Raw genomic sequence first — 57671 nt, 5'->3', positions numbered from 1 at the left:
TGCCACGAGCAATACCCTTGTTAAGGGCAGCGTAAGCACCTAGTAGAAGTTGCTGTCCGGTTTGTCCCTTAGCGTAGAAGGTACGAGAAACCTGAGCACCACCAAAAGAGCGGTTGTCAAGTAGTCCGCCGTAATCGCGAGCAAATGGAACACCTTGAGCAACGCATTGGTCGATGATAGCGCCGCTTACTTCAGCCAAACGGTAAACGTTGGCCTCGCGAGCACGGTAGTCACCACCCTTAATCGTATCGTAGAACAAACGGTAAACCGAGTCGTTATCGTTTTGGTAGTTCTTAGCAGCGTTGATACCCCCTTGAGCCGCGATAGAGTGCGCACGACGTGGGCTATCAGAGATGCAGAATACCTTTACATTATATCCAAGGTCGGCAAGAGAGGCAGCTGCAGAAGCACCACCTAAACCGGTACCAACAACAATAATGTCTAACTTTCTTTTGTTTGCGGGACTAACCACTTTAATGGCAGCCTTATGATTTTTCCACTTGTCCGCCAATGGGCCAGCTGGAATCTTAGAATCAAACTGTTTCATATCGTAATCTTTTTTTCTTTTCAATTTAGAACGATTGCTCGATCGAATTAAGCATCAAGACCTAAAAGGAAGAATAGTGGGATGATAGCAAAACCTACAGCAACGATAGTTGCGTATGCATAGGCAACTGCCTTCCAACGTTTAATCCAGATTTGGTTGTTAAGTCCAACAGTTTGGAATGCGCTCCAAAAACCGTGGGTTAGGTGGAACCATAGGGCAATTATCCATACAACGTAAACAACAGAGTAAATTGGGTTGCGGAATAGCTCAACAACTAGACCGTAGGCATTTTCCATCATAACTCCATCAACGTCAACCTCGGCCAAAAGTGGCGATCCGGTAAACTTGATCTTTACGAAGAAGTTGGCAAGGTGGATAGCCAAGAACCCAAGCACGATAACACCAAGTACGAACATGTTACGAGAAGCAAAGGTTGCATTACCTGATTGGTTGTTTACGGCATATCTTACTGGGCGAGCTTGCATGTTGCGTAGGGTGATGGTGAAAGCCCATACGATGTGAAGCAGGAATCCAATAGCCAATACAGGTTCAAACACCTTGATTAGAGGGTTTGTAGCCATAAAGTGAGCGCCTAAGTTGAACAGTCTTCCCGTGTTGTCGAACATTAGAAGAGAGTTTACTCCGAGGTGCACCAATAGAAACACGATTAGGAATAAACCGGAAAGACTCATTACCAGTTTTTTCCCAATAGAAGAACTAAAAATGTTACTCATGTCGGAATTATTTGTTTTAAAAAATCGTTCAGTTTTGCACATTTATAGCAAGTTACGTTGGTTGTATCCCGCCAAATAGAGCTACGCAAAAGTACCCCGTTGTTTATCAATTAACAAAAGAAATAGCCTCAAAAAACAGTTCCCCATGGCAAAAAACCTTAATTTAAATCGATTCTAGAATAGCACAGTTAACTGTAAGTTGTGGTCCATACTTTCGAATGGCGTATATTTGCACAAAAAATTAGCTTATGGAAAAGTTCGTGATGTTTGGTGATACTCCTTTGTTTTACATTGATGAGGGACGAGGGATTCCGGTTATGCTGCTACATGGCTATCTCGAGTCGTCGCTTGTGTGGGACGATTTTGCTTCAAACCTTAAGCGGACTAATAGGGTTATTCGCTTAGACCTTCCGGGTCATGGGCTGTCGGGAGAACATGGAGATGTTCACACCATGGAGTTTATGGCCGATGCGGTTCGGCATGTTCTTGCGCTGGCAAATGTAAATAAGTGTATTTTGGTGGGCCATTCGATGGGGGGATATGTTACCCTTGCTTTTGCAAAGAAGTATCCCGAATTGCTTAATGGTTTTGTGCTCTTTCATTCAACGCCTAATCCAGATTCTGAAGAAAAGCGGGCGCTGCGGGATAAGGAGATAGAGCTGTTGAAGGAAGATAAGCTCGAACTCATAGCACGTACAACGGCTCCTAACGGTTTTGCGCGCGACAATCGTAAGCGTTTTGCCGATTTTATAGATGAATGTGTAGAGATGTACAGCGTAAACGAAAAGGCTGGTGTTATAGCAAGCCTTAATGGGATGAAGATACGCGAGGATATGAATGAGTTTGTTGCGTCAACAACTATTCCCCATATGTTTGTTTTTGGCATGAAGGACTTTTACATAAGTTGGGAGGTTGCCGAAGGTTTAATGGCAAAGTTTCCAAAGGCCGAGACGCTAGTTTTAGAGAATTCAGGCCATATGGGATTTGTTGAAGAGCCTAAAAAATCGCTAGAAGCCATAGTGGCTTTTGCTGAGAAGTGCGCATAAACTTGCATTAATGGCAAAAAAAAGGGCGCAAATGTCTTTTTTTGATGCGATTTTTTGATAACACATTTTAATACTTAGAAGATTTTGTTAAATTTGCAGCAGGGATTAGTGTTTAGTGATCCTTGGTTCTAATCGATTATAAGGTGTTTTTGCTTCTTAGCTTTGTTTGACTTGGGATATGGGATATGGAGAAGCAAGAGAATTTGGCTGTAAAAAACAAAAGTTTCGAAAAGATGAGGAAGGCATTACTTTTATTAGTAGCCGCAGTTTTGGGGGCTTGCGGGGAATATGAGAATAAGGATGCAGATAGCAATACGCTGAATGTAACCACGAATAAGGAGGTCGTTATATCCGACGGTGTCTTTTTGAAGGTGCATGAAGTGGTTGATATGCGTAAACCTATAGGTTCTGGTTATGTAAGGCAAGGCGAAGCAAAGCTTAGGCTCCAGCTTTACACCGGGAAGCGTTCTGTTGATACTGCTATTAGTACAAGTTTTCCTAATGAGATTGTTTTGGATGGAATTCGCTTGAAGCTTAATTCTGTTTATCCCTATCCAGAGTTTAATAAAACTCGTCGTCAGTCCGATTACGTAATTCAGCTTTCTTACGGTAAGGCAAAGTAAGAAGGTTTATAACAGAATATGAAGAAAGGAAGCAGGTTGGCTTCCTTTCTTCATATTATAAAGTTCCGATTAACACTAACTCTTGCCATTAAGAGGTGAATTGTACAGCTCTTTTAGAATGTCTGTATTATCGCCCCATCTCTCGGTTATAGAGTTAAGCACCGCAAAAAGTTCTTCCACGTCATTGAGGGTGACAAGCTTCATGCGGGTTTCCTTAAAGTTGGGTAATCCCTTAAAGTAGCTGCTCAAGTGGCGGCGCATTTCCAGAATACCAGTTCTGTCCCCTTTTATTTCTACCGATTTTTTTAGGTGGCGCTTGGCAATCTCCACACGCTCTGGTACGGAAGGAGGCAGCATTAGCTCGCCTGTTTGCAGGTAGTGCTTTATCTCCTTAAAAATCCAAGGGCGTCCGTAGGTGGCCCGTCCAACCATTATGGCATCTACGCCATAGCGATCGAACATCTCCTTCGCTTTTTCGGGAGAAGCAACGTCTCCATTGCCAATAATCGGGATGTGAATTCGGGGGTTGTTCTTTACTTCACCTATAAGCGTCCAGTCGGCTTCGCCGGTGTACATTTGGGCGCGAGTTCTTCCGTGAATGGTTAGTGCCTGTATTCCCACATCCTGAAGGCGCTCTGCTAGTTCGACAATATTCTTCATCGAGTCGTCGTAGCCAAGGCGGGTTTTAACCGTAACAGGGAGCTTTACCGCCTCGACAATCTGGCGGGTCATCTCTACCATAAGGTCGGGGGTGCGCATCATGCCCGAGCCTGCACCTCGCCCGGCAATTTTGCGAACGGGGCAGCCAAAGTTGATATCGACAAGCTCGGGGCCTGCTTCTTCGGCAATCTTGGCAGCTTCCACCATGCTTTCGATGATGTGGCCGTATATCTGAATGCCAATAGGACGCTCGTAGTCGTATATGTTGAGCTTCTCTACCGACTTATGGCCATCGCGTATCAGCCCATCCGAAGAGATAAACTCGGTGTACATCATATCGGCACCGAACTCCTTGCAGATAAAGCGAAACGAAGGATCGGTTACATCCTCCATTGGGGCCAAGAAAAGAGGTTGCTCTCCCAACTCTATTGTTCCAATTTTCATGTTTTGCAATTTGGGCTACAAAAATAGAAAGAATTATCAGAGTTCGAGTTAGCTACATTTTTGTAGATTTGTGCCTGTAAACATTGTTAACAGAACACAAATCTGCGAAGGGACTTTGCTTGATAAAAGCATGATCCAGTGTGTTCGCCTTTCGAAAATTTAAAGTTTGAATGAAAACTTCCGGTAGTATTCTTGTAAAGCTGATTTTGAGCATATCCATAATAGCCCTGTCGATACTTGCAACGCTGCTGATTAGCGAGGCCATTTCCCCGGATTCGATAGCTACTCTACAGCGTTTGCTGAAGATTCAAGCACCAGCAAACCCTTCGTTGCAGGAGTTACTGTTTAGGATGAAGCTTTCTCAAGGGGGGCAAACTATAGGTGTTTTTCTTGTTCCAGCATTAGCTATGGTTGGAGTGCTGTATGGGCGTAAGGGAATCTCGTTGATGCTTGCGTCTAAAGTACACTGGCGCGATCTATTTGATGCGGTTTTTCTTGTTTTATTCTCGACAACGATAATGGTGCTTGCCTCGCGGTATAGCCAACTGTTGCCTTGGCCTCAAAAGTATATGGAAGCCAATGCGCAAAGCGAAAAGCTGACGAACCTGTTGCTTTTTGGAACCTCTTACTTCGATTTGACCCTTAATCTCATTATTGTTTGCGTTATTCCTGCGTTTTGCGAGGAATTCTTCTTCCGAGGTTTTCTACAGCGCATCTTTATGAAGTGGATCAAAGATCCTCATCTCTGCATATTCTTAGCTGCGGTTCTATTTTCGGCTTTTCATTTTGATGCGGTGATGTTTTTGCCCCGATTCTTGCTTGGTGCTATGCTTGGATACCTATTTTACTGGACAGGAAGTCTTTGGGTGCCTATGCTGGCTCACTTTATAAATAATGCGCAGTACGTAGTTTCTGCTTTTATATTAAACCGAATGGATAAATCGCCAGCAACAGCGGCTGGAAGTGGTGGTGATTTTGAAATCAGCAACTTCAACGTTATTTTTTCTCTTGTGCTGATTGTGCTGCTGCTTTTTTCGATCTACATGAGGCATATGAATGTTCGGGAATTCCCCAAACTACCATAAGCGGTGATGTGCAAGTGCTGTAACTTTCAACTAATGTGTGCAGTTGCTTGTATAGATTAAGCGTACAGGCTGTTTAGGCTATAAATTACTATAACTTTAGCTGTAAATAATAATATCTTATAAGTATTTAATTCATATTTTTGGTGCAGTTAATAGCACGAACACTCTAAAATATAAATCGCTATGTACGGCAAAATTCAACAGCACCTTCAAAATGAACTTGCAGCTATCGAAGAGGCAGGATTGTACAAAAAGGAGCGCATTATAACCAGCCCACAAAAGGCTGATATTACGGTTAACGGCGGCCAAGAAGTTCTAAACTTTTGCGCCAACAACTACCTAGGTCTTTCCGATAACCAACGCGTGATTAAGGCAGCCAAGAAGGCTATGGAAAAGCGCGGATACGGTATGTCTTCAGTTCGATTTATCTGCGGAACTCAGGATATCCACAAGGAGTTGGAGCACGCTATCTCTGACTACTTTGGAACAGAAGATACCATTCTTTACGCAGCATGTTTTGATGCTAACGGTGGTGTGTTTGAGCCGCTTTTTGGCGAAGAGGATGCTATCATCTCGGATGCGCTTAACCATGCTTCTATTATCGACGGTGTCCGCCTATGTAAGGCAGTAAGGTATCGTTACGCTAATGCGGACATGGAGGATTTGGAAAATCAGCTTAAGCTAGCACAAGCACAACGCTTCCGTATCATTGTAACCGACGGCGTATTCTCTATGGATGGCAACGTTGCTCCAATGGATAAGATTTGTGAGCTGGCCGAAAAGTATGACGCACTAGTAATGGTAGACGAATGCCACTCGGCTGGTGTTGTTGGTAAAACTGGACGTGGTGTAACTGAGCAGTTCAACGTTCGTGGCAAGGTTGATATCCTCACAGGAACACTAGGTAAGGCATTTGGTGGTGCTATTGGTGGATTTACCACCGGTAGAAAAGAGATCATCGACTTACTTCGTCAGCGTTCTCGTCCATACTTGTTCTCTAACTCTATTCCACCTGCAGTTGTAGGTGCAAGCCTTGAGGTTTTCCAAATGTTAGGCGAGTCGGATGAGCTGCATGATAAGCTAGTTCGCAATGTTGAGTATTTCCGCACCAAGATGGTTGCTGCCGGATTCGATATCAAGCCAACTCAATCGGCTATCTGTGCCGTAATGCTATACGATGCTAAGCTGTCGCAAGATTTTGCCGCTAAGCTTCTCGAAGAGGGCATCTACGTTACCGGATTCTACTATCCAGTAGTGCCAAAGGGACAGGCTCGTATCCGCGTTCAGGTTTCGGCAGGCCACGAAATGGAGCATCTCGACAAGTGTATTGCGGCCTTTACCAAGGTTGGCAAGGAGATGGGCGTTTTGAAGTAAGCTCATCGAATACGATAAAAGGAGGGTCGCCCATGAGGGTGGCCCTTCTTGCTTTTTGGGTATTGCCGTGAGGACTAATAATAAGAGATCGGCAAACTTCAATTTTCATTTCTTTTGAGGGATCAAAAGAAACGAAACAAAGAAAAATCCTGCACGAATTAACTCGCTCGGTCGCGGTGGAATGTTACGATTTCAAATGTTGCTTCTTGTCCTTTCATCGGCATTGCACTGATTCGCGTTGTGGAAGTTCCGCTCGCTCAAACAGAATTCGTGCCTGTCTGGTATGGCTTCGCCATGTTATTTACGGAAAAACCTTACGGCTCTTTTCATCAATCCATGCCGGCTATTCGGTGTCCATCAATTTAACGCCCTGCTTTTGTTCTTCTATAAATAGTCCTGAAATAGTCCTGACGGCAAAGGCTTTTATGGGGGCGGCCGAAGTGCCCCGCAAAGGAGGCCTCGAAAACGGCCTTTATTTAGCTTTAGCTAGTAAATATGATGTTAAAAGCTTGAGGCGGGAAGCTAAAAGCTACAACCGGGAAGCAAGAAGTGTCGAACCGGAAGCGAAAAGTGACAGGTGGGAAGCGAAAAGCTTGAGGCAGGATGCTAAAAGCTACAACCGGGAAGCAAGAAGTGTCGAACCGGAAGCTAAAAGTATCAGGCCGGAAACCAAAAGCGTCAGGCAGGAAGGCAAAAGCTGCAGACGGGAGGCAAGAAGTATCGGGCAGGAACCGAAAAGCGGCAGCAGGGAGGCCTAAAGCTTGAGAACGGCTACTGGAATAAAGAAGGCGGAAGCAACCTTACGGGGTGCTTCCGCCTTTTATGCTATGGGGGGTGTGGCAATGCTCGGAAGCCGAGCTGCCGGAGCGAGCTGGCTATGCCTTGGTAAAGTCGATCTTACCTACCAGCTTGTACTCGGGGCTGGTGGCGCCAAATAGCGACTTGATGTAGGTTTTGGCATCGAGGGCTACATCTACTAGTCCGGTTAGGGGGGTGTAGAGCGCACGGTTGCGGGCCATGCGGGCGTTGTCGATGGCAACCTTGGCGTTGTTGCAGGCGGTATTCTTGGCGCGCAGCTCCACCGCTAGGGCTTGGAGTACGGGTAGCTTGATGTCCTCCTCGTTGGGCGCGTACTCGGGGGTTGCTGCCAGGTACTGAACGTAGCGCTCGTAGCTGTCGAGTACGCTGTCGTAGCTCTGCTGCGAGGTGGATACGGTGGCCACCTTAGTGTCCGTTGCAGCAGCGGCTTTGGCCGAGGTGGTACGGTTGCCCCTTATCTTGCGAACGATGGCCGTGGCGGCCTCGTCGGTTTGCTCGGACGAGCTGGAGGCGCGAAGCGCGTTGAGCGAGCGGGTTACCCGCGGGCCTAGCGGACCAAAGGCGCTATCGCGCTCGATGGTGGCACGGCTATAGGTGGGCATGGCGTTGTTAACGGCTAGAATGGCGGCGCGTCCGTCGGCTTCCATTTTCTTAAGCGCTTCGAGTAATAGAGCGGGGTTGGTGGGCTTGTACCGTTCGCCGTAGCTGGCGATGTTGGCGATTAGTAGTCCTAGGTTATCCACGTTCTTGGCGTGCCCGGTTTCGTAGGTGCTGGTCATAATAATTTTAGCTTTTAATGTTTGTAGTTTAGTTTCGAATCGACCTAAAGCTAGAAATCTCGGTTAACATAACCAAGGGTTTTTACAGCTTATTTTAGCTGCACCCAAAAATATTTTGAGGCTATATGGCTGTGGTAGCGTGTAAAGCCATTTTGTATGAATTATATTTTAGCTGATGGAGGGTAATGGGTAAGGGAAAAGGGTATGTTTGGGAGGCTTTGTTCTTCTAGTTGCGGACTGGAGACCGCTATTTAGTAAAAACGAAGTCACAGACTTCGCCTAGCTTTGTGATTCTACTATTCAGTAGTACCCAAGGGTCAGGCACGTATTCGTGTTCAGGTTTCGGCCGGCCACGAAATCGAGCATCTTGATAAGTGTGTGGCTGCCTTTACTAAGGTGGTAAAGAGATGGGCGTGATAAAGTAAACCATTTACAAGCATAGTTCGAATAAAGAGGGGGCTTCCGGATGGTTGCCCCCTCTTTTTGTCCAAAGTCCGTTTTCAACAATTCAATAGCTATCTTTGTAGGATAAATGTATGACTTTGTGGCTTGGTGTTTAGGCCGCATATAATCGGAATTAACTATGCAGATACGTAAGCAGCTTACATGGATTTTACTTATTCTTATAGCATCCTCCGCGAGTGCACAGAATATTGCAGGGAAGATACTTGATAAGCAGGGTAATCCTGTTCCTTTTGCAACCATTTTTATTCGTGAAGCCAACAGGGGCTTAGCCGCAAACGATAAGGGGAAGTTTCAGGTTAATGTCGAACCAGGAACTTATACCGTTAAGTTTCAGTCAATCGGATATAGGCCTGTTTCGCAAGTGGTAAAGGTTGGTGATGGAACTACTAACGTAAATATTGTACTGGAAGAGGCAGTTTACGACCTCTCGCAGCTTACCGTATCGAGTAAGGATAACCCCAGCGTATGGATTATGCGTAAGGCCATAGCCCTTGGCCAACAGTATAAGCGTTCGGTGAGCTCCTATTCGTCCGACGTTTACCTTAAGCTGAGCTTTAATGCTAGTAAGTTTTCGCGAATACTTAGGTATATGACGCCTAAAAGTATAGCTATCCCGAAAGAGGGGAAAACCTACTTTGGCGAGATGCTTAGCAAGATAACCTTTAATGCTCCCGAAACCTACAGCCAGCGGGTTATCTCGTTTAGATCGACGTTGCCGGGTGCCGACTCTAAGGATAACTTCCCTGGCCTCGAATTTCTTAGCACGAGCATCTACGACAACTCTTTTAGCGATATCCCATCGCCTCTTGGCCTAAACGCTTTTTCGTACTATCAGTTTAAGCTTATTGGATCGACCTTGGAGAACAACGTGCCAATCTATAAAATACAGGTACTTCCTAAACGTCCTTCAGGAAAGTTCTTCTCGGGCTATCTCTACATTGCCGACAATACCTATGCAGTGAAGGATGCGGATCTTAACTTCGAAATGAGCTTTGGTAAGGCCAACTTTAAGATAGCATTCGATTTAATTGACGAGAGCGCGGTACTACCTTCGAGCTACCAGCTGTTTGCCAACGGATCGATGCTGGGTAGCTCGGGCTGGGTAAAGAGTAGCGGTTCGCTAAAGTACACTAATGTAAGGATTATTGGTAGAGGTGGCTCCCATAATCGCCCTCAAGTTGCAAGCGTTACTCCCCAAAAGCAGCCTTCTCCTACCGTAGTAAAGAAAAAGACGGAAAAGGAAAAGAAGCGTGCCGAAAAGATCGAGAAGCTGATGAGCAAGACTGCCCTGTCGAACTCTGAAATGACCAAGCTTGCAAAGCTGGTGAAGGAAGAGGAGGAATCTAAGCGTCCCGACACATTACTAATGAAAAGCATGGAGATGCAGGGATTGGACAAGGTTGAATTCTCGGATGATTACAATAAAAAGGATAGCTCTTTCTGGACAGGTCTTCGACCTATGCCGCTGGAAGAGGACGAAAAGGAGGCTTTTACAAAAAGCGATAGCATTAAAACCATTAAGGATAGAATTGCCGCATTCCAAAGCCTTTCGCGTGGAAGCGAAACCGTTTCGTGGGGAAGCTTAATTGGTGGTGGATACCTTTACAACAAGGGTGGACTAGAGGTAAAAACAAAGGGGTTCATCAATCCTAACTATACCTACTTTAACCCTATTGATGGATTTACCATTGGTACCCGTTTTGCAATCTTTAAAACATACGAGAGCAGTAGAGAAATAGCTCTCTACCTATTTCCAAAGTACTCGTTCAACCGCACAAAGGTAATGGGCGATTTTTCGTTTAGCTACCTGCTTTGGCCTCAGAAGATGGCTTGGGTGCGATTTGGTGGAACTTATGGAAGCCGAGATCTTAATGCTGAACAACCGGTACAACCTCTGGTAAACAGCGTTACTTCGTTGTTCTTTAAGGATAGCTACACGCGAGCAATGGATAACAGGGGTGGGTTTGCCAACCTTAGCTTCGAGGTGGCAAATGGGCTACAGGCTAAGTTCGAGTTGAGCTACTACGATCGCCGTTTGCTGAACAACATCACCAACTTTTCCTTCTTAAAGAAGAACGAGAGTTACGATCCAAATATACCGGGTAACGAGTATTTGAGCAGCCATCCTCTAACCAATCATAAGCAGGCTGCCTTTGAGGCTTCGCTTACTTATACGCCCGAGCAGTACTACCGTATGGATGGAAATCGTAAGAAGTATGTTAAGTCGGACTACCCAACCTTCGAGGTGCTTTACCGAAAGGGCATACTAAACGAAAGCGCCAGCCCCTATCAGCTGCTAAAGTTTAAGACTTGGAAGAGGTGGGACTTAGGCCTTCTCTCGGAGTTCTGGTATGAGGTTGCAGGAGGCTCTTTCTTTGACTCTAAGGCTATGCAGCTACCCGACTTTCATATGCCAAATGTAGATCATATGCCGGTATCGCTACAGCCTACCAAGCAGTCGTTCCACCTGATTCCATACTACCAGTATGCTACTCCAGGATGGTTTGTGGAGGCGCACTCGCTTTACGAGGCCGATAACATTATCATAAAGCAGCTACCTTTCTTTAAGGGAACCGTATTTACCGAGAATCTTTATTTAAGCTACTACAACACCAAAGCGCTGCGCAACTACGTAGAGGTTGGTTACGGTATCGACAAGATATGGGTGCTTATGGAGGTTAAGGCGATTGTCGGATTCGAGGATGGCAAGTACCGCTCGTGGGGAATCAGCATTTCTATAAATAGGGACTAGCGACAACGTTGTTATTCGGGACATAAACGAGAAGTGATCTCGCATTATTAAGCTCATAAATGTAGGCAGCCGCAGATAAACTAGCGGTTGCCTATTTTTTTATGGACCTATGCTTAATCGAGGAAATGCTATCTTTGCCCGCCAATTGAACATAGAACAAAAATAAAAACTAGAAAGGACAATTATGAGCGACGAGCACAAGTGCCCAAAATGCGGATCGGAGAATACGTATCAAGACATGAACCTATGGGTTTGCCCAGATTGCTTCCATGAGTGGGACCCATCGGAGCAGGCAGAGGCTGCAGAAGCAGAGGCACAGGCAAGCCGTGTTGTGGATTCGAATGGGAATGTTCTTAGCGATGGCGATTCGGTTACCGTAATCAAAGATCTAAAGGTAAAAGGCTCTACATCGGGAATTAAAGCCGGCACCAAGGTTAGGAATATCCGTTTGGTTGATAGCAGCGATGGGCACAACATTTCGTGTAAGATTGATGGTATTGGTGCCATGTATCTGAAATCGGAGTTTGTGAAAAAAGCATAGTATTTTGGAGTGGGACAATAGCCCTTGGCTACTTCAAATAAAAAAGCGTAGGCAATCCGCCTACGCTTTTTTATTGTCTTTATCTTTAGTTGTTCGGTAAATGTACTGTCTTTTTTTACTTCCTATTTCCCGATAACCTGGTAATGATAGAATCCTCCTCTGCTGCTTTAAACTTAATGATTTGTTTTGTTTGGCTGTTGGGGATTGTCATCGACAGGACATATTGCTGAACCTTCCATTCGTTGTTCTGCTTTACAACGACTCCCGAACCTCTGCATATCTTCATCTGCGTGCTTAGCAGCTCGTCGAACCAGGCAATGTCTCCACCTTTGCCAAAGTAGATATGTCGTTGGATAGATCTAAAATTCCAGGTTCTCTTTTTGTCGAAGAAAGGCTTTGCCCAAACCATAAAGTTCGCTTTATTCCAATGCTCTGTTGCATCGGTACCTATGAATATGGCATCGGCGGTATAGAAGTCGAAGTAGCGGGCATAGTCTGCCCTTGCTGCCGCCACGTTAAACGAGTCGAGCATTGCGCCGATTAGTACTCGGTTCGCTGCATTGACACTAGTGTCGGCTTGAGATTTGCTGCTTATGCTATGGTTTTGTGCGCAACAGCCCCAAAGTAGTAGGACAGATACAGCAACCATAAAGCTGTTTGTTACGATCCTCATATTGCGGTTATTTATGAATTTAAAACGTAGGCTTAATGAGCTAATCCTTCCGTCGGGCAAATACTTCCTGTGTTAGCTGCCACTCCTTTCCTTCGTTCTCCGAAATGAGTGCCTCCCACTTAAACGACTCGGACGTTATATCCTTAATCACCCATTTGGACAGGCTTGGCTTTTTCCCGATTGCTATCTCCTGTTGGATAATTTGATTGTCTATGAATGTAACCCTAAAAAGGTTTACCTGTGGATTAGCGGCGCCAACCCAAACCACTTTTATGCAATCTTCCTCCTTATCGTAAAAACGAATGGTTGTGCCATACTGCCCTGTTGGATATTTTCCGGTGCTACGGAGCTCAATGCTTGGGCATATCCAGTTATCCTGAATGGCTCTGCCCTCGAGTACCCACGAGAAAATCCACTCTCCGGGGACGGTCCAAGTGGTGCCATTCCCGTTATGGCCAACCCAATCGAAATCCCAGCTGCCTATTAGAGGCTCGTACAATTTCAGATGTTCGTATACAGCGGGATGCGGACCTGCTGCTACTAATGAATTGACAAATGGAGAGTTCATATGGTTGTTTATTTTGTAAAAGATGTTTTCTCTGGATTAGCAATACTCCTTAGCCAAAGTGTCCGTTACTTGGCGGATATTTCAAACGGCATTCTTACAGAAACTCCTCTTTTGGTAAGTTCCAGCAGGTTGGGGTATAGCCTGTTTTTGAACGAATCCCAATTGCGGAGCGGCATCTGAGTCCAGCCTGCTTCTGCTAGCGCCAAACCGCGAGGAAAGGTCATATATGTAGCGCGGTTAATATCTTTGATAGCCTCGCCCCATAGCGTTCCCATTACCCCTATGATGTGTTGGGTTTCTGAAGTAGCTAGGTTGTAGGTTGGGTTAAACTCGTAGCTCTTTTTGAGCGTTGTTGTTGGCATACCCCAGTTGTTGTACTCGGGCAGATCGTTCTTGTACTGCGGATAGTCGAAGTAGCAATATTCGCCGGGGGCAAGTATTAGCGAGTTCTTCTTCTTTCCAGTTAGCTCGATGCACTTTGGTGTAAGACCATAACGCCATGTAACCAGCGTTACATCTTGGGAGTAGTCGAACAGGTATTCGTTGGCGGGCATGTGGATGTTATCCAACTCGCACCACAAAATGGCGTGCATTCCGTATTTCTTTGCTGATGCCAGTACCTTCCCGAAGAAGATATTCATCAACTGTTCGGGTTTTGTGTAGCCATGCTCTTGCATTAGCCTCAGGTCTTCGGTGCTTTTTCCCCAGTTCTTCTCTATTGCCGATTCGTCGCCACCCAAATGTATCTTCTTGGAAGGAAATATGGTTGACATCTCGCGAATTACATCGTCCAGTACCTCGTAAACCTTTGGGTTGGCTGCCGAAAGCATTACGTTGTTAGTCTTGTTCAAGTCGAATATGGAGTCTTTGAGGAAACCACATCTAAGTTCGGGATATGCTGCAAGCAGCGCTGCCGTATGCCCAGGAACATCCATCTCGGGAATAATCTCCACGTTGCGCTGCTTAGCATACAGCACCAAATCTTTTAGCTGTTCCTGCGTGTAGTAACCGTTGTCGGGTGAATTAACGCCGCCTTTTGGATTTCGGAATGCTCCAACCTGGGTTAGCTTTGGGTGGTTTTTTACCTCTACACGCCATCCCTGATCGTCGGTTAGATGGAACTGCAGCACGTTATACTTGTAGCGTGCCATTTGGTCTATGTAAAACTTCACATCGTTTACGGGTAGAAAGTTACGTGCGGGGTCGAGCATTAACGCGCGGAAGGCATATGCCGGCTTATCGTCGATAAATACGGCTTGTATTTTACCTTGCTTTGTACTTACCACATCCCCCAGAAGTATTTGGTCGAGCGTCATTACTCCATACAGTACACCTGCAGGTGTTTTGCCTTCTATGGTTACGCCTTTAGAGCTTACCGTAAGCCTGTACTGCTCGTCTCCTTCAATTTTGGGATTAAGCAGTAGGCGGATTTTCCCGTTTTCTCCTGTATTTAGGTTGATGCCAAATCGCTGCTTGAAGACCTGTTGCAGCTGTTCGGTGGCAAACTGCAGTTCGGCAGTGCTTGATGAAATCTTTACGTTGCTCGATAGATGATAGCTACCCTGCCGCTGCTCTATATGGTTTGGAAGCGGCAGAAGAGCCGATAGGTTATCTTGTGCATTCAGAATTTGTACAGGAAGAAGAAGGAGAAAAAGAATCAGCCTGTTCATTGTTGTGATTTTTGGTGTTGGTATTGAAATTAGAGGTGTTAGCAACATTAGATTCGATGCTTCTAAAAAGCGTCGGGTCTTAGCTTAACGCTTGGTGGCGCTAGGCAGATACTTGCTTATTTCAAGTGAATGCTGGTAGTTAGGCGAAAGGAAATGCCCTGCTCGATAGCCTCAGCTTGTGCCGATCTTGTTGTGTAAGGTGCTTGTCTCATATGGTTAGGTAGATAATTCGGGGGAAGGTACAAATAATTTGAAAATTGTGATTCCCTTTATGGTTGGGATGCACGGTTTGGCTTATCTGGAATATATTATGGAGCAGTCTATCCGGGTGCTGCTAGTAGGGTAGACGTTTTAGCCGTCAAACTAAGGATCATTTCAAACGAATCCCCTCCTTGGGAGGGGATAGCTAGCTTCAATTATGCGCTAAGAAGCCTTAGAAAGAAGAGCGTGCAGCGCTTAGTCGACGTTTAGCTTTAAAAAATCGCCATCAATAATCAGCAGCTTAACGCCTTGCTCTGTAGTGGAGCGGTGCGAGCTAAGTTCGTCTGTAACAACATAGGTCATGCCCTTTGTCAGAGTAAACTTTTCGCCATCCTTAAGTTCGCTTACAAATTCTCCTTCCAGGCAGTGTACGATATGCCCTTTTGTGCACCAGTGGTCGGCAACATAGCCCTTCGAGTACTCAACGATTCGTATTCGGAGCCCTTCGTATTGCATGGTTTGCCAATAGGCAACACCCGTTTCGCCTTTATGCTCTGTTTTAGGGACGTTTGTCCAATCAATAGTTTGAAAAGGAATGTTTTTTTACTCATGGTTAAAGTTTTATTCAGTTGTAGTGTAATGTATCGACGTCGGATAATTCGACACTTTGCCATACGAAGCTGTAATCTTCGCCTTTCTATCATTCGCATTGCTGTTGTTACAGTACGAATGCCGCTCATATGACGCGACTAAGGCGAAAAACCCTATCGCAGCAGCTACATTTTGCTTCGGCTGCAGCTATTGGGGGCTACTTCCTGGCTATTTGAATTGCGGCTTTGCCATTTATCGGTAGCTGGTACTTCTTGTTTAGGTATAGCGCTAGGTCGCCCAGCAGCTGGTAGAAGTGTTGCGTAATTTCGGCCTCCTTGCTTTGTATGACGAGGGCTGCCTCTGTCGGCTTGCTAGGTAGCGATGTGTAGTTGGCCATTATCGACAGCGCTTTTTCTATTCCATTAAGCGAGGAGTAGGAGTAGAGGCGGTTGCTCCGTACCATAAACGGGAGAAACTCCTTTACCTGCGAGGGTAGTACTCTATAGTTCTTGAGCAGCAGCCCGTAAAAGCTTCGGGTAAACTTTTTTAGCGGTATGTCGTGCCAGTCGTTCCAGTTTTTGGTAAGGATATGGTCGAAGGCCATGTCCACAACAACTCCGGCGTAGCGGCCGTAGCTCTCCTTAAACAGCTCTCGTGTTGCCAGAAAGGATGGGTGGATATCCATGGTCGAGTCTATGTCGCGATGGATAAGAATGCCCTTTTGGATCTCTTCGGGGTAGCGTTCGTACTCTTTCCCCTTTACGTAGTCGCCAATAAAGTTGCCAATGGCTATATTCTTATTCTCGCCCGATAGATAGATGTGTCCTACAAAGTTCATTCGCTATGCGTCCTTGGTTGCTGCAATATATGGAGCTTTCGGGGAAATGCTACGCTTACTTGGCTACTTTTCCCATTGGGGCATTACTTTCCCTATCTCTCAACGGATGAATCGCGGAGTATAACGAATGCCCATATTTTGCACTGAGTAATCTGTAACAATTCGCTATGCAGTAGGGCTTGCCGCATAATCCTTTAATCCGATATTCAGACAATGTGTGCAAACATCATTACAAGATGCCGTTTGCTTTTAGAAGTTGTACGTAACGCCTATCCTTAATCCGCCCTCAATCAGCCTCCACCTGTAGTCGTCATTATTGGCCGAAAAGGGTACCAATGTGTGTGCCTTGTAGTACCCGTTAACAAAGGCTCCAAATCCGTTGCTTAGGCTATACTTTGCCCCAATGCCCAGCAGCGTTCCTACTCCTGTTTGGCTTTCTATTGGGCTCGAATTCGCAGCTTCGAGGTCTAGTATCAATCCTCCGTTAATAAAGAAGTACTTCAGGAAGCTTACCCTTGCTGTTATCGGAATGTTTATCAGCGATACGGATTTGTCGTACGGTGCGGTGTAGGGAAAGTTGGGCATTTTCATTGGCTCGACGGTAATGGTGTGCTTGGAGTACTCTATCCCCGATTCGATTGCTATCCACGAAAGGATGGGGTGAACATAGCTTACGCCTAGCGTGAAGAAGCGCTTGCCGCTATAGCTTTCTCCTCCTAGTAGAGAGGCTCCTTCGGAGTTGGTGACATCGTTACTGCCGATCGCCGAAAAGGTAAAGCCAATGCTTCGCTTCAGCTCTTGTTTCTCCTGTGCTACTAGCGTGTACGAAAGCATCAGGAGTAGTACTAACGAAAATGTCTTAAGCTTCATTGATTGTAGTTTTATGGTGGTTTGTTTTGTTGGTTCGGTTAACTAATGCTGCTATGCGCTAAGAGTAGAGGCTCTAACTACGCTTTTATTGATTGTTGCCTATGGTGCTATTAATAATAGGCTGTAAGCCCTGCTAAACCAAGCGTATCGGGGGCTTCTGCCCATAGCTGATTTTATGGGTATTTCAACCGCCTATATTTTTCATTTAGCAAGAATTGTAAAGTAAAAAGCAAGAATCGGTAAATCAAAATTTTTATTGGGTAATAGATTTGCAGCGTAATAATTATCGAATAAAATGGATTCTCAGATTTCTGTCAGGAACATTCCAGCAACGATGGCTGGATTGATGCTTTGCCTGTTCTTGTCGGCCCTTGACAACTCGATTGTTGGGACTGCTATGCCCAAAATTATTGCCGATTTGCAGGGATTGCGCCACTTCTCCTTACCGTTTACCTCGTACTTACTCTTTTCTACCGTAGTAATTCCGATTGCGGGGAAGCTCTCGGATGTGTTTGGCCGAAAAGTTGTTGCTCTTTGGGGGATCGGGTTGTTTATGCTAACATCGGCGCTTTGCGGATTGTCGGTTAACATGCCAATGCTAATACTTTTTCGTGGATTGCAGGGAGCGTGTGGTGGCGTTTTGGCATCGAGCGCATTTATTATTTGTGCCGAGCTGTTTCCTCCTCAGGTGCGAGGCAAGTATATTGGCATGCTAGTATCTATGCATGGCTTGGCCAGCTTACTTGGGCCTGTAGCTGGCGGTCTAATAACCGACTACTTCTCGTGGCACTGGATTTTTTACCTTAACATTCCTGTTGGGCTGCTATCTTTCCTATTGCTGAAAAAACAGCTACCGCTTATCAAGCATCCAGGCAGCAGCAACGAGATCGATTTTAATGGTATTACGCTGTTTTTGCTTGCCCTGTTTCCATTCCTGTTTTGCTTTACCGAAGGAGGTAAACTGTTGCCCTGGACATCGCCCGTCACCATCTCACTAATTGTATTTTCGTTGCTGATGTTGGTAGGGTTTATAAAGGTAGAGCGCTACTCGAAGTCGCCATTGCTGCCCGTTGAGATGTTGAAGAATAAGGTTTTTAGAAGAGCTTCGTTTTCGGCTGCTATGGGATATGTTGCCTTATTCGGCCTAATTCTATATGTTCCTTTCCTGCTGCAGATAGTACAGCATAAGGGTGCTGCGTATTCGGGAATGGTGATGCTGCCAATGTCGTTGGCCATTGTGGTTGGTGGAATGAGCGGTGGATTTATTGCCTCTAAGTGGATGCGTTTTAGGTTGCAAGCAATGGTAAACTTCAGCATTTCTATAGTGGGGCTTATTCCTTTGCTGGTATATGGCGAAAGTATTTCGATGGGAATGCTGATTTCGGGGATTCTGCTTGTGGGGCTTGGTATTGGACTTAACTTCCCTACAATGAATATGGCGCCTCAGGCATTTTTCCCTGCCGCTCAGATGGGTATCCTAATATCGAGCCTCGAATTCTTTCAGATTATGGGTGGAGTGGTATCAACCTCGGTGTTAGGTAACCTGCTTCATGTGTCAACGCAATGGCTTATTGCCTTATGTATTGTAGCATTGGCGTTCGGCTTTATTGCAATGGCAGGACTTAACGAAAAGGAGATTCGCGATAAGTTTGAGGCCCGATTCAAGGAACCTGCCATGGCTAAAGAATACGAAGTCGCATAATATCATCTAAAAGAGTAGGGGGCATTCAAAAATTGGAATTACGTATTCCTATATGCGTATCGCGAAGATTATGAAATTACCTTATAGGAGGCTCTGGAACTAATTTCAGAATTTTCATACTACCTTTTTGAAGCGCTCTTTTATTTGCATTAGCCAAACCTTTCAGGTTTTTAAAACCTGAAAGGTTTATGCTGTTTGCATGCTGCAAATCTAGTAGCTCCCAATCGGAACAACTGGAATGGCAATGTCGTACGTAAGGTCGTTTTGAGAGCAGTCAGACATTAGCGAAAGTGGGTAGAACTCTATTAGCGGTTTTTCGTCGGGCAGATATCCGCTCTGCATAAGCCATTCTCCATAGAAGAAGGCGTAAGCCTCCCAAACATCCTCGCGCGTACCCTTAAAGTGGTACACGGCGTAAACCGCTTCCTTTAGATCAGCTGTTTTTACATCGCCACGAGGTAGAACAACCTCTTGTGGAACCGTAATGCAGGCTCTGTAGCGGCATTTTTCGCGCGGGGTAATACCCGGATTGTTATAGGGGATTCCCAATAGGGTAGCATCGTTACTAATTAAACCTCTCGGCTGCAGTAATTGGAACAACCTGTTCCATGCCTTAGGAATTCCTGTTGCATAGCTTTCGATGGTCTGCGAGTAGGCAACATGAAATGCAGGCAGCCTCTTTATTTCGACCAGCGAGAAGTCGCGTAGCCTACTTTGCGATTTTGTTACGAGCTGTTGCCCGTTAAGCGTATGGTGCTCTTCCTTGTGCTTTTGCAGGTATAGCGTTGGTGCTATGCCATAGTGCTTCTTGAAAGTTCTAGAGAACGACGATGCCGAGGAAAAACCACATGCCGAGGCAATATTTGCGATGGCAATGTTCTGTTGAAGGCAAATAAGTTTGGCTGCTTTCTCCATTCGCGAACGCTCTATGTAATCGCGAGGCGTTTCTCCCAAAACGGCGGAGAATATGCGATGAAAATGAAAGGGCGAGAAGCAGGCAACCGTGGCCAACTTTTCTAGTGGAATTTCTTCCGATAGATGTTCCGAAATGTAGTCGATAGCCTGATGTATACGTTCCTTATAAATATCTATAAATCCTGTGTTGCTCATGTAAACTACTGATGGTATGCAAATGTATAAATTTGTAGGCGTTTATCGTATAGATGCCATTGTTTTGCAGAGGTAGGTGTAGGCTCTGCCTTCTTTTGATCTGTTTTTTCTTTTTCTGTATTAGAGACCGTAAAAAGCCTTGTTAAGTTAAACGTCGTGAGGGTTGAACTCTAATCTCAATTTGTTTGGTTCTATGACGTTTTGGGAGGGTAGGTCTTATTTTGTCTCGCTATTCAACCGCTTTGCGGTTATCGCCGTACTGCTCGTGTTTTTCCCGCATTGCATGCGGGGCTATTTATATTCAATCCTTTCAGGATTACTACCCAGTAGACATTATGTTGCATTAATCAACGGTAAAAATTGAACCAAATCTGCGTTACTGCAGGTAGAAGCCCGTAAGGGCTTCAATGTGAATAGCCCCGAGTGAAACTCGGGAAAACAGGACGAGGGGAATAAACAACCACATAGTGGTTGAATGGTTTCTCCAGCAAGCTGCAACTCCATTTCTATTACCCACAACAACCCGCATAGAGCCATTTGTTTGTCCTTTTACGGCTGCTAATTGCTAATTCTTTCTTTAAGATTCTTTTCTAGCTCTAATGTTGACTGGGTAACTGAGCTTGAGTTAAACCCAGCGGGGAAATGAATCCTTACATTTTGAATATGCTTTGTGGCAATGCAAAAAGCCTCTTGCTTTTTGCTTTCCTCCGGTTCGCTGATCCCTTTTTTGTAGTAGTAGCTTGCTAGAAGCTGCGATATCCATGCTGTCCGTTGTTCGCAATAGCCATGCGGCGTATCGTAGCATAATTGGGCATTCTTTACTTTTTGCAGGTGCGATTTAGTTGTACTTTCTATGTCGAGGTAACGCTGAAAGTATTCTACAAATCGATCGTTGTCGTTCAGTAAGCGGTATATCTCGCCCCTAAAATAAATTGCATGACCATTTAGGGAGTCTACCGCTAGCATAAAATCTACTATAGGATATACGTTTTTAAAATCATCGGGTATAAAATCTTTGAGCTTACCATCTGTAACCGTATGGATTTCTAATCGAAGAATCTTTGAAGACTCAATCAGAATCTTCTCCTTTTCCTTCGAGGGGGCTAGTTTCGTAGAGCTAAGGAAATTTCTATCCTTAATAAGTGATAGCGTTAGCTGTTCGGTTTTGGGGCTACCATTTTTGCCGTCGATGCTTGTAAATGCAAGCAGGGCGCCTACGCCTGCAATACCAACCAGCTTTACTGCTTTTGATAGATGCTTTTGTGTTTTGCTACACATATTTCTTAGTTTCGGGAATTTCATATTGTTGTTGGGGTTTAATGGTGGTTTTTATTCCCTGTCACGGTTTCGCTGTTCATCTGTAGAAACGCGATTCATCGCGTCTCAACGGGGATCATCCTGCCTATTTATAATGATAATGCCATGCACATGGTTGGGCATTACCCCGAATTCGTCTAATACCACAAACGGGAAATGGGTAGGGATCTCCAACCAGCTCCGTTTGGCAATTATTCCTACCTCCGACAGCTGCATTGCAGGTTGTTCGTTATCTAAACCAGCAACAATCTCTCCAAAATAGCGCTCTCTATTCGCAGTACAAATGGTGATAAAGTAGGAGGCATTCCATCCGTAGTCCCAGCTTTGCAAACGGGCCGAAGGTATGCGATATTTATCTCGAAATCGGTCTGGCATTGGCTGCCGATGTTGATGTTTTACTACTAGTAGTTGACTGTATAATCGAATGCTTCTTCTACGGTTCTACTTCTTTTTGCTAATGTCGTGTAGCGAGGACACCGTCCTCATAAGCAACGCTCTATGACGTTATTGATGTCTGACAATTAGTATAAATCAGAACCATACATTATCCTGATACAAGCGCACCATGTTCCATTGATGGACATTGTCATACTCTTTCTTGCGATCATAGAATCTGGGCTTATCTCTGTTTTCTCCCGTCAGCTGAATGTAATTCCAATGAATTATCATTAGCTTAATCTTTCCTGAGGCCGAAAAACCAATAAGCTCGGGGTTAACCCTAACCAGTGCCTCGCATCCTTCCTGATGACCCTCTGGGCATAATCCTGAATAGTTACCTGTCAGATCAAACATTTTAGGGGCAATATCTCCGTCTCCGGCATAAAATGCTGGCTTCTTGCGTTCTGCCAATGACATTTTATCAAGCTCTCCCTGTAATTTGCTTTCCATATCCAGAATATCAGCATTAGATTCTCCCTGCAGCTCTTTCAGTGCATTACTTCTAAACTCTTCTGCTGTTTGTTTATTTACCTTCAGAATCTCTTTATAGGCTTGTTCTATCTCCTTCAACCGCTCTCCGTTTGTTGGGATACCTGAGGAAATACCCGCATTTTCTTTTTCTTGTTTCTGCCCCTTTATCATTTCATTAAGGAACACCCCTTGTGAAACGGGATGGAATATTTTGGCATTATCTGGGTTTATCAGCGTTACCTCCTCTCCTGTAGTCTGGTATATGCCAAACCCGAAGAAGTCTGCTGTTTTACGTGGAATAACATAGATATTTCCAGCTATTGGACTGCCAAGTGTATTTACATCCATGCCGTTAAGAAAAACAGTGACCCAAGTAGCCACTTCGTAGTTGGCAAACTTTCCCTTTGGAGTATGAACATACGGTGCAAAATGAAGCTCTATTTTTGCATATATCTTAGGATGTGGATCATCTAACGGACTTTTAAAAGAATGGTCGGGTAGAATATCAATAAAAGTGTTGATTAGCGCCTCATATCCTTGTGGTGGATTGTCGCTGAGCCACTTTAACAGCTTTGAGGCCACTTTTTTTGCTGCATTTTTACATGCTATTAACTCGGATTCTGAATAATTTTTCAAACCATACGAATTAACTATTGCAAAACGTTGTTTTATCTCTCCTTTGGCGTACGGCATCATTCCGTTAATGACATCATTAGAGTATGCTTGCTGGGCAGCTAATTGCTGACACCACATACAACAAGCAAAAATCCCTACTACGATTAAGTATTTTCTCATAGCATTATAAGATAAGCTAGCTAGTGCCATTTTATAATCGGTACCTTTTTTCGGTTGAGGCTCTTGCCTTAACCAAAAAACTGTTACTTAGCCGGCATTGTTTACTACTGATGCTTTTAGAGCCGATGCTATTTCTTCGGCTCTACTTTGTATATCCTCCTTTTTGCCCGACATAAGTTCGATGCTCCTATTCGGTAGCTTTATGTAGAGCTTGTAGGTGTCGTTGGTTTCCGTTCTGCTTATGGAAATAAAGTTCATGGTTCGTGACTCTCTCGACCTTATAATTTGAAGGTTGATTAGCGAGCTTACATCTTCCCACTCGCCCTTGGTTACTGTAAATAGGCCAATATACCTTCTTACTCTTCTACTGTCGGGATCTATAACTACTCCCGACTCTATAAAGAGCAGCACAATGGATACAACGAGAAACGGTATCCCACTCCAATCTAAAACCATTATTCGCCATATGCTAACTGCGAGTAGAATCACTCCTAGTGCTATGAAATTTAATGGAAGCTTGCCTGTTTTGTAGCGTAGCATCATCTTCAAATCGTATTATGGTTTAACTAAATGTCGCAAATTATAGTAGCGGTTGATGTCAATATGCTTAGCCCAATGCTGTCATGCTAAGGTTAAATTTAGAAGGTTAAGCACACAATAGCAGCACGTTATTCTTCCGCTCAGGCGGGAGGTAGGGGAGGGTTTAGATGTCATTACCCACTCCCTGCCTCGTTAGGCGAAGTCTGTTGCCTTTGTCAATTCTATCATTGCAGGCTATAGCCTACAGAATAGATTCGACTGAGGCTGGATCCTCATAGCCGTCAAGCTGAACTATTTTTTCAAAGCCTAAATGCAGAATCATGGCTGATTATCCCCTCCCAAGGAGGGGGCAGGGGGTGGGTTTGTTTGTTTAAATTAATATTTTTGCTCCGCTTCGCGTTCGTAACCCACCCCTACCCCTCCCAAGGAGGGGATAATCAGCCGCTATTGAGCGTTTGTCCTTTTAAACTCAACCTTAGCTTGACGGCTATGAGCTGGATCCTAAGCCAAACGGGGAATAAACAGCTTCAATCGTGCTCTAATGCCTTATGCCTATCTTCATTTCTTCCAAACAGACACCAAGCATCCTTAACTTGACGGCTATTGGCCGAAGCATCAGCCTAACAGCGTGCTTTTAGCTAATTGCAGCATTAGTTAGCGACCAATGGCTATGGACAATTTTCCATTGGCTATTTTCTTCGAGCCTGTACACCTCTGTGCAGTTCTCCTTCCAGATCATGTCGCCCGAGTACGAGTGTAGGTTGTAGGTGAGAACGGCCATTGTATCGGTTGATTGCACTACGGGATTTATCATCTCGAACTTATCCATCTTTACCGTTCCCCGCATGCCCTCATACAGCTCCTTTATCCGATCCCAGCCGTCTATACGCCTTTCCTGGATGGGGTCGAAATAGGTAAAGTCCTTCGAGTAGAGTTCGAGGTAGGGGGTAGGGTTTCCATTGTGCCATGCGTCGAGAGCTGCAGTCTCTAGCGCAATAATTGTTTCTGAGATAGTGCGCTTATCCATGATGTGCTATATAAAGTTGATTGCTTTTCGGCTCTTATGCTCTTCACCTAGCTTTCGTAACATCCCAAAGGCAACACGCAACGCTCCATCTATTCTACAATACTCCATTACGACCGCTAGCCTTGTAATCCCTTTTGTTAGGCGAAGGCTGTTGCCTTCGTCAATTCTATCATTGCTGGCTCTGAGCACATAGCCGTCAGGCTATGCCTTAATTCAACAGATAAACACCCGATAGCAGCACGTTATTCTCCCGCTTAGGCGGTAGGGCAGGGGGTGATAACGTCCCAACCCATCCTGACCCCTCCCAAGAGGGGATAAACGGCTTCAGCTATACGCTGGTCCTTGATCTCTATCCTTTTTTTTCAAAATATACAATCCGATGCATCCGCTTAGCTTGACGGCGATGGGCTATAGCCTACTTGGATAGGCTCGTCTGAGGTTCTTGCCACAGACGAACATATTCTATGGCTAGTAGGCGCACGCTTACTGTGCTACCAGCTTTAAATCGCAGTTGTACTCTTCGGTTTCGAAGCTGCCCTCCTTTTTTCTGATAAAGCTATTGGCGTATGCAACAATATACCTGCTATCTAATGGTACGAGCACCGTCCCATCGATGGATACAACTCCATACTTATCGCCATTTTTAACCGCTACCTTATCGGCGCAGAATAGGGAGATTTGGTCGTAGGTAAAGGGGAAAATAGTTTTGTTGCTTTTATCCACTATCCCTTCTTTGTTGTTTTGCTTTACCTTAAATAGGCCCGATTTGTAGGCTATAACATCATCGTACATAATGGGAAATACGAGCTGCATGCCATTCCTGACGTCTGCCAAGTTTTGCTTTTCGTTTTTGTATACCAATATGTAATCATCCGAGCTATAGTAGTACTTGTCGAAGCTGTAGCTCGATGTTTCGCTAGTAGCAAAGCAGAGGAAATGCTTGGAGCTGTTAATGCCAACAACCGCGTAGTCGGTGTTGAGGATTTCTATGCTCTGGTACTTAATCGGAAGGATAATATTTTTCTTGAGGTCGATAATTCCCCATAGGTTATTCTTCTTAACCAGAAGAATGTTGTCGGGTGTATGCTTGCTTTTACCCATTCTTTTGGGAATAATCTCCTCGTATTCGGGCTGTATTATGTACTCTCCATTCTCGTCGAGCACTCCTTCCTGCGAGCCGTTATTTGCAATATAGTAGTTTTTTGAGTCCGACAGGTATTCGCCAGCCGACTGAAAATTTTTATTCGTACTAATGTTGTAGCTAACTATTTTGGTCTTTATGAGGTAGCTGGTTTGGTCGCCTTTTTTTAGGACTATCGTTCCTCTCTCCTGCTTAATGCTATTGTAGGCTACCGGTACTACCACTTTTCCTTGATCGTTGATAATGCCGTACAGCGCATCTTTTTTTACCAAGAACTCTGCACCAACCTTGTAGGTGAAGTCTATTCCATCAAACGTTGGCGTTACTATTTGCTTGCCAGAGTAGCTGTATACGCCTATTTTCCCTTCTTTCTTTACGTATATAAAGCTGTTGTAGGCCCGTTCGATCTCATCGTATTCCGCAGGTATAATCTCGATGCCTGTGCGCGATACCAATCCCTGCCGATGGTTCTTTCTTACAAGGTAGAAGTCGCCAAATGGGCATTTCGTGATGCTCTGAAATCCTGTAAGCTTTGCTTTTCCTTTGCTATCAACCAGCGCGAAAACCTTGCCTTTCTGGCGTATAGTTAGAACTTCACCCTCTTCTACTGCAATTAGCTGGGCCGATAGGGTGGAGGATAGTAAAAGGAAGAAGAGGATTAATGGTATTGCCTTCATTAAAAGTGTTTTTTGGCGTGGTTCTACTATGCGGTAAATATAGGAGTGTTTTCGTTCTTTCGCGCCTCGATCTTCCGAGGATTCCTTTATTTGGTGAAGGCTCTTCCCTTCTTCAATTCTATTATTGTACGCTTATTAGCCTTTAGTAGATGCCACAGCCTAACCTATTATTCTTTTTATGGCGGTTTAAAACCGCTAATTATATCCGACATAGTTACAGACTATGCCGAGCTTTGTGCTTATAATCTATGCTTAGCAAAGGATGAACTACTAATTTAGAGGATGCGCTGAACAACCAGCATTTGTACATTCACTACAAGAATACCCTTCACCACAACCATTATCAATACTCGAATCGTATTGATAATCATTGTTATAATAGTCTTCGTTGTCTTCGTCATAATTATCATGATAATTATGGTTTTCCTCATAATCGTCAAAATCTTCCATATTCACACGTATTTTTGTTAATAAACTTACGAGACATTATCTAAAATATTTCGTTAAAAAAAATTTGATCCTCGTTCGTGCCTAAGAGTGCAAAGGTAGTGTCTTGACTATCCATAAATATGTTTTAATAAGCAATAATATTTACAGAGTATTGCTTGCATTTTTATTTTGTATTCAATTATATTTTATTGATATGATCTATAAAATCCCCAAAAATCTTTCCTTTTGACCAAATGTTGTTGCTGATTTTATATTTGTAAATTAAATCATTTTCGTAATACAAATCAATATCATCATTGGTATTTGCAATTCCCATTTTATTAGTTTCAAATTCTGAAACTTCGTCAAATTTCATTTTAAGTTTTTCACCAATGTTGGTAACAAATTTAGAATTCTTTCTAATATAGTCAGTATTTAATACAGAACCATTTTTTTGAACAACACATAAAGCATAATTGTCTGCTTCAGTAACTGCAGTTTCAGCTTGGTATGAGGTCATTGAAACATATGATGATCTCGATGTAGATTTTACTTCAATAGCATATCTAATGTTTTTCTTTTTAAGTGTAATGATTAAATCTTTTCCAAAAATTTCTTTTTTAACTTCAAATCCATGCTTTTGTAATGTCTCAGCTAAAATATTTTCTACTTTTTCACCTACTTCGTTTCGGTCTTTTTCTTCTTCTATCTCTTTTTTTCGTTTAGCAATAAGGTTAAGTATTTCGGGGTCATTTTCAATAGTTAGAGTGATTTCTGATAATTTTGATAAAGAAATATTACTTTTCATAATTCGATATAAACTATCTTTATCATCTATTGTGTCTAAAAATAACTTCGCTCTATTTTTATATAATTCTTGAAAGTGTTTTTTGCCAATATCTTCGTTATTGTCAAACCATTCTGATAAAAGTCTTACTGCTTTAATTGTGTTTTCATCGTAAACTTTCTTTTCCTTTAATCCTAGTGTAATATCACTTGAAATATTTTGTATGTCAATTTTTGCTGATGTTAATGCAGAAATATCAATACCTTCATAAACTAAATATTCTCGCCAATCTTCTAACCCGATTAAAGCAAAAATATCAAGTAAAATATCGTCATTAAGTTCGTCTAAATATAAATTAGGGATAAGTTGTTTGTTTGTTATCCATTGTTTACGTAAACTATCATATCTCTTATTTATAACTTCATTTACTTTTTGAAATGCACCTAATCGATTAGGTACAATTTCTAATTCATTAAATAATTCAGTACATTTATTTCCAATTAGAAAATCATAAATACTTTGAAGCCATTTAATTGTATTCTCAATATTTAGTCTTAAACAATTTTGAAGGTCTGTAATGTTATTTATTTCGCTCAAATCAGTTGCAATGTTCTCGAAATCAATTATAGAACAATCATTCCATATGAGGTCTGCCCATTTATGGATATGTTTCTTTGCTGGAAGTATTTTAGCCTTTAAGTCAGACGAGAATTGCCAAATTTTTTCTCTATCTTCCTTCTTCAAGTCTGGATCCGGGAAACTTACATCGCTAAAAAGAACTTTGTCATCTTCTGTTTCTATAACTTTTGAATTGGTAATTACTTCTCTTAAAACTTTCTGAACATTGTTTTGATACCACTTCTCGTCAAAATATTTATGATTTGTGTTTGGAGTTTTGTTCAGACAAATATTGTAGTAGTCATAAAAGTTAAGGTCAGTAATTCTTTCAACAAGTTGGCCGTAAAGTTTAACTGCTTTTTCAATTATTTCTCTATTCTCATCAACTTCTTGTTTGTCGTCACCTTTAAGCCAAACTCCATCTCTTTCAATTAGAGGATTGAAGTAAAAACTATTTACAATTACAGGAAAATGAAAATCTTCAGTGCCAATTAGAGGAAAATCGCAAAATAACTTTGGGTAGTCATTTAAACTTTTTATCGCATAACCATCCTTGGTTTCTTCAACAATTGAAGCAATTGCAACATTGTTATCTTCGGCAAAAAGAATTTTAATTTTAATCTTCTTTTTGTTTTCAGTTTTAATAATAGTCAACAAAACATCATCTTCAATTATCTCGCTATTTTCAAATTTTGTAGTCTTGTTGTTAATACTGTCAATAATATTTACTGAATCAATGACTGGAATAAAAGCCAATACAAATGGAATTAGTTCAGTTAATTCATTAACGCCTATTCTTGCAATATCTTTTTGCTCCTTTGTTACAAGATTATAAGTAAAAGAGGTGTTAAAATCATCTTCATCATATTCGTCAATCTTATTATCCTCAGTTGATTCATGAAATGCAGTCCAAGCGTTTTCAATTTTTGGAACAAGTTGTCCTGTAGTATTGCCATTTCTGTCCATCTGGAAAGAAAAGCGATAGTATTCTTCGTCAACGGTCTTAACAATACCTTCAACTTCTACAATTTTTGAAAGCAGGTGAGTAGTAAGAAAACCTGTACCAAATTTTCCTGTTCTACTGCTCTCTTGCCCTTCTTCAACTTCTTTAGATGAAATCTGATTAATTAGCCCCCTAATATCTTTTTGCGTAAAGTGAGATCCATTATGCCTAAAAACAACACTATCTCTACTTAATTCTATTTCTACGGAAACTTTTCTGTCATTATCTGCAATGCTGTCTTTTGCGTTTTGCAGTAACTCCCATGCCCAACGTCCGTGGTTATTCTCCACGGTCATTTCTAAGTCGTGAAGTCGTTTTATTATTTTGTCGGCTATTGAACGTGGGCCGTCTTCTTTTCTTTCTATTTCAATTGATTGTATCATAGGGGGTCTGTATCTATTTTATCATTGTTGGTAAACTCATTTATATGTCTGACTTTATCAAACATATTCTTCCAGTTTTGGGTGGGTATATCTAATTATTGTTAGACCTTTCCTATCTATTCCCGCAAACCCAGCACCCCCGAAACAGGGCGCACAAGAAGTGTTTTTCTACCTCTATACTTATCCTAGGTTTACGATTTAAAAATAGATGCTCGAAATGTAGCTAAAATATCTTATGGTTGTACTCTAAAGGTTAAATATTTACCTATCTAACGAGTTTTCTATGCCTTTGCAAAAGCAACCCCCAACACCAAGAACGCTCGGTATTGGGGGTTAGTTAAGAAATAAAATCTTGCTTATGGCATCTTTATCTTTTAAGCCTGTCCTTCCTCCTGTGTAGGAAGTTCCGTATTCTTAAAAGCGGTGTTGCTATCCTTTTTGGGCGCTGGCGTATCGTACATGGTGTACTGCTGCTGCTTGGCGTAGCTACCACGGAAGGCAACCTTACCGGCCTCGCATACATTACGGGTAAAGGTGTAAACAGCATTGTACTTAGCAATACGAACCTCGGTGTCGGCTGGCCGACTTGCCTTTGCCATCGCTTGAACCGCAATTGCATTAGTTAACCGTGTCTTTATATCTACCAGCTTCGTCTTATAACCATTAGGAAGCCGTGCATTCAGCTTCGCCTCGTATTCGGGCTTACTGTAGTTGGTGATAATTTGGTTTAAAAGGCTTACCATCTTCTCGGAGTTGGTTCTGGCCTTTTCTACTCCCTTACGTCCAAACGCAATAGATGCCGTAGACCTATCGGATAGCGCTCTTTCGCAGTGGAAAAAGAAAAATTGCACCTCTTCCCTGCATTCCTGCATGATATCCATAAGATCTTGCGTAGCAATAGTAATGTTACCTCTGCTCTCTAGGCTAGAGTAGTCGTTTAAGCATTCTTCAACCTCAGCGATATTGGCATCAATATCGACTACGGTTAGGGAGGGTTCTACGGACTGTAGCTCGGCAATATCCTGCTTGGCAAGCTCGAGCTTGGTTTTTGCTTCGGTTAGCATTTCAGTGTCCGGCATAGTGTAGCATCTTAAAAGTTCTTTACTCATGGGCTGTTGGTTTTGATTTATATTCTGTTCTCAATTACCCCAAATAGTTGGGGGGTTCAGTAGGCTCACAGATGCGCTATGCTTATACATAACGACTTATCTGTAAATCTGCATTCAAGTTATGAAGAATCTTACCAACATGTCAATAGCTTACATTGAAAAAATTTAGCGTACATAAAGCTAAAAAAGTTAATCGCGTCTACAAATAGCTGTAGGGGCTGTTTTTTATGGTGTAGCATACCTGTTTTTGCGATTAATCTATTCCAGTAAAGCACTTTATGGTGGCTTTATACCGCGGATTTTGCATTTAAAAGTTAGACGGACTCCATTTCGAAGGTTGTCCCCTGCTGGCGGGGGTAAGGGGTTGGAGTTTAGGTAGCGTATAGTCACTATATGTGCCGTATACTTACCATTTAAGGCGCATTTCCCACCCCCTGCCACTGCCAGCGGGGGACATGTTTTATGCAGCGACATGCTGATTCATTAACATCTGCCTCGTTTGTGGGAGTTGAATTTTTTAAATGTGAAATTCCTAGACTTTTTACCGCTTCCGCTCCCCCTGTAAAGCTACTGTTAGAGCTCTAATGCCTAAGAAATGCCCTTCGAATATGGTCAACGCCATTTCGAGAGAAGCTTACGAAGCTTCGATAATGGTTTCGGCTATTTCGACAATGCTTTACGGAGCTTCGAGAAAGGTTTTCGGAGCTTCGAAAGTAGCTTACGGGCTTTAGAGAGAAGTTTACGCCATTCTGAAGAAGGTTTACGAGCTTCTGAAAATGGTTTACGAGCTCGTAAACCATTTTCAGAATGGCGTAAACTATATTCAGAATGGCGCAGACCATCGTCAGAATGGCGTAAGCTATATTTTGAAAGGTGTTGACCATCTTCGAAAGGGCGTAAAGATCTCTCGAAGCTCCGTAAACGTTCCTCGAAAGGGTGTAAAGCATCGTAGAAGCTCCGTAGACTTCTGTCGAAACCCTATTTATGCGCTTCGAAGCTAATGGAGCTAACGAAAAGTACGCCCCTACTCCCTGCCGATCGCTGAGCGTAGCCTAAGTGGGAGGACAACATGCAGCTATTGGTAGTTTACTCGTTAGAATTCTGCTTTAGCCCTTCGGCTAAAGGGCATAATCCTTGTAGCATAGCGCTGCTCGTGCTGCATGGCGGCGCGACGGCGTAAAAATGGATGGTTATGGAAAAAGAGGAAGCCCTGAAAGGGCGTAATAGTATGCCCTAGCCTATAAGAGCTTGGAGAGAATGGACAAGAGACGATTAGAATACCGTATGACGAGGAATTGGTATCTCCTATATTTTGAAATAAGCTAGACGGGAATAGATGCGGAAGCAAATTACTGCTTCGGATGGAATATGTTGTTTTATGCCTTAGCGCATATGCTCAGCAGCAAGGCTTTCATCTTATTGCCATCGGGATAAGCCAACAAGGTGCTTCTTTGGTACAAAGTAGCAGCATATGTAGGTACTCCTATCCGAATAGCACGGTACTATCGCGGCTAGAAGATCTCGATAAGGTTGTCCTTAATGGCGCACACCACCAGGCTAATCGTATTGTTAACCCCCGTTTTCTCGAAGATCTTTGCCTTATGGGTTTCTACCGTTCGGTGATTTATACTCAGCTCCTGCGCAATCTCCTTCGATGTTTTTCCTTGGCATAGAAGCCGGATAATCTCCTTCTCGCGTATGGTAAAGATGTCTGCTATCGATCTATTTTTCTCGGGCTGCCGCATACTGGTTATCAAAAGGTCGAAGATGTCCTGCGAAAAGTGGACACCTCCCTCGTACACGGTTTCTATGGCATCAATAAGCTCGGATTGACAGCTGCTCTTCGATACAAAACCTTTTACCCCCGAGTGTATTACTCTTTCTAAAGTAGCACTTTTCCCTTCGGATGTCAAAACAATTATGTGCAGATCGGGCTGTAGCTCTAGCGCCTTGGTAATAGCTTCTTCGCCATTTATAACAGGCATGTTTATGTCGACTAGAGCTATGTCGGGCCGATTATTTGTCAAGAAATCAAGCATCTCACGCCCGTTTAGGCATGTTCCAATCACCTCGTAGTCGTTTCTTGTGGTTAGGAGCAGCTTTAAGGCCTCGGCAAAAATAGGATGATCATCGACAAGCAGTATGCTAACCTTGGTTCTGCTCATATACACTCCCCTCTTGATTTTAAGCCTCAAATATAGATTAATGGATGAATAAGTTAATGCCAAGTACGCCGATTTTTATGAAAATAATTTCTATACTTGCAGCTTTCGAATCGTACTAATTCCGGAGTGAGCAATGATTAATGAGAATGTAATGCTGCAAATCGCCGACATGGTAGATACGGGCATTCTCGTTGTTTACCAAAATCGGATTACCTTCCAAAACCCGACGGCTAAATCTATCCTAAACCAGTACTATAGCACGATGGGTGTTGATGGGCCATTTTTCTCAAAAAATATATCCATCTCGAAAGAAAAAATACGTAGCTGGCAGCGTACAATGGCTGCCGGAGAGGTTTGGCACGATAGGATAGAGGTTCGAATAGCCGGTAGAGGTGCTGCATTGGAGGTTAAGGTAAGATCTACCGATGGTAAGTATGGTAAGCATGGCTCCTACATATTTACCCTACATGGTATTACAGAGGTAAAAGCAAGCAATTCATCCAAAGAAGATATTCCCCTTTCGCATATCATAGACAATGCTCCATTTATGTTTTTAGAATGGAATGAAGAGGGGAAAATCGGTTACGTTAATAAGTCTCTGAGGCAGTTTGTTGGGCTAGATTCCGAAAAGCTGGTTGGTCGTACGTTTCGAGAGCTTATGCCCGAACATGTAACAAATCGGATAGATCAACAATCCAGAAAGCTTAAAAGCGAGGGAGGATACTCCATTTCCGAAAGCCATTTTAAGGTTAAGAGTAAGGATCGGTTGGCCTTTTGGATGCACGCACAGGCAGCTCCCAAAAACGGAAAGGATCATTTCTTCTCCGTAGGGATTGATATCACCGATAAGAGTATTGATGATAACGAGCATGTCGTACTCCGAAAGCAATGCAACGCGCTGGCCGGAAATCTGAGGCATTCGCTCTTCATCATAAACAAAAATCTTGAGGTTACATTTGCCAACGATCTTGCCATTCAGTGGTTCGAAGGAAAGGGCTTTAAAAAAGGAAACCCCTGCAACGGTGTTCTGTTTAACCTGTCCGCACATCCCAGAGCCTCGGAGTTTAGGGCATTCTTCAAGCAGAATATTCGAAGTCTAAAGCCAAAAATTTTCTTCGAGAACGATGAGATGTTCGAACGTTTTTCCTTGCCGTTGGTACAAAACAACGAAATAAGTAGCATTGTCGTTGAGCATCGGAAGGTAAACGGATTTAAGCGGGAGCTTATGCTGCTCGATATTGAGGGTGAAATGCCTCAGTCTATCATCGAAACGGCAAAGGTGTCTATTGTAAGGATAAACGAGGATATGGAGTTTACCTATGTTAATGCACAGTTTGCCTCGCTCCTCCAGTACGATCCCTCAGAGCTAATCGGAACCTATATTCCTGAGATTATTACTCCCGAGCACAGAGCCGATTCTCTTGCCCGATTCTCGGAGTTTAAGCAAGGAACGGAATCCTACTACGAAGAAGATGTAGAGATATATAGAAAAGATGGGACGACCATTTGGGTGGAGGTGCTAGTGTCTGGGGTAAGGCGTTCGGATGGAACATTCTCTTCGTTTACGGCTACTATAAATGATATAACCAAAAGGAAGAGGAGGGAGGCCGAGCTGAAGAGCCAGCTCATTCAGAGCAAAAAGGTGAAGAATAACATGGATAAGTTCTACTCCATTATTGGTCACGACCTAAGGAATCCATTTTTAACGACTAAGCTTATATCAGAAAACCTTATCGGGCATGTAGAAAAGCAGAACGACACTAAAACGGCCATGTTCCTTAAAGACATAACCTGTTTGGCCGAAGAGGGTCTAAACCTGCTCGACAACCTGGTTTCGTGGACTAAAAGCGTAATCGAAGGCTTCGACTACCAGCCTTCCTACTTTAACCTAAGGCGCCTTTGCTCCGATGTCGAGAAGCAGCTTGTTATAGCATCTCAAATCAAGGGAATTACCCTTGCCAATGAGGTAAGCGGGGATATTGAGATATTTGCCGATCGAAACATGCTCAAAACGGTAATCCGAAATCTGGTATCAAACTCCATAAAGTACAGCCATAACGGTGGGGTTGTTGGCATAAGTGCGGAAGTAAAGGCCGATACGACTGTTATTGCCGTTTCCGACAATGGTGTGGGTATTGAAGCGAGCATCATTCCGCATCTGTTGGAAATTAACCCCAAAAAGCCACGAACCAGCCCCGATGGTAAATCGACTACCGGAATTGGGCTGCTAATCTGCAACCATTTTGTCGAAAGGCATGATGGACGTATCTCTGTAGAGAGCGTATTAGGCCAAGGCACCACAGTTAGAATCGAACTAAAGAATTAAAAAAAGAAAAAAGCATCTCTCACGAGGTGCTTTTCTTATTTGACTGTTGGTTTTAAAAAGGGAATTTTAAAAAAGTTGGGAATTATTGAAATTCTAACTGGCTTAATTAGGCTGCAAATGTAGCTGGGGGCATCTACAGTCGATTAAGTAATTTTCGGTACGTAATATTACGTTGCTATTTTGATCTATTTTATTATACAACCGTAAGATCCTTATACATTGCAATCTAATCAAACGAATATCCTGTCATTTTAAAGTATTTATTCGTGATTTACTTATATACTTTAGCTGATTTTGCGTCTGTAAACATTACCCCACCCTTTGCTGGATAATTTTTAGCTAATACACAGAGGCTTCAAACCGTTTTAATTGGGATAAATGAACGGTTTGGATGCTTTCCCAGCTGCCAAAATCGAAATACCTACTCGGATAATCCCGCTTTTCTTATAGCCAAAACAGGTTAACCGCAATAAGTACAAATATTATGCTCTTAATCTTGCCGATATAACGGCCAACGGGCGATTGCTCCACAAATCGGTTGAGCAAGCCTGCAAAGAAGGCAACGATAGAGAAGATTACTATTGCTTGAATAAAGAAGATTCCGCCTAGGGTAAAAACCTGCAGTGCCGTGTTACCTCCTGCAACCACAAACTGGGGCAGAAAGGCAAGGTAGAAGAGCAGCACCTTTGGGTTAAGCACGTTCATCACAAACCCAATCTTTAGCAGCTTGGAGTAGCGCTGCTTTCCTCCTGTCTTTGCCAGCGCCAAACCCGCCTCGCCCCACGACATGTAGGCTAGGTAGAGCAGGTAAAGTGCGCCAAAGGCCTTAATGCCTGTTAGTGCAATTGGTATTTTGGCTAATAGGGCGGCAACGCCAAAGGCCACCAGCGAGGTATGAATGATTAACCCCGAGCATAATCCTACAGCTACCGCTACTCCGCTACGCCAGCCGCTGGTAATGCTTTGTGCCACCACAAAAAGGATATCGGGGCCGGGCAGAAGCGTTAGCAGCACCGATGCGGCAAGAAAGGAGACTATTTGGTAGATATCCATTAGGGTTGGGGTTTTTATTTTCCCTCAAATGTAAAAAATTAATTAAGGGATCCTTTTTGGGGTTAGGCGAAAAGGCATTCAGAGGACAAGGTTGTTATTTCATGGGGAGGAATGGTAGTAGTAGGCTTGGGTTGTGCGATTTTTGTATATTAGCCTTGTAGTTTTATACTTACAACAACGAAAACCACTACCTATGAAGAGAATCTTAACCATTATCGCTGCTGCTGTTCTGCTACAATCCTGCGAAAAGGATTCGACAACGCAATATTCGGGAACCTACAACTCTAAGGTGCTGGAGGTTTCTCCGGTTAAGCTCTATACCTCTAAGGGCGAGGTGACCGATGCTGCCATTGTGAGCAGCTTCGTTAAGCGATATCAGCGCACCGCTTCACTTTTTTCTTCCGATGGCAACCAAAAAGCAGAGGGTCGGCTCAAGATCGACTTCTTGGCCGGCAACAGTGCGCAGGTTACCGAAGCGCAGGGCTACGAAGCACGAAGCGTTATAGTAAAGGGTAGCGATATTTACCTGCAGGCGTATACACCAAGCGTACGGATGAACACCGAGGAGGAATCGTTCTTTGATAAGCTGGTAGTATATGCTCCGCTTAGCGCAGTAACAACGATGGTGCCTTTTACTACGGGGTTTACTAGCAAAACCGAGTTTAAGCATTGCCTATATGCGAACAAGAGCGGCGATGCAATTCGTTTTCCAATGCTCTCGTATCTTTACGTTAGCGTAGGTGCCAATAAGCTTGTGATAAAGATGAGGGAGATGCAGCAGTTCAATAATCTGCTGGTTAGCGATGCCTCTAAAAAGTTGAATGATGGCGATACGCTGGCCGTTCAACAGTCGTACTTGGTGCTGAATAGGCAGTAGATGAAAGGTGTAATACCAAAATAGAAAAAAGCATCGTAGAATATTTCTGCGATGCTTTTCTTTATGGGGTTGGCTATGCTAAAAGTCGGTTTCTTCTTCCTTCTTATTGAGTTCCTTGGTCGAAAGCAGCCCGCAAGCTGCGTAGATATCCTGTCCGCGCGAAGCACGAACCGTAGTTACCACGCCTTTTGCGTTTAGCGCCTCCTTAAAGCCCTGTACGGTTTGCTCGTCCGATCCTAGTAGTGGAGTGCCGGGGATAGGATGGAAGCGGATAAGGTTGATACGGCATTTTATTCCGTTTAGTAGCCTTACCAGCTCCTTAACATGGGCTGGCGTATCGTTCAGATCCTTAAACATGATGTACTCGAAGCTTACGCGGCGCTGCTTGGTGAAGTCCCACTGTTTTAGCTCCTCTGCTACGTCGCGAATCTTATAAACGTTCTGGATGGGCATTAGCTTACGGCGCTCCTCGTCGAAAGGGGTGTGAAGGCTGATGGCCAAATGGCACTTGCTCTTTTCCAAAAACTCCCTCATGGCCGGAATAACCCCGATGGTGGATACCGTTATTCGGGTTGGACTCCAGCCGTAACCGTAGTCGGAGGTAAGTATGTCGAGGCTGGCAAGCACATTCTTAAGGTTATCCATAGGCTCGCCCATCCCCATGTAAACGAGGTTGGTTAGCTTCTCGAACTCGGGAATTGCTCTTACTTGGTTCAGTATTTCTCCGGCCGACAGGTGCGACTGAAAGCCTTGCTTTGCGGTCATGCAGAAGAGGCAGCCCATCTTGCATCCGCTTTGCGACGATACGCATAGCGTTGCCCTATCCCTATCGGGGATGTAGGCGCTTTCTATAAACTTTCCGCCAACAGTGGGGAATAGGTACTTCTTAGTGCCATCTATTGATGTTTGTACATCGGTATGGGCAATGTATCCAACCTGATATTCTGCCTTAAGCACCTCACGTGCCTTAATCGATAGGTTGGTAAACTGGTCGATGTTGGTTGCGTTCTTCTTGTAGAGCCAGTCGGCAATTTGCTTAGCAGTAAAGCCGGGTAGACCAAGAGAGGTTGCGACCTCCTTGAGTTCTGCGAGCGTTTTACCGTAAAGCCAGGGCTTGTTTATATCCGTAGTCATTAGAAAAAAATCTCCGAAAGAATATTGTCGAAGGGAATGCCTCTTTCGATGAGCAAATCCCTAACCTCGTTAACCATAAGCGGGTTGCCGCAAAGGTAGTATTTTTCGTTTAATGGTAGGGATGAGGTTTCGCGTAGGTAAGCGGTAAGCCTTCCGTTGTAGGTGTTACTGTAGGAGCCTTTCGATGCGCAGCGTATGTACGTTAGCCCCTTTATTGCCTCGAAAAAATGTGCAAAGTAGAACTCGTTGATGGTTCTTGCACCATGGATAAGCGTTTTATTATCCCCTAATCCCGATTGGGCCATCGAAATAAATGGTGCAATGCCGGTTCCGGTGGCAATCCATACTGCTGGTTCGTTACTACCCAAAAAACTGCCGTATGGTGGCGATATAAATACAAAGTCGCCAGCAGCCAGCTTGGCTAGTAGGGGCGTTAGCGTACCTTCGGGTTTTACGTCAAATAGTATGCTTATGCAATCGTTGTTGGTGCCAGAGGCAATGCTGTATAGGCGTGGAGGTATATTGGCATTTAGGGTAAGCGACAGCAGCTGTCCCGCCTCAAAATCGTAGGGGCGTTCGAAGGTTAGGTAGTGAACGTTGTCGGTAATCTCTTCGTTGGCTACTACCTTGCAAGCGGTAGTCCCCACAGGTGTAGATTCTATCATTTTATGTTGTTTGTGGGGCAGTAACGTTTTTGCCTTTAATTTGTTTGAAGCGTTGGGCTTGTTGGTGCAGTAAAAAGCCATCGCTGCACAACTTGAAGTTAGTGCATTGATGGCTACAATTGGTAAGGCATATCACCTGCTTGCCACTATTTTCGTTTTCTGAATATAATAGTACTGACAGGTAGGCCAACTAGTAATAGAACATCCCCTTTTAGTTCTTTGGGTAGTCGTAGCTTATCATCCAGTTAATGCCGAATTTATCAATTAGCATACCGTAGTAGGCATTCCAGAACGTTTTTTGAAGAGGCATATTAATGCGTCCTCCGTTGGAAAGAGCATTGAAAATTTGGGTGGCTTCTTCCTCGCTTTGGGCGCTTATCGATAGCGATATATTATCTCCAAAGCGGGCTTCGGTGTCAAATTCAGTGTCGGTTTCCCAACATGTGTCGCTTCCCATAAGAATGGTTTCGGAGCTTATTGGTAGAGAAATGTGCAGAATTTTATTGGTTTCGCACTTTGGTAGATGACTGTTTGCCGGCATATCCTTGTAGCGCTCAATGTGGGTAAAATCTCCACCAAATACCGACTTGTAAAAGCTGAATGCTTCTTCGCAGTTACCGTTGAAGGTAATGTAAGGGTTGATCTTTGCCATCGTATTCTGCTGTTTCATGTTGAAGTTTATTTTCGTGTTTCTTGTACCCCAAGCCTTGGAGTGTCTACATACTAACAGGATGGCTTAAATCTTTGTTCAATATTTCTGCCGGGTAAATGAGCGTATGCTGGATTACCTTATCTGTATCCCAGAACCCGATGATAGGTTTAGGTAAACGCGTATACCCCATCCGGAGTATTTCCCGTTTTCGAAACTGGCAACTGCAGAAACTCCTCCTACGAAGAAGAGCTTATCGAGCCCGTAGGCTATCTCGGTATAGTTTCTATACCTGCCCGTGGTGTAGTAGCCAACCATGATATTCTCGGTGAATTGGTTTTTTGAAAGGAAGGGGAGGTGTTTAAGGAGGATGCTTTGCGCTTCGTAGCACACGTGGGCTTCTGCATACTCGGTAGGCGTTGCAAAACGGTAGTAGGGGAGTAGGGTAAAGGAGTTTTTGGTCGATTCGAGCTCTATTGTGGAGTATGCTGTGTTCGGGAAGTAGAAGTTGGATAGCTGCATTCCTTTGGCCTTGGCAAATTTGCCTGCTTTAGCCTTGTAGTATACGTGGTTAAACATATCGATTTCCACGGCTTGAGTTGTACCAAGTTCCACGTTCGTAAACGAACTTGTGCTGCCCCAAACGTTAAGCCCTTTTTCTATCTTTAAGTTTACCGTTGGCCAGTACAACGAGGTGTAGCGTTTGTATCCATTCCTATCGAACCTATAGCGTGGCATTGGCGTATAGCTGATGTTGAGCAGCATAGTCGTTTGGTTGTAGTTCGATAGCGGGTAGCTGTCGAGGTATATGTTTTCGGGAGTATTGCTCTCGAAGTTCGAGTTGGAGGTAAATAGCGAATGGTTGATGTTGTTTTGAACTAGCGTGCGATTGTCGAAACGTGCTCCTAAACCTACCGATAGTCCATTGGCGACCTCTAACTGTAGCTTTGCGTTCACCTCCTTAGTGTCCATCACCTTTTTGTAGCTCTTTTTGAAGTATAGGCACGCAAGTGTGTTGAGCATTTGGTTTATGGGTTGCTCTATATTGAAATCGGCCGTTGCTGTTTTGGCCGAAAGCTCAATAAAGCCCATGTGGCGGGGGGCAAAGTCGAATCTTGTTGCCATCTCGCCCATTAGCATCTGCCTAACGGTAGAGTATATTGGCTTCATCGAAATTGTGAACTGTTTGTTGGTATCTATTACTGTTTTAAGCGTGAGCTTATTTGCAATGGTATAGCCATCAACAGGGGTAAAGTAGCTGGCGTTTTTTCCTATAAAACCCGAAGATGCTACGCTAAAGTTTCCTCGAGTGTAGATGGAGCCTCCCAGAATTACCGCTTTTGCTTTCCATCGGGCTTTGCTGGTTGTGGTATCTTTGGGTGCTGCTATTCCTTTGGGAATTCTTGCTGTTATCGAGTCGGTTTCGTGGCTGTACTTCAGCTCTTCGTCCGACAGGGGAATGGGACGAATCCTACTCCAGTAGCTAGTGTCCTGTGTGTTGAAGAGCGAGTCCTTTTCCACTTTAAGGCTTTTCTCCTCCATTGATTTGAGCGGATCTTCGAGTTCCTGCTTTTTTTCAACCAACTTTACAATTTGCCTCGTTTCTTTTGCCGTTAGGTTGTCCTTTGCCGACAGCTCTTCAATCTTCTTTTCTATGGCATGCAGCTTTGTGGGCTTGGCTTTATTTTGCTTAGCTGTGCTTTGTGCTGCTATGGGCTTATCGGATGGCTGTGATGTGCCCTTCTTAACCGCTACGCTGTTGTACTTTACCGAAGAAACCATATTCGACGAAAAGGTTATTCCCATAAGGCTTCCTCCTACCTTTATGCTGATGGAAGTGGGGAGCGGAACGGTTTGTTTCACCATGTCGTAGCTGATGCTGAGGTGAATCTTGATCAAACCGTTTGTGGTTTCCATCTCGGCATTGGTAATCTCGTAGGTGTTGTCCTTGATATAGAGAAAACCTTTGAAGAATACCCCAGAGGAGCGCTTTGGGGCAACACCTATTTTGTAGATGGTGGTACCATCCTGTACGGTGGTGGCCACTAGGTGGAACTTGTAGCACGAAAAGGCTTGTCGGCCCATTGGAGAAGGGGTATCGTAGTACTGATCGTTATAGATGTTACTTCGGTAAATATCTACTCCTGGTATGTCGAAGTTGTCTCCAGGAAAGTTGGTTCGATACGATATCGTTTTTTGGGTGTAGCTGTCGGGCGCTTTGTAGGTAAGCATGTTTACCAACTCCATGGTATAGGTTTTGCCTGAGATGGGCAGCTTGCTATCTTTTGGGGCTATCCACCTAATGTAGCTGGCCATTTTAGAAAAAAGCACATTAGCCTTAAAGTAGACATTGGAGTTGTAGCCGTCGAGCTTGCTCAGGTATAGCTGGCCGTTGGAGATGGCCTTGCGCATTATTCGGTTGGCAGGGTTATTCTTGTTCGATATTACAATCTCCTTAAGGTCGTACGCTGTTGCTTCGAGCACAACGGCAATCTTGGTTTCTCGATTCCCAATATTAATGGTTTGCGTTTGTGGCTTATAGCCAATAGCCCGAAAGTTTACCGTATAGGTTCCTGGGTTAAGGTGAAGCGAAAAGCGTCCACTGCCATCCGATGCTGTTCCGTGCATCTGCTCCTCTACGTAAATGTTGGCGTAGGGTATGGGATCTCCTTGTTTATTGGTGATGCTACCCGATAGCTGACCGTAGGCTCCAACGGTACAAACTGTTTGTAGAAGGATGAAGAGCAGCTTTCTCAGCCTCATTATCTTTAGGGAATCGTTGTGGGTTGCTATTGTTTAGGTATGCAGTACAATTGGCTGCAATATATTTATTTAAACGAAAAGTGCAGCGCATTATTGTTGAAAATATGGGTTGCCTCGGTTTAAATCCTCGGATAAAAGAAAACCACCCATCAATAATGGGTGGTTTGAATGCTGCATTTCCTTGTTTTAGGCTGCTACTTATTTTGCGCAAAATATTTTCGCTTAAAGAACAGCGCTACGTTAACGAGCAGAATTAGCACAGGAACTTCAACCAAAGGCCCGATTACGGTAGCAAAGGCGGCCTGCGAGTTAATTCCGAACACCGCAATGGCTACGGCAATTGCCAACTCAAAATCGTTGCTTCCGGCAGTAAAGGCCAGCGTGGTCGATTTCTCGTATCCCTCGCCAATCCATCGTGCAATAAAGAAGGTGGCAAAGAACATGAGCGCAAAGTAAATGGTGTACGGAATGGCGACTCTAACCACATCAGCAGGTAGCTCAATAATCTTTTCGCCCTTAAGCGAGAACATCACAAAGATGGTAAAGAGCAAGGCTATTGGGGTAAGCCACGATATCTTAGGGATAAACTTTGTGAAGTACCAGCTGCTGCCCTTCAGCTTTCTGAGAATGAGGTTAGAGAGCAAGCCTAAGCCAAACGGTATTCCTAGGTAGATTAGTACAGTTACTGCGATTTCGGATATGGAAACCTCAACAACAGCACCGCTTAACCCAAAAATCGGTGGTAGCAAAGTGATGAAGATGTAGGCGTAAACCGAGTACAGAAAAACCTGAAAAATGGCGTTGAAGGCCACCAGCCCTGCTGCCAGCTCGGTATCGCCTTTGGCGAGGTCGTTCCAAACCAGAACCATGGCTATGCAGCGAGCTAACCCCACAAGAATAACCCCAACCATAAGTCCGGGGTGGTTATGCAGAAAGACGATGGCCAAAAGGAACATCACCAGAGGGCCTACAATCCAGTTTTGCGTGAGCGACAAGCTGAGCAGCTTAAGGTTCTTGAACACCAACGGCATCTTCTCGTACTTGACCTTTGCCAATGGCGGATACATCATCAGAATTAGACCTATGGCAATGGGGATATTCGTCGTTCCTGAGCTCAACGAATTCCAAAAGTTCGAGATACCTGGAGTGTAGTATCCTACTACTACTCCGGCAAACATAACTAGGAATATCCATAGCGTTAGGAAACGGTCGAAGAAGGATAGCTTTTTGATGGTACTTTCCATGTTTGAGATTTTATGTATTAAATGCTCTTTATATTCTCGTTGTAAAATTTCCAGAAGCCTGCTCTAATCTCGTCGCGAACCCGTAGGAATTCGCTCCAGATAAACTCGTCGGTTCCGGTGGCGTGCGATGGGTCGTCGAAGCCGATGTGTAGGCGGTGCTTAACCTTACCGGTAAAGGCAGGGCACGATTCGTTGGCTCCTCCGCATACGGTAATCACGTAGTCCCACTCCTCGTCGAGGTACTTCTCAACCGAATCGGAGGTGTGATGGCTGATGTCGATGCCAGCCTCCTTCATGGCGGCAACGGCCTTTTCGTTAAGCTTCCCCGAAGCCTCGGTTCCGGCCGAGCATACGGTGAGGTTTGGATCGAACGACTGCAAAAAGCCGTGCGCCATTTGGCTGCGGCAGCTGTTGCCGGTGCAAAGAATGAGAACTTTCATATTTCGTGTTTTTAGTATCATGTATCAAGACACACGTATCAAGATGGTCTAGTTTGCTAAGAATTCGCTAAAGTGGTTTGTGCATTACTACAGCAGAACAGGGGCAGATGTCTTTGAACTCGCGGGTCTGCCTTATTTCTTCCGAAACCATATCCCTACTGATTTGTTGAAATCCGAACTTCTCAAAGTACTTCTCTGTCGTTGTTGTTAGCAGGTACAGCTCGGTTACCTGCTCGGATGCACAGTAATCGAGCAGGTGGTTTACCAGCTTCTCTCCTATTCCTAGTCCCTTAAGCCCATCTTTTACGGCTAACGACCTTATAAGCCCTGCGCCATCGTACTTCTCTAGGCCAATTGTTCCTACCTGCTCGTTGCTTTGCCTAGCCTCGAATAGCAAAACGGCATCATCGGAGATATCGGCCGTTGGCAGGTTATTGGCTGCAAGTAGGCTCTTAACCTCCTCTATACTTTCTGGTCTTACGGGATCAATACTGATATTCATGGTATAATTAGTTTGTTGTAGCGTAGAGACAAGGTATGCCTTGTCTCTACGCTACACTACTAGTTCTTCTCAGCGTAAACGGTAATGCTGTATATACCCGTCCCGCTCTTCTTGAAATTGTCGATTTCTTCGCTGGAGAGGTAGCTTGCAAGAATATCGTCGGGAACAACGATTTGCTTCTGCTTTTGAATGGTTATGCTCTTAAAGCCTACCCTCTCGATTATTCCAAGGTATTCATCCTTTTGAATGGCTCCCGAAACGCATCCGGCGTACATCTCGGCGGCATTCTGAATCGACCTTGGAAGATCGCCAACCAGCACCACATCCGAGATGCTGAAATGGCCGCCAGGCTTTAGCACGCGGTAGATTTCGCTAATTGCCTTTTCCTTGTTGGGCACCAGGTTGAGCACGCAGTTGCTCACCACAACATCGGCTGTGCTGTCGTCAACCGGCATGTGCTCGATGTCGCCAAGGCGGAACTCCACGTTGCCGAAGCCCAGCTTTGCGGCATTGGCGCGCGCCTTATCAACCATGGCAGGGGTAAAGTCGATGCCGATTACTTTACCGGTTTGGCCTGTTTCGTGACGGGCAACAAAGCAGTCGTTTCCGGCACCCGCGCCAAGGTCGATAACCGTATCTCCCTTCCTGATCTTGGCAAACTGGGTGGGCAATCCGCAGCCTAGGCTAAGGTCGGCATCGGGGTTGTAGCCTTCGAGGGTCGAGTAGTCGTCGTTCATGATGTTGTACGCCTCGCTGCTACAGCAACCCGAGCCGCAGCACGATGCCGCATTATCCTCCTTGCCTTGTAGCACAATCTGGCTGTACTTGCTCCTTACGAGCTCTTTTACCTCGTCGGCCGACAGCTGCTTTTGGTCTAGCAATCTTTTTTCCATTTTTTGAAGTATTTGGGTTTGGTTGATTTGTGTCCTTCAACTTTCTTTATCGTAAAATCACGATGAATTTGTCTAAAAATTTTTACTGGCAGCTGTTGATGCCGGTATACTCGCCAAGCAGGCTGCCGAAGCACCTACGGGCGTTGTTCCACTCCTCCTCGTTGATGCAGTAGCACACCTTTACGCCATCGATATCGCCCTTAACCAGCCCGGCATCCTTAAGCTCCTTGAGGTGCTGCGATACGGTGCTCTGCGAAAGGGGAATTTCTTCGACGATATCGCCGCAGATGCACGTCTGCTTCCTATAGAGCAGCCTCAGGATGGCAACACGCGCCGGATGCGAAAGCGCCTTGGCGTACCTGGCAACCTGCTGCTCCTCGTCGGAGTATAAATCGTACTTTGATGTTCCCATTGTAGCTATATTTATCGCAATATTACGATTAATTTCCAATTTGCGCGCATCTCTTCCCAATTTTTTATGCTGTAGCAGGCCTTGAGGGAGTCGGGTTTACTAGACCTGACAGGTTTTCAAAACCGGTCAGGTCTCTTGCTACCCTTCATCAAAAATCGAAATTCCGCTTCTTCACCTTTTTTTAGCCAATATTTGGTACAGAAAATGGACGATGATTGTTGTTTAAGTAATTATTTCCTTACACAAACGCGCTATGAAGAAGATCTTTTTACTCCTCGTGCTAGCTGCGTTGGCCGCCGTTGGCCTACGCGCGCAGGAGACTTTTAACGGGCATATGGTGCTTAACATTAGCGGCACCGACCTTAAGGAATCGATGGATGTTACCTACTACTTCCTAAACGGCGAGGTGCTGATGAAGCCCCAAATCCGCGATAAGGAAAAGGGTAAGGATGCCGAGCTTGGAATCCTCTTTAAGCCTCAACAGCAGGTATTCTTTATCCTGATGGGCGGCAAGGACGGCAAGATGGCCATGCGCAAAACCTACGACAACATCAACGAAATGCTCGACACCACCAAGATCGAGCGGCCCAAGATCACCCAAACCAACGAGACCAAGACCATCAACGGCTACCTCTGCCGTAAGGTGATCGCCGAAACCTCCACCGCCATCATGGACATGTGGGTTACCAACGACCTGAAGTTCAGCCTCGGCAAGCTGATGGCCTACTCCAACATGAACATGGGCAAAGGCCGCAAGCAGGCCGCCTCGGGCAACGGGTGGGGCAACGTTAAGGGCGCTTCGCTCGAAACGGTGGTAACCAGCAAGGAAAACGGCAGCGTATCCACCATTCTGGTTAAGGAGATCAGCACCGACAAGCCCAGCGCCTCGCTCTTCGACATGACGGAGTACCAGGTTATGGAGATGCCGTCGCTGAAGGACATGATGCCCTTCGGAAAGAAGAGGTAGCTGCTCCGTATATAGCCACAGTCACTTAAACGTCAATTCTACGTAAGGGCTTGATGTTATAGACAAAGGATGTACAGGGCATATTCCCCTCCTTCCCAAGGAGGGGTGCCCGAAGGGCGGGGTGGTTTAAATCGGAATAGTTAGGTACTACCCACCATCACCAACCACCCCCGGCTGCGCCGACCCCTCCTTAAAAAGGAGGGGAATCGTGCTAATTTTAACCTTACGTTAACCTATTAAGGTTTCATTTCAAGCATTTATGCTTACGTCACCATAGTTTCTCAATATCCCCAGCCCCCGGATGCTGCTGCCGCTTGTCGGCAGCATCCGGGGGCTTTCCGTGTGGGCTGCAGCAGCCGCCATTTTGGGTGTGCCGCGCCCTTTTTTGCCAACCCCATCCAGAAAAACCACTACCCGATCCGTTGAAATAGAAAATTCGTTAAATTTGGGATGCTGGTCTTTGAAAAAGTCCCCACATCCGGTAGTCGGAAAAGGTAGCAGGAGGCAAAAATGCTTTCCGAGCATGCTCGGAAATGTATTTTACGCTTTGGAATCATTTCCGAGCGCACTCGGAAAGTACTTTTTAGTTCAAGAAATACTTCTGAGCATGCTCGGAAATGCGATTTAGGCTGCAGAGATATTTCCGAGCATGCTCGGAAACAATTTTGAAGCCGAGGAATGATTTCCGAGTATACTCGGAAACGAATTTCGAGGCGTTTACCCATTTCCGAGGAGCAAGGTTTTGGAGCTTGGTGTCGTCCTACCCAAACCTCCGACGCGAAAGGGGCCTTTGACAAGGCATAGGGTACAAATGTGCCTGAGCGGTAAAGGTACCGCCATCGATCAGCATCAACCTACAAAAGGAGTTGGCATGAAGCTTACAGTTGCACTCGCCCGCACAAAGCTCGACGACGAGATCGGGTACGGATATGCGCTAATTTCGGCCGCCGAGAGCTTGGCCCTACCCGAGCTGTTGACCTCGAAGCCCTATCTTCGGCTTACGGAGGCCCACGAGAAGCTGTCGGACGGAAGGTACAAGCCTCGGAAGAACGCTTACACCGAGGAGCTGCGCGATATTGATAGGCGGCGCGACCGCTCGTACCGCTCGCTGGTGCTGGCCATTCAGAGCGCCGCCTGCTCGGGCTTTGCCGACGAGGAGGAGGCCGCCAAGCCGCTGGTGGCGCTGATAGAGCACTACGGCAGCAGCTTCACCCGAGGTTCGACAGGGGGCGAGTCGGCTTACCTTAACAAGCTGCTTGTGGACCTGAAGTCGCCCAGCTGCGCGGCGGCCATCAGCCAGCTGGGGTTGGAGAAAAAAGTGGCGCAGATCGAGGAGCTGGAGTCGGAGTTTGCGCGCTGCCAGCGCCTAAGCGACGGTGATAGAGGGGCTAAAATGCATATCCTTTCGGCATCAACGGTTAGGCACGACTTCGAGGAGGCAGTGCGGGTGTTCATGGTCTACCTTCAGGCCAAGCTGATGGAGGAGGACGACGAGCGGTGGAGCAAGTTCTGCGGCAGGGTGTCCACGCTGAACAAGGAGCTGGCAACGCGCGAGGCGCTGCGCGCTGCCGCACGGAAAAGGAAAAAGAAGAATGAAGATATCCAGCCGTGAGGTTGTGCCATATGTGAATATTTAGGTTTAGCCCCCAGCAATGGGGGCTTTTTTGTATCATCTCTAGTATAACAAAATGGAAGATAAAGAAGTTAAAGAATTGGTGTTACCCCGAATAGTACTATCCCCCGCTGGCGGAGGTAGGGGGTGGATAGGGCGTGTTTTCTTTTATGGTATCCGTTCCCAAACGGTTCGGGACTTACAACAAAAAACGCTACCCTTGGGAGGTAGCGTTTCTTTGTTTCGAAGTATATCTTACTAGATCTTACCGATAGCCTTAAGCTCCTTTTCGAGCTGGTCTACCAGCTGCTGCATGCGGCTGGTAACGGTAAGGTACGACTCCTCTTTGGTCATGTCGATACCGGCCTTCTTTAAAAGATTGATGGGATAGTCGCTTCCACCGCTCTTAAGCAGATTCAGGTAGCGCTCTTTGGCCGCGTCAGCCTCCTTCTTACTCTTAGCCTTTGTGATGTTGCTGTAAAGGGCGTTCGAAGCGGTAAACGACACTGCGTAGTTGTACACGTAGAAGTTGTAGTTGAAGAAGTGCATCACGCGGGGCCAGGAGTACTTTAGATTTTCGGGTTGCTCAACACCAGGACCGTTGTACTTGGCGTCGATTTCGCCGTAAACCTTTGCCATAATGTCGGCGTTAAGCGGCTTGTTCTGCTCCACCATGGTGTGCATGGTGTACTCGAAATCGGCAAACTGAACCTGACGGTAAAAGGTTCCGGCAACGTTGTCGATAGCCTGAACGAGTAGGGCGATCTTTTCGTTTGGATCTTTAGCTTGGGCCAGCATGTAGTCGAGCAGCACGCATTCGTTGAAGGTTGAGGCAACCTCAGCAACCATCGAGTTGCTTCCCGAGTAGGTGTAGGGTTGATACTTGTGCGATAGAATTCCGTGAACTGAGTGGCCAAGCTCGTGGGCTAGGGTAAATACGTTATCGCGGGTTTCGTTCCAGTTCATCAGCACGTAAGGGTGAACGCCGTAAAGGGCAAGGTTGTAGGCTCCCGTTTGCTTTCCGGGCTTTTCGTATACGTCGATACGGCCAGGGCCAAGCATCTGCTTAAAGCTATCGTAGTACTCCTTGCCCATAAACTGAAGGGCGTTGCTAACGATGCTTACCCCCTCGTCCCATTTGTAGGTGCGGCTAAAGTTTACCAACTCGGCTGCAGCATCCGAACCGTAGTACTTAGTAAGGCCAAGGGCGCGCTTGCGCAGATCCCAATATTTTTGAAGTGGGGCCACGTTGCTTTGGGCTACCTTAAGCAGGGTTAGGTAAACATCCTTTGGGATGTCGTTGCCCGAAAGGGTTGCCTCTAGGCAGCTTGGGTAGTTGCTCAGCTTCGATCCGGCTACGCTATTCTGCATCTTGGTTAGGTAGATATCGGCAAAGGTATTGCGGTTCTTGTAGTAGTACTCGCGGTTGGCGTTGGCCACCTTAAGCCTATCCTCCTGGTTGTTGGATGTAGCGTAGATGCGCGATGCCACGGCTGGCGATGCGGTTACCACCTCGCCGGTTGATAGCGTCACCTTTGGGAACTCGATGTCGGCAATGGCCAGCGAGTTGTAGATGCGTAATGGAGCGCCAAGAGAGCGGCTGTACTCGTTTAGGATGTTCTGCGTCTTTTCGTCGAGGATGTGGGCACGCTCACGGTAGAAGTCGTCAAAGTCGTGCTTGTAGATGGCCAGCTCAGGCATTTCGCTCATCCACTTGTTGCAGGTTTCTTGGGGGATTGTTGCCAGCTCGGAAGAGTACCAAGTGCTGTTCTTGCTCATCTCGATGCTTACGGTTTGGAGCTCCTGCTGCTTGGCGCGGTAAATAGGGTTCTTGCCATCAACATCCCCCTGAAGGCGAACGTACCAGAACAGCTTAGAGCCTATTTGTCCAGCCTTCTCCGATAGCTTAATGTAGTCGAGAAGGGCCTTTGGATCTTTCGAAATCTTACCCTTATACTCGAGGAATTTTGGGGTAAGCTCGCTGTACGCTTTTAGCTCCTGCTGCCAAACATCCCAACTTGGGTAAATGTGGGTGAAATCCCAGCTGTATGCAGGATCTTTTGGATCAACCTTAGCGGTTGCTTGGCCAAAGCTAACGTTGCAGATTAGTGCAAGAGCGAAGGCCGATAGTAGCATTTTCTTCATAGAATTGCGTTGTATAGGTTTTTATTCTGCGCTTTTGTAGTTGACGGAATTGTTTGAGCAATGTTACAGCCTTAGTCAAAAAAAGAGTGCAATTGACGCCTGTTTGACAACATAGTTGCGAATAACTTTCGGATGCTGCCGGTAGAATTTGGCACAAAGACCATCTATCAGCTAGGCTAGCTGGCCAAATATTTTAACGCCGCTTACGGTAATGTAGGCCCAAAGCGCATAGCGGGTAAGCTTGCCGAGCGACATAAACAGCAGAACCTTGTGGTAGGAAGCCCTCATAAGTCCAAGGATTATTGGAATGAGATCGCCAATAAACGGTAACCAAGCAAAGAAGGCCATGGTCGATCCGTATCGTTTTACAATTCGGCTCCATTTTTCGAGGTTTTCCTCCTTTACCCTAAAGTACTTTTCGAGCCACTCCCACTTGCCGAGGTAGCCAAGCAGGTATCCGGTCATGCCGCCCAACGTGTTTCCAATGGTGGCAATAATAGTAGCATAAATCGGATTGGCCCCGGCAATCAGAAGACCAATGAATACTACCTCTGAGCTTAGCGGAATAACCGTTGCTGCCAGAAAGCAGGCAAGAAAAAGTCCAATGTATCCGTATTCGATCAGGTTCTCCATCCTAGAAAAATTTCTTAAAGGTAAAAAATCCATTAAAAACGGAATGTTGCCTATGCCATTTTAGGTGTAAGGTTGTTTTAATAGAAACGGTTAAAGTAGAGTACGATGATGAAGATAGAAATTTGGGCAGATGTTGTATGCCCTTTCTGCTACATAGGCAAACGAAAACTAGATGCAGCGCTTAAAGATTTTCCGCATGCGGATAGGGTTAAGGTGGAGTGGAAGAGCTACCAGCTGGCGCCTGATGTACGGCCAGAGCCAGGCAAAAGCGTTGTGTCCCACTTCGCCGAGCGTAAGCAGATTTCTGAGGTAGAGGCTCAGAGTATATATGGGCATGTTTCTCAGCTGGCGAGAGATAATGGTATAGAGTTTAACCTGAACAATGCCGTTGTTTGCAACACGTTTAATGCGCATAGGCTCTCGCATCTTGCAAAAAGCTACGGATTGCAGGAGGAGGTGGAGGAACAGCTCTTTGCTGCATACTTTACCCATGGTAAAGATCTCAACGATTTCAACGAGCTTGCCAAAATTGGTGCCGAAGTAGGGCTTGAGGTAAACGCTATTTGGCAGATGCTTACCGGTAATCAGTTTATGGAAGAGGTGCGTTGGGAGATAGAGGAGGCGGGACAACTCGGCGTTCAGGGTGTTCCATTCTTTGTGTTCGATAGGAAGTACGCCATATCAGGGGCGCAAGAGCAGGTCTTCTTTACGCAAGCTCTTGAGAAGGCTTGGTCGGAATGCCTTCCTATATTTAGGGACGAAAATATCATAAAAGGAGACGAGGGTTCTATAAATATCCCCATTAAGTAAAATAACCCAACAACGCTATTCTTAGTAGGAATTAAAAAGGAGGTTTAAAAAACCTCCTTTACTATTTTTTCGATATTGTCTGGCTTGCCCATGGTGTAGTAGTGCAGCACCGGAACTCCGGCAGCCTTTAGCTCCTTACTCTGCGCAATTCCCCATTCAACGCCCACCTGACGGACCTCCTCGTTGTTCTTACATCGGTTAACGGCATCCACCAAATCCTGTGGAAGGTCGATGTGGAAGATCTGAGGAAGCATGGTAAGGTGCTTCTTCAGCGAGATTGGCTTCAATCCCGGAATTATTGGAACGGTAATGCCAATGGCTCTACACTGCTCTACAAACTCGAAGAACTTGGCGTTGTTGAAGAACATCTGAGTAACGATATAGTCGGCGCCAGCATCTACCTTCGCTTTTAGGCTCATAAGGTCTGTTTCCAGGTTGGGCGCCTCCGAATGCTTCTCAGGATATCCTGCTACGCCAATGCAGAAGTCTGTTTTCTGGATGTTGGTCGATTCTGGATCAACATATTTGCCGTGGTTAAGGTCGTTAACCTGCTTAACAAGGTCTACGGCGAGCTTGTTGCCTCCGGGTTCGGGCATAAAGCCGTGAGCGCCCTTTTCGGCATCGCCACGTAGGGCAAGCACGTTGTCGATTCCCAAAAAGTTGAGGTCGATGAGCGCATCCTCGGTTTCTTCGCGGGTAAAGCCACCGCAGATAAGGTGGGGCACCACATCAATGCCATACTTGTACTTAATGCCTGCCGATACGCCAACGGTTCCCGGGCGCTTCTTTATGATTCTCCGTTCCAGCAAGCCGCTAGGCTGTTCGCGAAGCACTACCTCTGGTCGGTGGTAGGTAACGTTGATGTACGAAGGCGAGTAGGGAAGCAGCGGCTCGATGGTTTCCTCTATCTCGCTAAATGATGCCCCCTTGAGCGGCGGTAGCAGCTCGAAGGTAAATAGCGTCGATTGCGACCTGTTTATGATGTCGATAACTTTCATATTCTCTTTTTCTTTTAGCACAGAGAGGCACGGAGGAACAGAGAGCACAGTTTTTTACAAATACTCTCAGTGTATCTCTGTGTGCTTTGTGCCTCTGTGTTGAATAATCTAATATCCCAAATTCGGTCTCAGCAACCTCTCAGCCTCCTCTACGCTTACACCCTTACGCTGCGCGTACAACTCCACCTGTTCCTTGGTTATGCGGCCAAGGTTAAAGTACATGGATTCGGGATGGGCAAAGTACCATCCACAAACCGATGCTCCGGGGTACATGGCGTAGTTCTCGGTTAGCTTAGCACCAATATTCTTTCCTGCCTCAAGCAGGTCGAAGCAGGTGCGCTTTTCGCTATGCTCGGGGCACGATGGGTAACCTGCAGCTGGGCGAATTCCCTGGTAATCCTCATGGAGTAGCTCCTCAAGTGGCAGTTCCTCGGCAGCAGAGTATCCCCAAAACTCCTTGCGTACACGTTCGTGCAGACGCTCGGCAAAAGCTTCGGCAAACCTATCGGCAAGCAGCTTTACGATGATGGCGCTATAGTCGTCGCCTATCGACTTAAACTCCTCTACCAGCTTATCGGCACCATGAACGGTAACGGCAAACGTTCCAAGGTAGTCCTTACGGCCGCTATCGAGTGGCGCGATATAGTCGGCAAGCGAGTAGTTTGGCTTAGCCTCCTCGGTACGCTTCTCCTGATTGCGGAGGAAGTGGAATCGGGTAACCTCATCGCCCTTGGTGTTGTACAGGGCCACATCCTCTTCGATGCTGTTAGCAGGAAGTATAGAGTAAACGCCATTTGCGGTAAACAGTTTCTCCTCTACAATTCGCTTAAGCATCACCTGAGCATCTTCGTAAAGCTTCTTGGCCTCCTCGCCCTTTACGGGATCATGGAATATCTTTGGATATCTTCCGGTAATGTCCCATGCAAAGAAGTAGTAGGTCCAGTCGATGTACTTCGCTAGCTCTTCGAGCGAGTAATCCTCAAGAACAAATGTTCCTTTCTGCTTAGGCTCAGCGATAGGTAAAGTTGCCCAATCGGTTTTTACTCGGTTAGCGCGAGCATCGGCAAGCGAAACGTACTCGTTGGCGCTACGGAGGCGATTGTGCTCCTCGCGCATATGGGTGTACTCCTCGTTAACCTTGTCGATGTACTCTTTTCTGTTCTCCGAGATAAGGCTGCGCACCACGCCCACAGCGCGTGAGGCATCCTTAACGTAAATTGCTCCGCTGTTGTATTCGGTCGCAATCTTTACGGCAGTATGTATCTTGCTGGTGGTTGCTCCCCCAAAGAATACGGGGATGTTGAAGTCTTGACGCTTCATCTCGCGAACCACGTGTATAATCTCTTCCAATGATGGGGTGATAAGCGCGCTTAGGCCGATCACATCAACGTTATGCTCCTTGGCTGCCTCCAGAATCTTTTCGGCAGGAACCATTACGCCTAGGTCGATGATTTCGTAGCCGTTGCAGGCAAGCACTACGCTCACGATATTCTTACCGATGTCGTGCACGTCGCCCTTAACGGTTGCCATAAGCACCTTACCCGCCGATGATGGGTTGCCGCTCTTGGCCTTCTCTTCTTCGATGAAGGGGGTTAGATAGGCAACGGCCTTTTTCATCACGCGGGCGCTCTTTACCACTTGGGGCAGGAACATCTTCCCGGCGCCAAATAGGTCGCCAACCACGTTCATGCCGTCCATCAACGGACCTTCGATAACGTGAAGCGTAGCAGGGTAGTTGTGGCGAGCCTCCTCTACATCCTCATCGATATAGTCGGTGATGCCCTTTATCAGCGCATGCTTAAGCCTTTCGGCAACGGGCTGCTCGCGCCAAGCATCCTTCTTGTGCTCCTCTTCGCCTCCCTTGGCCTGCGTCTTAACCTTATCGGCATACACCAAAAGGCGTTCGGTGGCATCCTTGCGGCGGTTGAGTACGGCATCTTCCACCAACTTCAGCAAATCTGGCTCAATCTCGTCGTACACCTGAAGCATCCCGGGGTTAACAATACCCATATCCATACCTGCCTTGATGGCGTGGTAGAGGAATACCGAGTGGATGGCCTCGCGCACGGTGTCGTTGCCGCGGAAGCTGAACGAGAGGTTGCTCACCCCGCCGCTAATCTTGGCGTAGGGACAATTCTGCTTAATCCACTCGCAGGCCTTGATGTAGTTAAGGCCGTAGCTGTTGTGCTCCTCGATTCCCGTGGCAATAGCCAGAATGTTGGGGTCAAAGATGATATCCTGTGGTGGGAATCCTACCTTTTCGGTAAGTATCTTGTACGATTTTTCTGCAATCTCAATCTTGCGCTCGTAGGTGTCGGCTTGCCCCTTTTCGTCGAAGAGCATCACCACGGTGGCGGCACCGTAGCGCTTCACGAGCTTAGCTTTGCGGATGAACTCCTCCTCGCCCTCCTTTAGGCTGATGGAGTTTACCACCGATTTTCCCTGTACGCACTTAAGTCCAGCTTCAAGCACCTCCCACTTAGAGGAGTCAATGACGATAGGTAGACGAGCAATTTCTGGCTCGGAAGCGATAAGGTTGAGGAAGTTTACCATTGCGCTCTTGGCGTCGAGCATGGCATCGTCCATGCACACGTCGATAAGCTGTGCGCCGCCCTCCACCTGTCCTTGGGCAACCGATAGCGCCTGCTCGAACTTCTCCTCGCGGATTAATCGGGCAAACATCTTCGATCCGGCCACGTTGGTACGCTCGCCGATGTTTACAAAGTTCGACTCCTTGGTTACGCTAACTGGTTCCAATCCGCTGAAGGTGGTTACGGGATCGCGCTTAACCATCTCTCGAGGTGCGTACCTCTCTGCCACCTTGGCGATGGCCGCAATATGGGCTGGCGAGGTGCCGCAGCATCCGCCGATGATGTTCAGTAGACCATCCTTTAGGAATTCCTCTATGATTTCGGCCATCATCTCCGGACTTTGGTCGTACTCGCCAAACTGGTTAGGAAGCCCGGCATTAGGATGGGCGCTTATGTGGAAAGGCGCTTTCGCGCTAATCGTTTCGATGTAGGGGCGTAGCTGCTTTGCACCAAGTGCGCAGTTGAACCCTACGCTTAACAGGTTTACGTGCGATACGGATACCAGAAATGCCTCAGCGGTCTGTCCCGACAGGGTGCGTCCGCTAGCATCGGTAATGGTGCCCGATACCATAACGGGAATATCGGTGCCGTGCTCGTCGTTGTACTGCTCTATGGCAAATAGGGCTGCCTTAGCATTTAGCGTGTCAAAAACAGTTTCAACCAGCAGCATGTCGGCGCCACCATCTACCAAACCACGAACCTGCTCGTAGTAGGCGCGTACCAGCGTATCGAAGCTGATGGCGCGGTAGGCGGGGTTGTTCACATCGGGCGACATCGATGCCGTTTTGTTGGTAGGCCCCATAGAGCCGGCAACAAAGCGGGGACGCTCGGCAGTCGAGTACTTCTCACATGCCTGCTTGGCCAACTTGGCGGCCTCGAGGTTGATCTCGTACACCAAATCCTGCATCTCGTAGTCGGCCATCGAGATGGCGTTGGCGTTAAACGTGTTGGTTTCGATGATATCGGCACCTGCCTGCAGGTACTCCTCGTGAATGGCGGCAATAACCTGTGGCTGGGTAAGCACCAGCATGTCGTTGTTGCCCTTAACCCGTGCTGCTATGCTAGCAAATCGGCTGCCGCGGTAGTCCTCCTCGGTAAGCTTAAAGCGTTGGATTTGTGTACCCATTGCGCCATCAAGCACCAGTACCCTGCGGCGGAGCGCTTGCTCCAGATTGCTCCTGTTCGACATATTTTTCGCTAATTGATTGAAATGTTGTTATCTGAGCCGCTAAAAGTACGAAAAAAGAGCAGCATTCCCCTCGGGTAGTACCTCATGAATCCCAAATTCTTGTAATTCCGACCTTTTTGAGTTAATCTAGGTTTAGTAGATAGGGGAGGCATCGGAGAAGATGTTATCTCTAAAGTTAGAGGGAGAAAAAGGAATGACGAAGTCAAAAAAATCGAGAAATATTTAATTGTGGTACGTAATCCCCTACTTTTGAGTGGGTAGGGTTGGGGGGCTTTTTCTACAACAAGTCGTAGTCGCTAAATCGTCATTACTTATTTTCTTCAACGCCTAGGCTGAAGCATCATCGCTTCAGCCTAATAAATTAACTTACTCCTCTTCGAGCGCATTGCTTATTGCAGCAACCTCGTTCATTGCCTTCTTTAGTTCATCTAGCTCCTGCTTGGTCTTTTTGCGAATATAGAAGATCAGCACTCCAAATATCACGATGCCCGATATACAAATGTAGGTGAAGAACCATGCAGGAAGGGTTGCCTTGAACAGCGGTAGCATCATGCAGAATCCCGCTACGTATAGGCCAAAGATGATGTAGGTAAACGCTCCGTGTATCTTGCGACGGGTGTTGTAGAACGAGGTCAGCATCTTAAGGTACTCGGTGGTTCCCTTTGTAACATCAAGCTTGTTCAGCAGCATAATGCTCAACCACTCTACCCCGATACGGATAAGCAGGGCTCCGATCATCAGCTGGATGCCCTTTGCAATGTGGCTGCTATTCCCTT

General features: G+C 45.5%; 49 protein-coding genes and 1 pseudogene (2 of these 50 cut by a window edge). 13 read left to right on the top strand and 37 right to left on the bottom strand.

The window, feature by feature from the left end:
- On the bottom strand, positions 1 to 547 hold the 5' end (the start) of the coding sequence (locus CLV25_RS10325) for a fumarate reductase/succinate dehydrogenase flavoprotein subunit (RefSeq protein WP_131839571.1). The gene continues 1397 nt to the left of window position 1, outside the view; only the first 547 of its 1944 coding nucleotides appear in the window; the start codon lies at positions 545 to 547; its stop codon lies beyond the left edge, outside the window.
- Positions 548 to 594: 47 nt separating this feature from the next.
- A complete protein-coding gene (locus CLV25_RS10320) occupies positions 595 to 1281 on the bottom strand; it encodes a succinate dehydrogenase cytochrome b subunit (protein ID WP_131839570.1) in 687 nt (228 codons plus the stop codon).
- Positions 1282 to 1529: 248 nt separating this feature from the next.
- Here CLV25_RS10320 and CLV25_RS10315 point away from each other — a divergent pair, with 248 nt between their 5' ends.
- The gene (locus CLV25_RS10315; protein WP_131839569.1) at positions 1530 to 2327 is read left to right on the top strand and encodes an alpha/beta fold hydrolase; all 798 of its coding nucleotides are present in this window, start codon (positions 1530 to 1532) and stop codon (positions 2325 to 2327) included.
- Positions 2328 to 2560: 233 nt separating this feature from the next.
- Positions 2561 to 2950 carry a hypothetical protein gene (locus CLV25_RS10310; RefSeq protein ID WP_131839568.1) on the top strand — a complete coding sequence of 130 codons (390 nt, stop codon included), beginning with the start codon at positions 2561 to 2563 and terminating at the stop codon, positions 2948 to 2950.
- A gap of 75 nt (positions 2951 to 3025) precedes the next feature.
- Here CLV25_RS10310 and dusB read toward each other — a convergent pair whose 3' ends face one another.
- A complete protein-coding gene (gene dusB / locus CLV25_RS10305) occupies positions 3026 to 4054 on the bottom strand; it encodes a tRNA dihydrouridine synthase DusB (RefSeq protein ID WP_131839567.1) in 1029 nt (342 codons plus the stop codon).
- Positions 4055 to 4224: 170 nt separating this feature from the next.
- Between dusB and CLV25_RS10300 the strand changes: the two genes are divergently transcribed.
- Positions 4225 to 5139, top strand: coding sequence for a CPBP family intramembrane glutamic endopeptidase (locus CLV25_RS10300; RefSeq protein WP_131839566.1), 915 nt, complete (start codon positions 4225 to 4227; stop codon positions 5137 to 5139).
- A gap of 183 nt (positions 5140 to 5322) precedes the next feature.
- Positions 5323 to 6513 carry a glycine C-acetyltransferase gene (gene kbl, locus CLV25_RS10295; RefSeq protein ID WP_131839565.1) on the top strand — a complete coding sequence of 397 codons (1191 nt, stop codon included), beginning with the start codon at positions 5323 to 5325 and terminating at the stop codon, positions 6511 to 6513.
- A gap of 875 nt (positions 6514 to 7388) precedes the next feature.
- On the opposite strand, the gene CLV25_RS10290 is transcribed toward kbl, so the two are convergent.
- The gene (locus CLV25_RS10290; protein WP_131839564.1) at positions 7389 to 8111 is read right to left on the bottom strand and encodes a hypothetical protein; all 723 of its coding nucleotides are present in this window, start codon (positions 8109 to 8111) and stop codon (positions 7389 to 7391) included.
- Positions 8112 to 8402: 291 nt separating this feature from the next.
- Here CLV25_RS10290 and CLV25_RS16135 point away from each other — a divergent pair.
- The 3 genes and pseudogenes from CLV25_RS16135 to CLV25_RS10275 all read left to right on the top strand — a co-directional run.
- Positions 8403 to 8536 (top strand): annotated as a pseudogene (locus CLV25_RS16135) (glycine C-acetyltransferase); the annotation flags it as partial.
- Between the two features lie 158 nt (positions 8537 to 8694).
- Positions 8695 to 11328: a DUF5686 and carboxypeptidase regulatory-like domain-containing protein gene (locus tag CLV25_RS10280; protein WP_131839563.1), complete on the top strand. Its 2634-nt coding sequence runs from the start codon at positions 8695 to 8697 to the stop codon at positions 11326 to 11328.
- Positions 11329 to 11512: 184 nt separating this feature from the next.
- Positions 11513 to 11869 carry a zinc ribbon domain-containing protein YjdM gene (locus tag CLV25_RS10275; RefSeq protein WP_131839562.1) on the top strand — a complete coding sequence of 119 codons (357 nt, stop codon included), beginning with the start codon at positions 11513 to 11515 and terminating at the stop codon, positions 11867 to 11869.
- Between the two features lie 115 nt (positions 11870 to 11984).
- On the opposite strand, the gene CLV25_RS10270 is transcribed toward CLV25_RS10275, so the two are convergent.
- From CLV25_RS10270 to CLV25_RS10245, 6 genes are all read right to left on the bottom strand, one after another.
- Positions 11985 to 12542 (bottom strand): nuclear transport factor 2 family protein, encoded by a 558-nt coding sequence (locus CLV25_RS10270; protein ID WP_207895636.1) that lies wholly within the window; start codon positions 12540 to 12542, stop codon positions 11985 to 11987.
- Positions 12543 to 12582: 40 nt separating this feature from the next.
- Entirely contained in the window at positions 12583 to 13110 is a 528-nt protein-coding gene (locus CLV25_RS10265) for a hypothetical protein (RefSeq protein ID WP_131839561.1), read from the bottom strand.
- Positions 13111 to 13175: 65 nt separating this feature from the next.
- On the bottom strand, positions 13176 to 14780 hold the full coding sequence (locus tag CLV25_RS10260; RefSeq protein WP_131839560.1) for a beta-N-acetylhexosaminidase: 1605 nt from the start codon (positions 14778 to 14780) through the stop codon (positions 13176 to 13178).
- Between the two features lie 456 nt (positions 14781 to 15236).
- Positions 15237 to 15578: a DHCW motif cupin fold protein gene (locus CLV25_RS10255; protein WP_131839559.1), complete on the bottom strand. Its 342-nt coding sequence runs from the start codon at positions 15576 to 15578 to the stop codon at positions 15237 to 15239.
- A gap of 211 nt (positions 15579 to 15789) precedes the next feature.
- The gene (locus tag CLV25_RS10250; protein WP_131839558.1) at positions 15790 to 16410 is read right to left on the bottom strand and encodes an acyl carrier protein phosphodiesterase; all 621 of its coding nucleotides are present in this window, start codon (positions 16408 to 16410) and stop codon (positions 15790 to 15792) included.
- Between the two features lie 249 nt (positions 16411 to 16659).
- Positions 16660 to 17280, bottom strand: a complete 621-nt coding sequence (locus tag CLV25_RS10245) for a hypothetical protein (protein ID WP_131839557.1) — start codon at positions 17278 to 17280, stop codon at positions 16660 to 16662.
- Positions 17281 to 17575: 295 nt separating this feature from the next.
- On the opposite strand from CLV25_RS10245, the gene CLV25_RS10240 reads away from it, so the two are divergent.
- Entirely contained in the window at positions 17576 to 18982 is a 1407-nt protein-coding gene (locus CLV25_RS10240) for an MDR family MFS transporter (RefSeq protein WP_131839556.1), read from the top strand.
- A gap of 210 nt (positions 18983 to 19192) precedes the next feature.
- Here the strand turns inward: CLV25_RS10240 and CLV25_RS10235 are convergent, their stop codons facing one another.
- From CLV25_RS10235 to CLV25_RS10180, 12 genes are all read right to left on the bottom strand, one after another.
- Positions 19193 to 20092, bottom strand: a complete 900-nt coding sequence (locus CLV25_RS10235; protein ID WP_131839555.1) for an AraC family transcriptional regulator — start codon at positions 20090 to 20092, stop codon at positions 19193 to 19195.
- A gap of 558 nt (positions 20093 to 20650) precedes the next feature.
- Positions 20651 to 21370, bottom strand: coding sequence for a hypothetical protein (locus CLV25_RS10230; RefSeq protein ID WP_131839554.1), 720 nt, complete (start codon positions 21368 to 21370; stop codon positions 20651 to 20653).
- Between the two features lie 105 nt (positions 21371 to 21475).
- The gene (locus CLV25_RS10225) at positions 21476 to 21784 is read right to left on the bottom strand and encodes a transposase (protein WP_131839553.1); all 309 of its coding nucleotides are present in this window, start codon (positions 21782 to 21784) and stop codon (positions 21476 to 21478) included.
- 156 nt (positions 21785 to 21940) lie between these two features.
- Positions 21941 to 23113, bottom strand: a complete 1173-nt coding sequence (locus CLV25_RS10220; RefSeq protein ID WP_131839552.1) for a hypothetical protein — start codon at positions 23111 to 23113, stop codon at positions 21941 to 21943.
- 87 nt (positions 23114 to 23200) lie between these two features.
- Entirely contained in the window at positions 23201 to 23662 is a 462-nt protein-coding gene (locus CLV25_RS10215; protein ID WP_207895634.1) for a hypothetical protein, read from the bottom strand.
- 625 nt (positions 23663 to 24287) lie between these two features.
- A complete protein-coding gene (locus tag CLV25_RS10210) occupies positions 24288 to 24680 on the bottom strand; it encodes a YybH family protein (RefSeq protein ID WP_131839550.1) in 393 nt (130 codons plus the stop codon).
- A 483-nt stretch (positions 24681 to 25163) separates the two neighbouring features.
- On the bottom strand, positions 25164 to 26498 hold the full coding sequence (locus CLV25_RS10205; RefSeq protein ID WP_131839549.1) for a WG repeat-containing protein: 1335 nt from the start codon (positions 26496 to 26498) through the stop codon (positions 25164 to 25166).
- 270 nt (positions 26499 to 26768) lie between these two features.
- Entirely contained in the window at positions 26769 to 26948 is a 180-nt protein-coding gene (locus tag CLV25_RS10200; protein ID WP_131839548.1) for a hypothetical protein, read from the bottom strand.
- A gap of 178 nt (positions 26949 to 27126) precedes the next feature.
- Complete coding sequence (locus tag CLV25_RS10195) at positions 27127 to 29718, bottom strand: sacsin N-terminal ATP-binding-like domain-containing protein (RefSeq protein ID WP_131839547.1); 2592 nt, start codon at positions 29716 to 29718, stop codon at positions 27127 to 27129.
- 374 nt (positions 29719 to 30092) lie between these two features.
- Positions 30093 to 30827 (bottom strand): hypothetical protein, encoded by a 735-nt coding sequence (locus CLV25_RS10190; protein WP_131839546.1) that lies wholly within the window; start codon positions 30825 to 30827, stop codon positions 30093 to 30095.
- A gap of 581 nt (positions 30828 to 31408) precedes the next feature.
- Positions 31409 to 31774: a hypothetical protein gene (locus tag CLV25_RS10185; RefSeq protein ID WP_131839545.1), complete on the bottom strand. Its 366-nt coding sequence runs from the start codon at positions 31772 to 31774 to the stop codon at positions 31409 to 31411.
- A gap of 564 nt (positions 31775 to 32338) precedes the next feature.
- Entirely contained in the window at positions 32339 to 32992 is a 654-nt protein-coding gene (locus CLV25_RS10180; protein WP_131839544.1) for a response regulator transcription factor, read from the bottom strand.
- A 133-nt stretch (positions 32993 to 33125) separates the two neighbouring features.
- On the opposite strand from CLV25_RS10180, the gene CLV25_RS10175 reads away from it, so the two are divergent.
- Positions 33126 to 35318, top strand: a complete 2193-nt coding sequence (locus tag CLV25_RS10175) for a PAS domain-containing protein (RefSeq protein ID WP_131839543.1) — start codon at positions 33126 to 33128, stop codon at positions 35316 to 35318.
- 444 nt (positions 35319 to 35762) lie between these two features.
- Here the strand turns inward: CLV25_RS10175 and CLV25_RS10170 are convergent, their stop codons facing one another.
- Positions 35763 to 36371, bottom strand: coding sequence for a LysE family translocator (locus CLV25_RS10170; protein WP_131839542.1), 609 nt, complete (start codon positions 36369 to 36371; stop codon positions 35763 to 35765).
- 193 nt (positions 36372 to 36564) lie between these two features.
- Here CLV25_RS10170 and CLV25_RS10165 point away from each other — a divergent pair, with 193 nt between their 5' ends.
- On the top strand, positions 36565 to 37248 hold the full coding sequence (locus CLV25_RS10165; RefSeq protein ID WP_131839541.1) for a hypothetical protein: 684 nt from the start codon (positions 36565 to 36567) through the stop codon (positions 37246 to 37248).
- Between the two features lie 78 nt (positions 37249 to 37326).
- On the opposite strand, the gene rlmN is transcribed toward CLV25_RS10165, so the two are convergent.
- The 9 genes from rlmN to CLV25_RS10120 form a co-directional block, all read right to left on the bottom strand.
- Positions 37327 to 38382, bottom strand: coding sequence for a 23S rRNA (adenine(2503)-C(2))-methyltransferase RlmN (gene rlmN / locus CLV25_RS10160; RefSeq protein ID WP_131839540.1), 1056 nt, complete (start codon positions 38380 to 38382; stop codon positions 37327 to 37329).
- Positions 38382 to 39047 carry a ferredoxin--NADP reductase gene (locus CLV25_RS10155; protein WP_131839539.1) on the bottom strand — a complete coding sequence of 222 codons (666 nt, stop codon included), beginning with the start codon at positions 39045 to 39047 and terminating at the stop codon, positions 38382 to 38384. Before CLV25_RS10155 ends, rlmN begins: the two co-directional genes overlap by 1 nt.
- Positions 39048 to 39258: 211 nt before the next feature.
- The gene (locus CLV25_RS10150; RefSeq protein WP_243649625.1) at positions 39259 to 39717 is read right to left on the bottom strand and encodes a VOC family protein; all 459 of its coding nucleotides are present in this window, start codon (positions 39715 to 39717) and stop codon (positions 39259 to 39261) included.
- A 114-nt stretch (positions 39718 to 39831) separates the two neighbouring features.
- Entirely contained in the window at positions 39832 to 42459 is a 2628-nt protein-coding gene (locus CLV25_RS10145; RefSeq protein ID WP_131839538.1) for a DUF5686 and carboxypeptidase regulatory-like domain-containing protein, read from the bottom strand.
- 194 nt (positions 42460 to 42653) lie between these two features.
- Positions 42654 to 43703 carry an ACR3 family arsenite efflux transporter gene (gene arsB / locus CLV25_RS10140; protein WP_131839537.1) on the bottom strand — a complete coding sequence of 350 codons (1050 nt, stop codon included), beginning with the start codon at positions 43701 to 43703 and terminating at the stop codon, positions 42654 to 42656.
- A gap of 17 nt (positions 43704 to 43720) precedes the next feature.
- A complete protein-coding gene (locus CLV25_RS10135; protein WP_131839536.1) occupies positions 43721 to 44143 on the bottom strand; it encodes an arsenate reductase ArsC in 423 nt (140 codons plus the stop codon).
- Between the two features lie 67 nt (positions 44144 to 44210).
- Entirely contained in the window at positions 44211 to 44645 is a 435-nt protein-coding gene (arsN2, locus tag CLV25_RS10130; RefSeq protein ID WP_131839535.1) for an arsenic resistance N-acetyltransferase ArsN2, read from the bottom strand.
- A 59-nt stretch (positions 44646 to 44704) separates the two neighbouring features.
- Positions 44705 to 45538: an arsenite methyltransferase gene (locus CLV25_RS10125; RefSeq protein ID WP_131839534.1), complete on the bottom strand. Its 834-nt coding sequence runs from the start codon at positions 45536 to 45538 to the stop codon at positions 44705 to 44707.
- Between the two features lie 82 nt (positions 45539 to 45620).
- A complete protein-coding gene (locus tag CLV25_RS10120) occupies positions 45621 to 45950 on the bottom strand; it encodes an ArsR/SmtB family transcription factor (RefSeq protein ID WP_131839533.1) in 330 nt (109 codons plus the stop codon).
- 253 nt (positions 45951 to 46203) lie between these two features.
- Here CLV25_RS10120 and CLV25_RS10115 point away from each other — a divergent pair, with 253 nt between their 5' ends.
- Positions 46204 to 46917, top strand: coding sequence for a DUF4412 domain-containing protein (locus CLV25_RS10115; protein ID WP_131839532.1), 714 nt, complete (start codon positions 46204 to 46206; stop codon positions 46915 to 46917).
- Between the two features lie 790 nt (positions 46918 to 47707).
- Positions 47708 to 48529: a DUF6261 family protein gene (locus CLV25_RS10110; protein ID WP_207895632.1), complete on the top strand. Its 822-nt coding sequence runs from the start codon at positions 47708 to 47710 to the stop codon at positions 48527 to 48529.
- A 258-nt stretch (positions 48530 to 48787) separates the two neighbouring features.
- Here the strand turns inward: CLV25_RS10110 and pepF are convergent, their stop codons facing one another.
- Both pepF and CLV25_RS10100 read right to left on the bottom strand, forming a co-directional pair.
- Complete coding sequence (gene pepF / locus CLV25_RS10105) at positions 48788 to 50674, bottom strand: oligoendopeptidase F (protein WP_131839530.1); 1887 nt, start codon at positions 50672 to 50674, stop codon at positions 48788 to 48790.
- A 171-nt stretch (positions 50675 to 50845) separates the two neighbouring features.
- Complete coding sequence (locus CLV25_RS10100; RefSeq protein WP_207895630.1) at positions 50846 to 51307, bottom strand: YqaA family protein; 462 nt, start codon at positions 51305 to 51307, stop codon at positions 50846 to 50848.
- Between the two features lie 105 nt (positions 51308 to 51412).
- Here CLV25_RS10100 and CLV25_RS10095 point away from each other — a divergent pair, with 105 nt between their 5' ends.
- The gene (locus CLV25_RS10095) at positions 51413 to 52117 is read left to right on the top strand and encodes a DsbA family oxidoreductase (RefSeq protein ID WP_131839528.1); all 705 of its coding nucleotides are present in this window, start codon (positions 51413 to 51415) and stop codon (positions 52115 to 52117) included.
- A 44-nt stretch (positions 52118 to 52161) separates the two neighbouring features.
- Here CLV25_RS10095 and CLV25_RS10090 read toward each other — a convergent pair whose 3' ends face one another.
- The 3 genes from CLV25_RS10090 to CLV25_RS10080 all read right to left on the bottom strand — a co-directional run.
- Positions 52162 to 53115, bottom strand: a complete 954-nt coding sequence (locus tag CLV25_RS10090; protein WP_131839527.1) for a methylenetetrahydrofolate reductase — start codon at positions 53113 to 53115, stop codon at positions 52162 to 52164.
- Between the two features lie 108 nt (positions 53116 to 53223).
- Entirely contained in the window at positions 53224 to 56895 is a 3672-nt protein-coding gene (metH, locus tag CLV25_RS10085) for a methionine synthase (RefSeq protein ID WP_131839526.1), read from the bottom strand.
- A gap of 366 nt (positions 56896 to 57261) precedes the next feature.
- Positions 57262 to 57671, bottom strand: partial view of a hypothetical protein gene (locus CLV25_RS10080; protein WP_131839525.1) — the 3' portion only. 187 nt of this gene lie beyond the right edge of the window; the window shows 410 of its 597 coding nt (coding positions 188-597); the start codon falls outside the window, past its right edge; it ends in the stop codon at positions 57262 to 57264.

The sequence above is a fragment of the Acetobacteroides hydrogenigenes genome (assembly GCF_004340205.1).
GTDB classification, from domain to species: domain Bacteria; phylum Bacteroidota; class Bacteroidia; order Bacteroidales; family ZOR0009; genus Acetobacteroides; species Acetobacteroides hydrogenigenes.
This window is presented reverse-complemented; position numbering and strand designations above follow the sequence as displayed.

Coding starts and splice junctions, on each gene's coding strand:
- CLV25_RS10225 (WP_131839553.1), bottom strand. CDS start 21,784: ATGCCAGACCGATTTCGAGATAAATATCGCATACCTTCGGCCCGTTTG.
- CLV25_RS10275 (WP_131839562.1), top strand. CDS start 11,513: ATGAGCGACGAGCACAAGTGCCCAAAATGCGGATCGGAGAATACGTAT.
- CLV25_RS10095 (WP_131839528.1), top strand. CDS start 51,413: ATGATGAAGATAGAAATTTGGGCAGATGTTGTATGCCCTTTCTGCTAC.
- CLV25_RS10260 (WP_131839560.1), bottom strand. CDS start 14,780: ATGAACAGGCTGATTCTTTTTCTCCTTCTTCTTCCTGTACAAATTCTG.
- CLV25_RS10280 (WP_131839563.1), top strand. CDS start 8,695: ATGCAGATACGTAAGCAGCTTACATGGATTTTACTTATTCTTATAGCA.
- CLV25_RS10210 (WP_131839550.1), bottom strand. CDS start 24,680: ATGGATAAGCGCACTATCTCAGAAACAATTATTGCGCTAGAGACTGCA.
- CLV25_RS10195 (WP_131839547.1), bottom strand. CDS start 29,718: ATGATACAATCAATTGAAATAGAAAGAAAAGAAGACGGCCCACGTTCA.
- CLV25_RS10290 (WP_131839564.1), bottom strand. CDS start 8,111: ATGACCAGCACCTACGAAACCGGGCACGCCAAGAACGTGGATAACCTA.
- metH (WP_131839526.1), bottom strand. CDS start 56,895: ATGTCGAACAGGAGCAATCTGGAGCAAGCGCTCCGCCGCAGGGTACTG.
- CLV25_RS10310 (WP_131839568.1), top strand. CDS start 2,561: ATGAGGAAGGCATTACTTTTATTAGTAGCCGCAGTTTTGGGGGCTTGC.
- CLV25_RS10320 (WP_131839570.1), bottom strand. CDS start 1,281: ATGAGTAACATTTTTAGTTCTTCTATTGGGAAAAAACTGGTAATGAGT.
- CLV25_RS10155 (WP_131839539.1), bottom strand. CDS start 39,047: ATGATAGAATCTACACCTGTGGGGACTACCGCTTGCAAGGTAGTAGCC.
- CLV25_RS10270 (WP_207895636.1), bottom strand. CDS start 12,542: ATGAGGATCGTAACAAACAGCTTTATGGTTGCTGTATCTGTCCTACTA.
- CLV25_RS10165 (WP_131839541.1), top strand. CDS start 36,565: ATGAAGAGAATCTTAACCATTATCGCTGCTGCTGTTCTGCTACAATCC.
- CLV25_RS10120 (WP_131839533.1), bottom strand. CDS start 45,950: ATGGGAACATCAAAGTACGATTTATACTCCGACGAGGAGCAGCAGGTT.
- CLV25_RS10170 (WP_131839542.1), bottom strand. CDS start 36,371: ATGGATATCTACCAAATAGTCTCCTTTCTTGCCGCATCGGTGCTGCTA.
- CLV25_RS10300 (WP_131839566.1), top strand. CDS start 4,225: ATGAAAACTTCCGGTAGTATTCTTGTAAAGCTGATTTTGAGCATATCC.
- arsB (WP_131839537.1), bottom strand. CDS start 43,703: ATGGAAAGTACCATCAAAAAGCTATCCTTCTTCGACCGTTTCCTAACG.
- CLV25_RS10245 (WP_131839557.1), bottom strand. CDS start 17,280: ATGAAGCTTAAGACATTTTCGTTAGTACTACTCCTGATGCTTTCGTAC.
- CLV25_RS10175 (WP_131839543.1), top strand. CDS start 33,126: ATGATTAATGAGAATGTAATGCTGCAAATCGCCGACATGGTAGATACG.
- CLV25_RS10185 (WP_131839545.1), bottom strand. CDS start 31,774: ATGCTTTACACCCTTTCGAGGAACGTTTACGGAGCTTCGAGAGATCTT.
- CLV25_RS10115 (WP_131839532.1), top strand. CDS start 46,204: ATGAAGAAGATCTTTTTACTCCTCGTGCTAGCTGCGTTGGCCGCCGTT.
- CLV25_RS10090 (WP_131839527.1), bottom strand. CDS start 53,115: ATGAAAGTTATCGACATCATAAACAGGTCGCAATCGACGCTATTTACC.
- CLV25_RS10180 (WP_131839544.1), bottom strand. CDS start 32,992: ATGAGCAGAACCAAGGTTAGCATACTGCTTGTCGATGATCATCCTATT.
- CLV25_RS10190 (WP_131839546.1), bottom strand. CDS start 30,827: ATGAGTAAAGAACTTTTAAGATGCTACACTATGCCGGACACTGAAATG.
- CLV25_RS10220 (WP_131839552.1), bottom strand. CDS start 23,113: ATGAGAAAATACTTAATCGTAGTAGGGATTTTTGCTTGTTGTATGTGG.
- pepF (WP_131839530.1), bottom strand. CDS start 50,674: ATGAAGAAAATGCTACTATCGGCCTTCGCTCTTGCACTAATCTGCAAC.
- rlmN (WP_131839540.1), bottom strand. CDS start 38,382: ATGACTACGGATATAAACAAGCCCTGGCTTTACGGTAAAACGCTCGCA.
- CLV25_RS10150 (WP_243649625.1), bottom strand. CDS start 39,717: ATGAAACAGCAGAATACGATGGCAAAGATCAACCCTTACATTACCTTC.
- CLV25_RS10125 (WP_131839534.1), bottom strand. CDS start 45,538: ATGGAAAAAAGATTGCTAGACCAAAAGCAGCTGTCGGCCGACGAGGTA.
- CLV25_RS10240 (WP_131839556.1), top strand. CDS start 17,576: ATGGATTCTCAGATTTCTGTCAGGAACATTCCAGCAACGATGGCTGGA.
- CLV25_RS10200 (WP_131839548.1), bottom strand. CDS start 26,948: ATGGAAGATTTTGACGATTATGAGGAAAACCATAATTATCATGATAAT.
- CLV25_RS10205 (WP_131839549.1), bottom strand. CDS start 26,498: ATGAAGGCAATACCATTAATCCTCTTCTTCCTTTTACTATCCTCCACC.
- CLV25_RS10135 (WP_131839536.1), bottom strand. CDS start 44,143: ATGAAAGTTCTCATTCTTTGCACCGGCAACAGCTGCCGCAGCCAAATG.
- CLV25_RS10315 (WP_131839569.1), top strand. CDS start 1,530: ATGGAAAAGTTCGTGATGTTTGGTGATACTCCTTTGTTTTACATTGAT.
- CLV25_RS10230 (WP_131839554.1), bottom strand. CDS start 21,370: ATGTGTAGCAAAACACAAAAGCATCTATCAAAAGCAGTAAAGCTGGTT.
- CLV25_RS10145 (WP_131839538.1), bottom strand. CDS start 42,459: ATGAGGCTGAGAAAGCTGCTCTTCATCCTTCTACAAACAGTTTGTACC.
- CLV25_RS10100 (WP_207895630.1), bottom strand. CDS start 51,307: ATGGAGAACCTGATCGAATACGGATACATTGGACTTTTTCTTGCCTGC.
- CLV25_RS10265 (WP_131839561.1), bottom strand. CDS start 13,110: ATGAACTCTCCATTTGTCAATTCATTAGTAGCAGCAGGTCCGCATCCC.
- kbl (WP_131839565.1), top strand. CDS start 5,323: ATGTACGGCAAAATTCAACAGCACCTTCAAAATGAACTTGCAGCTATC.
- dusB (WP_131839567.1), bottom strand. CDS start 4,054: ATGAAAATTGGAACAATAGAGTTGGGAGAGCAACCTCTTTTCTTGGCC.
- CLV25_RS10235 (WP_131839555.1), bottom strand. CDS start 20,092: ATGAGCAACACAGGATTTATAGATATTTATAAGGAACGTATACATCAG.
- CLV25_RS10250 (WP_131839558.1), bottom strand. CDS start 16,410: ATGAACTTTGTAGGACACATCTATCTATCGGGCGAGAATAAGAATATA.
- arsN2 (WP_131839535.1), bottom strand. CDS start 44,645: ATGAATATCAGTATTGATCCCGTAAGACCAGAAAGTATAGAGGAGGTT.